The 41,534-nt window shown below is 45.9% G+C and carries 40 protein-coding genes, 1 tRNA gene and 2 pseudogenes; 15 read left to right on the plus strand and 28 right to left on the minus strand.

Annotation, left to right across the window (positions count from 1 at the left end; genetic code table 11):
* Window positions 1-179: 179 nt before the first annotated feature.
* The 12 genes from gatC (at window position 180) to mutM (ending at window position 10,905) form a co-directional block, all read left to right on the plus strand.
* Window positions 180-467: an Asp-tRNA(Asn)/Glu-tRNA(Gln) amidotransferase subunit GatC gene (gene gatC, locus B3M51_RS00680; protein WP_292479812.1), complete on the plus strand. Its 288-nt coding sequence runs from the start codon at window positions 180-182 to the stop codon at window positions 465-467.
* Window positions 468-487: 20 nt separating this feature from the next.
* Complete coding sequence (gatA, locus tag B3M51_RS00685; RefSeq protein ID WP_292756148.1) at window positions 488-1,942, plus strand: Asp-tRNA(Asn)/Glu-tRNA(Gln) amidotransferase subunit GatA; 1,455 nt, start codon at window positions 488-490, stop codon at window positions 1,940-1,942.
* 216 nt (window positions 1,943-2,158) lie between these two features.
* The gene (locus B3M51_RS00690; protein WP_292756150.1) at window positions 2,159-3,796 is read left to right on the plus strand and encodes an acetolactate synthase large subunit; all 1,638 of its coding nucleotides are present in this window, start codon (window positions 2,159-2,161) and stop codon (window positions 3,794-3,796) included.
* Window position 3,797: 1 nt separating this feature from the next.
* Window positions 3,798-4,301, plus strand: a complete 504-nt coding sequence (locus tag B3M51_RS00695) for a peroxiredoxin family protein (RefSeq protein ID WP_014707983.1) — start codon at window positions 3,798-3,800, stop codon at window positions 4,299-4,301.
* Between the two features lie 124 nt (window positions 4,302-4,425).
* Window positions 4,426-4,662, plus strand: coding sequence for a 50S ribosomal protein L28 (gene rpmB / locus B3M51_RS00700; protein ID WP_014707984.1), 237 nt, complete (start codon window positions 4,426-4,428; stop codon window positions 4,660-4,662).
* Window positions 4,663-4,673: 11 nt separating this feature from the next.
* On the plus strand, window positions 4,674-4,829 hold the full coding sequence (gene rpmG / locus B3M51_RS00705) for a 50S ribosomal protein L33 (protein WP_014707985.1): 156 nt from the start codon (window positions 4,674-4,676) through the stop codon (window positions 4,827-4,829).
* A gap of 105 nt (window positions 4,830-4,934) precedes the next feature.
* Window positions 4,935-6,149 (plus strand): EAL and HDOD domain-containing protein, encoded by a 1,215-nt coding sequence (locus B3M51_RS00710; protein ID WP_292756153.1) that lies wholly within the window; start codon window positions 4,935-4,937, stop codon window positions 6,147-6,149.
* 6 nt (window positions 6,150-6,155) lie between these two features.
* The gene (locus B3M51_RS00715) at window positions 6,156-7,100 is read left to right on the plus strand and encodes an ABC transporter ATP-binding protein (RefSeq protein ID WP_292756155.1); all 945 of its coding nucleotides are present in this window, start codon (window positions 6,156-6,158) and stop codon (window positions 7,098-7,100) included.
* On the plus strand, window positions 7,100-7,852 hold the full coding sequence (locus tag B3M51_RS00720; RefSeq protein WP_014707988.1) for an ABC transporter permease: 753 nt from the start codon (window positions 7,100-7,102) through the stop codon (window positions 7,850-7,852). Before B3M51_RS00715 ends, B3M51_RS00720 begins: the two co-directional genes overlap by 1 nt.
* Before the next feature lie 2 nt (window positions 7,853-7,854).
* Window positions 7,855-9,216, plus strand: a complete 1,362-nt coding sequence (locus B3M51_RS00725) for a GldG family protein (protein WP_292756158.1) — start codon at window positions 7,855-7,857, stop codon at window positions 9,214-9,216.
* Window positions 9,213-10,085: a DUF4340 domain-containing protein gene (locus B3M51_RS00730; RefSeq protein WP_292756160.1), complete on the plus strand. Its 873-nt coding sequence runs from the start codon at window positions 9,213-9,215 to the stop codon at window positions 10,083-10,085. The genes B3M51_RS00725 and B3M51_RS00730 overlap by 4 nt, the downstream gene beginning before the upstream one ends.
* Window position 10,086: 1 nt before the next feature.
* On the plus strand, window positions 10,087-10,905 hold the full coding sequence (gene mutM, locus B3M51_RS00735; RefSeq protein WP_292756162.1) for a bifunctional DNA-formamidopyrimidine glycosylase/DNA-(apurinic or apyrimidinic site) lyase: 819 nt from the start codon (window positions 10,087-10,089) through the stop codon (window positions 10,903-10,905).
* A 6-nt stretch (window positions 10,906-10,911) separates the two neighbouring features.
* On the opposite strand, the gene B3M51_RS00740 is transcribed toward mutM, so the two are convergent.
* A complete protein-coding gene (locus B3M51_RS00740; protein ID WP_292756164.1) occupies window positions 10,912-11,196 on the minus strand; it encodes a c-type cytochrome in 285 nt (94 codons plus the stop codon).
* Between the two features lie 77 nt (window positions 11,197-11,273).
* Between B3M51_RS00740 and rluD the strand changes: the two genes are divergently transcribed.
* Window positions 11,274-12,239: a 23S rRNA pseudouridine(1911/1915/1917) synthase RluD gene (rluD, locus tag B3M51_RS00745; protein WP_292479835.1), complete on the plus strand. Its 966-nt coding sequence runs from the start codon at window positions 11,274-11,276 to the stop codon at window positions 12,237-12,239.
* Window positions 12,240-12,254: 15 nt separating this feature from the next.
* Entirely contained in the window at window positions 12,255-13,448 is a 1,194-nt protein-coding gene (chrA, locus tag B3M51_RS00750; RefSeq protein WP_292756166.1) for a chromate efflux transporter, read from the plus strand.
* On the opposite strand, the gene B3M51_RS00755 is transcribed toward chrA, so the two are convergent.
* From B3M51_RS00755 to B3M51_RS00840, 18 genes are all read right to left on the minus strand, one after another.
* Complete coding sequence (locus B3M51_RS00755) at window positions 13,425-14,651, minus strand: NAD(P)/FAD-dependent oxidoreductase (protein WP_292756168.1); 1,227 nt, start codon at window positions 14,649-14,651, stop codon at window positions 13,425-13,427. The two genes, chrA and B3M51_RS00755, sit on opposite strands and share 24 nt — an antisense overlap.
* A 142-nt stretch (window positions 14,652-14,793) precedes the next feature.
* Window positions 14,794-16,890, minus strand: a complete 2,097-nt coding sequence (gene fusA, locus B3M51_RS00760; RefSeq protein ID WP_292756169.1) for an elongation factor G — start codon at window positions 16,888-16,890, stop codon at window positions 14,794-14,796.
* A 189-nt stretch (window positions 16,891-17,079) separates the two neighbouring features.
* A complete protein-coding gene (locus tag B3M51_RS00765; protein WP_014708009.1) occupies window positions 17,080-17,385 on the minus strand; it encodes a DUF2818 family protein in 306 nt (101 codons plus the stop codon).
* Between the two features lie 8 nt (window positions 17,386-17,393).
* Window positions 17,394-18,827 (minus strand): NADH-quinone oxidoreductase subunit NuoN, encoded by a 1,434-nt coding sequence (nuoN, locus tag B3M51_RS00770; RefSeq protein WP_292756171.1) that lies wholly within the window; start codon window positions 18,825-18,827, stop codon window positions 17,394-17,396.
* A 12-nt stretch (window positions 18,828-18,839) separates the two neighbouring features.
* A complete protein-coding gene (locus B3M51_RS00775; RefSeq protein WP_292756173.1) occupies window positions 18,840-20,360 on the minus strand; it encodes an NADH-quinone oxidoreductase subunit M in 1,521 nt (506 codons plus the stop codon).
* A gap of 15 nt (window positions 20,361-20,375) precedes the next feature.
* A complete protein-coding gene (gene nuoL / locus B3M51_RS00780) occupies window positions 20,376-22,313 on the minus strand; it encodes an NADH-quinone oxidoreductase subunit L (protein ID WP_292756175.1) in 1,938 nt (645 codons plus the stop codon).
* Between the two features lie 4 nt (window positions 22,314-22,317).
* Window positions 22,318-22,623, minus strand: a complete 306-nt coding sequence (gene nuoK, locus B3M51_RS00785; protein WP_292353720.1) for an NADH-quinone oxidoreductase subunit NuoK — start codon at window positions 22,621-22,623, stop codon at window positions 22,318-22,320.
* Entirely contained in the window at window positions 22,620-23,228 is a 609-nt protein-coding gene (locus B3M51_RS00790) for an NADH-quinone oxidoreductase subunit J (RefSeq protein WP_292479851.1), read from the minus strand. Before B3M51_RS00790 ends, nuoK begins: the two co-directional genes overlap by 4 nt.
* An 11-nt stretch (window positions 23,229-23,239) precedes the next feature.
* Window positions 23,240-23,731: an NADH-quinone oxidoreductase subunit NuoI gene (gene nuoI, locus B3M51_RS00795; protein WP_292479853.1), complete on the minus strand. Its 492-nt coding sequence runs from the start codon at window positions 23,729-23,731 to the stop codon at window positions 23,240-23,242.
* Window positions 23,728-24,780, minus strand: a complete 1,053-nt coding sequence (gene nuoH / locus B3M51_RS00800) for an NADH-quinone oxidoreductase subunit NuoH (protein WP_292756178.1) — start codon at window positions 24,778-24,780, stop codon at window positions 23,728-23,730. Before nuoH ends, nuoI begins: the two co-directional genes overlap by 4 nt.
* The gene (gene nuoG / locus B3M51_RS00805) at window positions 24,773-27,136 is read right to left on the minus strand and encodes an NADH-quinone oxidoreductase subunit NuoG (protein ID WP_292756180.1); all 2,364 of its coding nucleotides are present in this window, start codon (window positions 27,134-27,136) and stop codon (window positions 24,773-24,775) included. Before nuoG ends, nuoH begins: the two co-directional genes overlap by 8 nt.
* On the minus strand, window positions 27,129-28,427 hold the full coding sequence (gene nuoF, locus B3M51_RS00810; RefSeq protein ID WP_292353711.1) for an NADH-quinone oxidoreductase subunit NuoF: 1,299 nt from the start codon (window positions 28,425-28,427) through the stop codon (window positions 27,129-27,131). The genes nuoG and nuoF overlap by 8 nt, the downstream gene beginning before the upstream one ends.
* Window positions 28,427-28,939, minus strand: coding sequence for an NADH-quinone oxidoreductase subunit NuoE (nuoE, locus tag B3M51_RS00815; protein WP_292756182.1), 513 nt, complete (start codon window positions 28,937-28,939; stop codon window positions 28,427-28,429). Before nuoE ends, nuoF begins: the two co-directional genes overlap by 1 nt.
* Window positions 28,936-30,189 (minus strand): NADH-quinone oxidoreductase subunit D, encoded by a 1,254-nt coding sequence (locus B3M51_RS00820; protein WP_292756184.1) that lies wholly within the window; start codon window positions 30,187-30,189, stop codon window positions 28,936-28,938. Before B3M51_RS00820 ends, nuoE begins: the two co-directional genes overlap by 4 nt.
* Complete coding sequence (locus B3M51_RS00825) at window positions 30,189-30,857, minus strand: NADH-quinone oxidoreductase subunit C (RefSeq protein WP_292756186.1); 669 nt, start codon at window positions 30,855-30,857, stop codon at window positions 30,189-30,191. The genes B3M51_RS00820 and B3M51_RS00825 overlap by 1 nt, the downstream gene beginning before the upstream one ends.
* Window positions 30,858-30,866: 9 nt before the next feature.
* Window positions 30,867-31,355, minus strand: coding sequence for a NuoB/complex I 20 kDa subunit family protein (locus tag B3M51_RS00830; RefSeq protein WP_292353707.1), 489 nt, complete (start codon window positions 31,353-31,355; stop codon window positions 30,867-30,869).
* The gene (ndhC, locus tag B3M51_RS00835; RefSeq protein ID WP_292353706.1) at window positions 31,346-31,702 is read right to left on the minus strand and encodes an NADH-quinone oxidoreductase subunit A; all 357 of its coding nucleotides are present in this window, start codon (window positions 31,700-31,702) and stop codon (window positions 31,346-31,348) included. The genes B3M51_RS00830 and ndhC overlap by 10 nt, the downstream gene beginning before the upstream one ends.
* Window positions 31,703-31,842: 140 nt before the next feature.
* On the minus strand, window positions 31,843-32,028 hold the full coding sequence (locus tag B3M51_RS00840) for an EAL domain-containing protein (RefSeq protein WP_292756188.1): 186 nt from the start codon (window positions 32,026-32,028) through the stop codon (window positions 31,843-31,845).
* Between the two features lie 211 nt (window positions 32,029-32,239).
* Here B3M51_RS00840 and rarD point away from each other — a divergent pair, with 211 nt between their 5' ends.
* The gene (gene rarD, locus B3M51_RS00845; protein WP_292756190.1) at window positions 32,240-33,118 is read left to right on the plus strand and encodes an EamA family transporter RarD; all 879 of its coding nucleotides are present in this window, start codon (window positions 32,240-32,242) and stop codon (window positions 33,116-33,118) included.
* Here the strand turns inward: rarD and B3M51_RS00850 are convergent.
* The 9 genes and pseudogenes from B3M51_RS00850 to B3M51_RS00895 all read right to left on the minus strand — a co-directional run.
* Window positions 33,115-33,843 carry a DUF72 domain-containing protein gene (locus B3M51_RS00850; protein ID WP_292756192.1) on the minus strand — a complete coding sequence of 243 codons (729 nt, stop codon included), beginning with the start codon at window positions 33,841-33,843 and terminating at the stop codon, window positions 33,115-33,117. The genes rarD and B3M51_RS00850 overlap by 4 nt on opposite strands.
* Window positions 33,833-36,310, minus strand: a pseudogene (ligD, locus tag B3M51_RS00860) (DNA ligase D). Before ligD ends, B3M51_RS00850 begins: the two are co-directional and overlap by 11 nt.
* A gap of 30 nt (window positions 36,311-36,340) precedes the next feature.
* Window positions 36,341-37,171 carry a Ku protein gene (locus tag B3M51_RS00865; protein WP_292756198.1) on the minus strand — a complete coding sequence of 277 codons (831 nt, stop codon included), beginning with the start codon at window positions 37,169-37,171 and terminating at the stop codon, window positions 36,341-36,343.
* 165 nt (window positions 37,172-37,336) lie between these two features.
* Window positions 37,337-37,421, minus strand: a tRNA-Leu gene (locus tag B3M51_RS00870).
* A gap of 19 nt (window positions 37,422-37,440) precedes the next feature.
* Window positions 37,441-37,773 carry a preprotein translocase subunit SecG gene (gene secG, locus B3M51_RS00875; RefSeq protein WP_292353703.1) on the minus strand — a complete coding sequence of 111 codons (333 nt, stop codon included), beginning with the start codon at window positions 37,771-37,773 and terminating at the stop codon, window positions 37,441-37,443.
* 8 nt (window positions 37,774-37,781) lie between these two features.
* Window positions 37,782-38,561 (minus strand): triose-phosphate isomerase, encoded by a 780-nt coding sequence (tpiA, locus tag B3M51_RS00880; protein ID WP_292353702.1) that lies wholly within the window; start codon window positions 38,559-38,561, stop codon window positions 37,782-37,784.
* Between the two features lie 100 nt (window positions 38,562-38,661).
* The gene (gene glmM, locus B3M51_RS00885; protein WP_292353701.1) at window positions 38,662-40,011 is read right to left on the minus strand and encodes a phosphoglucosamine mutase; all 1,350 of its coding nucleotides are present in this window, start codon (window positions 40,009-40,011) and stop codon (window positions 38,662-38,664) included.
* Window positions 40,004-40,843 (minus strand): dihydropteroate synthase, encoded by an 840-nt coding sequence (folP, locus tag B3M51_RS00890; RefSeq protein ID WP_292353700.1) that lies wholly within the window; start codon window positions 40,841-40,843, stop codon window positions 40,004-40,006. Before folP ends, glmM begins: the two co-directional genes overlap by 8 nt.
* 13 nt (window positions 40,844-40,856) lie before the next feature.
* A pseudogene (locus B3M51_RS00895) lies at window positions 40,857-41,534 on the minus strand (ATP-dependent metalloprotease); the annotation flags it as partial.

Here is a 41,534-nt window from a genome sequence, read left to right on the forward strand (position 1 = left end):
GCTGTACCCAGATCGATAGACAGATCGTTAGAGAAGATCCCACGTAAACGTTCAAACATTGAAGAAACCACATCCGGAAGAGGTAAAATGGATACTTTAGCAATGCTCAGGTCTGTTGGGCAAGCAACTAATGATTTAAACTTCAACTTTGTGAAATCAATTAACTTACGGGACGACTCATGAGTTTAGATAAATCCGATGTAGAAAAAATCGCGCATCTTGCGCGGCTTGCCATTGATGAAAGCACCATTCCTGATTACGCCCGCGATTTGAATAACATTCTCACCCTGGTCGAACAGATGAGCGCTGTGAATACCGATGCTGTCACTCCCATGGCGCACCCTCTGGATGCACACCAAAGATTGCGTGAGGATGTGGTATCCGAAACGGATCAACGTGAATTATTCCAGTCTATTGCCCCTAAAACCGACGCTGGCGTCTACCTGGTTCCACAGGTCATCGAATAAAATCCAATACAGGCAAGTACATGCATAACAAAACTCTTTCTGAACTTTCGGCTTTGCTGCACAACGGTGACATCACCAGTGTGGAACTGACTCAACACTTTCTGAACCGTATCAAAACGCATAATGGCAACTTGAATGCTTTTATCAGTGTGACTGAAGAAAGCGCGCTGGCGCAGGCTGCGGCTGCTGATAAGCAGTTTGCAGACAAAACTGCCGGTAAACTGACCGGTATCCCAATGGCACATAAAGACATTTTCTGCACCAAGGGCGTTCGTACCAGCTGTGCATCGAAAATGCTCGATAAATTTATTGCGCCTTATGACGCAACTGTCGTTGAAAAAATTGCCGCAAGTGGCATGGTGATGCTGGGTAAAACCAATATGGACGAATTTGCCATGGGTTCATCCAATGAAACCAGCTTCTATGGTCCAGTCAAAAACCCTTGGGATACTGATCGGGTTCCGGGTGGTTCTTCCGGCGGTTCTGCAGCAGCAATCGCTGCTCGACTGGCACCGGCGGCAACTGGTACAGATACGGGGGGGTCAATTCGTCAGCCTTCATCTTTATGCAATTTAACCGGTTTGAAACCAACTTATGGTCGTGTTTCCCGTTACGGCATGATTGCTTTTGCCTCCAGTCTGGATCAGGCGGGCCCGATGGCGGCCAATGCCGAAGATGCGGCATTATTGTTAAATGTCATGTCGGGTTTTGATGAACGCGATTCCACCAGCGTGGAACGTGATGTTCCAGATTACACCGCAAATCTGAATGATTCTCTGCAAGGTCTGCGCATTGGTCTGCCAAAAGAATACTTTGGTGAAGGCCTGGCACCGGAAGTGGCAGAAATAATTGATGTCGCCATTAAGGAATTCGAAAAGCTCGGGGCAACCGTCAAAGAAATCAGCCTGCCAAACACCTCTCTGGCGATACCAACTTATTATGTTGTTGCCCCAGCAGAATGCTCATCCAATCTGTCCCGTATGGACGGCGTGCGCTTTGGCCATCGCTGTGACGATCCAAAAGATTTACTGGATCTCTACCAACGTTCACGCGGTGAAGGCTTCGGTGATGAAGTTAAACGTCGCATCATGATTGGGACCTATGCACTGTCTGCCGGTTATTACGATGCCTACTATCTTAAAGCTCAGAAATGCCGCCGTTTGATAAGCGATGACTTCCAGCAGGCATTTGAAGAAGTTGATGTGATTATGGGACCTACCGCGCCAACCACTGCCTTTAAACTGGGTGATAAAACCGATGATCCAGTGGCCATGTATTTAGCGGATATCTATACCATTAACACTAATCTTGCTGGTTTGCCCGGTATGTCGATTCCGGCAGGTTTTGCCAATGGCTTACCTGCTGGTTTACAGATCATTGGTAATTATTTCGATGAAGCACGTTTACTTAATGTTGCTCATCAGTACCAACAGGTCACCGATTGGCATAAACAAATTCCCACAGCATTTCAGTGAAACCTAGGGTCTATTGATCTTTCAGTCACAACCCGAAGGGCTGGGACTATTTTTCCGCCCTACGGTGTTGAAAATGACTTATGTAGAATAACTACATCGCATCATTTCCGCCTTGTAGGACGAAAAAATAGCCTCCAGCAGTGGTGGCTCTGAAAGATCAACAGACCCTAGGGGCGAAAGCCCCTTTTTTAAAGCCATTCATCGCGGAGCAAAAAAATGAAAGCAGCAGAGCTATTTGTCCGTACTCTGGAAAATGAAGGTGTGGAATATGTTTTTGGTATTCCCGGTGAGGAGAATCTGGATGTCATGGACGCCTTGCTCGATTCATCCATTCAGTTTATTACCACCCGGCATGAACAAGGCGCGGCCTTTATGGCAGATGTCTATGGTCGACTCACTGGTCGTGCAGGCGTCTGTATGGCGACACTGGGTCCGGGTGCGACCAATCTGATTACTGGTGTGGCTGATGCCAATATGGATCATGCGCCCCTGGTAGCCATTGCCGGTCAGGCTTCGACCAATCGCTTGCATAAAGAATCGCATCAGGTCCTTAATCTGGAAGCAATGTTTTTACCCATCACCAAATATTCCACGCGTATTGTCAGCCCTGAAGTGATTCCGGAAATTGTTCGCAAAGCCTTTAAAGTGGCGCAGACCGAGAAAACCGGTGCCTGTTTTATTGAGTTTCCTGAAAACATTGCCGAGATGGAAATTGACGATGCTCCACTACGGGTCAAACACGCCACGCCACCTGAACCCGCTGCTGAATATATTGAACGAGCAGCAGAATTAATTTCCAATGCCGAAAATCCGATTATTCTGGCGGGCAATGGTGTCATTCGGGCGAATGCCGCTAAAGCGCTGACTGAATTTGCTGAAAAGCTGGGAATTCCAGTAGCCAACACCTTTATGGCCAAAGGTGTTATTCCGTTTGGTCATCCAATGTCACTGGGCAGTGTAGGTTTACAATCCAATGATTACGTTAATACCGGATTTGCCAATGCTGACGTAATTATTTGCATCGGTTACGACATGGTCGAATACCATCCTTATCTTTGGCATCCCTCACGCGATCGTACCTTGATTCATATTGATACCACTCATGCCGAGGTTGATGGATATTACAGTGTGGTATTGGGAGTTGTGGGCAATATTACCCACAGCCTGAACCGAATTGCAGCCCTCACTTCACCACATGAAGGTAAGGCCATGCGCACATTACGCGACAGTCTGATTACAGAAATGAATCAGCATCGTCGTGATACCGAATTCCCGGTTAAACCACAGAAAATCATCTGGGATCTGCGTACCGCCATGCATCTGGAAGATATTGTGATTTGTGATGTGGGTGCTCATAAAATGTGGATGTCACGGATGTTCCGCTGTGAATACCCGAACACCTGTATTATTTCCAATGGCTTTGCCAGCATGGGCATAGCGGTTCCGGGTGCAATTGCAGCCAAACTGGCGCATCCTGAACGTAAAGTCGTTGCTGTAACCGGTGACGCTGGTTTTCTGATGAATTCTCAGGAAATTGAAACAGCCATGCGGTTGAATATCGCTATTGTCATTCTGATTTGGAACGATGCAAGCTACGGGCTGATTGAATGGAAACAGCAAAATCAGTTTGGCCGAACCAGTAATGTAAAATTCGGTAACCCGGATTTTGTACAATATGCGCAATCATTTGGCGCGACCGGTGTCAGAGTCAACAAGACTGAAGATCTGATAACCGTTTTAAAAGAAGCATTGGATAGTAATACCGTTACGGTCATCGATTGCCCGGTTGATTATCGTGAAAATCTGAAACTGACAGAATCTCTGGGTCAATTAACCCAGCAAACTGAGAGATAAAATGAAGTCTGGAAAACGTTTTGCACTTTTTATAGCCGCCCTGTTTGCATTACTGTTTGTCGTCTTTATGTACAAGAATGCTACTGCTCCGGCCTACACCGAACTTACGTTTGAGGATGTAGATGGGAAGATGCATGATTTCACCGACTATGCTGGTAAACCAATATTGATGATTTTCTGGGCGACTGATTGTCCAGCGTGCATTCAGGAATTGCCTGAACTCATTGCTTTGCATGAAGAATACGCAAAAAAAGGCTTGGTCATGCTGGGCGTTTCACTGCCTCACGACACACCCTCACATATCAAGGCAATGCGTGAAGACCGTGGCCTTCCCTACACGCTTATCTGGGACAGTGATGGCGAAATTTCCACCGCGTTTAATAATGTTCGGGTGACACCAACTCATTATCTGATTTCGCCCGAAGGCAAAATTGTGATGCGCAAAATTGGCGTACTCGATAAAAAGAGCGTTTCAGCACAGCTCGACAAAATGGGCCTCAGCTAATTTATAGCGCAAAACTGCTACACATCAGATAGCACATATGGTATAAAGTCCGGCTTAGTTTATTCAGAATGATGCGTTGGCAGGACGCGTCAGTCACTAAAAATGCATCAGGAGCAGGATTAACATGTCCAGAGTATGTCAGGTAACGGGCAAACGCCCTATGAGCGGAAACAATGTTTCACACGCTCACAACAAAACAAAACGCCGTTTCCTACCTAATCTTCACTCACACCGTTTTTGGGTTGAGTCTGAAAACCGTTGGGTAAAATTGCGTGTCAGCAATCATGGTCTGCGTATCATTGATAAAAGAGGTATTGATACTGTTTTATCTGATCTCCGTGGCCGCGGCGAAAAAATCTAAGGAGTCAGGACATGCGCGATAAAATCAAATTAGTTTCATCAGCAGGTACAGGTCACTACTACACTACTGATAAAAACAAACGTACTATGCCGGAAAAAATGGAAATCAAAAAGTTTGATCCTGTTATCCGTCAACACGTTATGTACAAAGAAGCAAAAATCAAGTAACCGTATTGTTAACTGCTTCCTAAAAAACCCGCATTCTTAAGCGGGTTTTTTTTTGCATCAGGTAAAATAGACAGGAATTATTCCTTCAATCTTCAGGAAACCGATATGAGCACTACCGCGCCGAGCGTAATTATTGGCCGCCAACCAATTTATGATCGCGATATGAATGTTTATGCTTATGAACTTTTATTTCGTGCCGGTGGCGAAAACGCTTCAGGTGTCACTGCTGAAAATGCCGATATGGCGACCAGTCGAGTCATCAATCATGCCTTTATGGAACTTGGTATCGAGCGTGTTATTGGTGAACATATCGGTTTCATCAATCTCACTCGCAGTTTTTTACTTAGTGACGATCCCATTCCGTTTACTCAGGAAAAAATAGTTCTCGAAGTCCTTGAGGATATTGAAATCGATCAGCCATTACTGGACGCTGTAAAAAAACTGGTTTACCAGGGCTATGTACTGGCGTTGGATGATTTTATCTATAACGAAAAACTGGCGCCGCTGGTCAAGATGGCCAAAATTATTAAAGTCGATATCCTGGATGTCGATGCAGAGGAATTGACCAAACACGTCAATGAGCTGAAACGATATCCTGTTCGTCTGCTGGCCGAAAAAATCGAAACTCGTGAACAATTCAATTTGTGCATGCAGCTGGGTTTTGAGCTGTTCCAGGGATATTACTTCTGCCGCCCGTCTATTATTAGAGATAAACCAGTTCCGGAAAATCATCTTAAATTATTTAAGATCATTGAAAAACTGCAGGATCCGGATGTTGAATTTTCAGAAATAGAACGGTTAATCATGCAGGAGGTTGGGCTCAGTTATAAACTGCTGCGCCTGTTAAATTCTGCTGCAATGGGCTTACGCAGAAAAGTCGATTCTATTCAGCAAGGCTTGATAATCCTTGGCCTTAAAGCCATCCGAACCTGGACTACATTAATTGCATTGAATGCCATTGAGTCAGTTCCACCAGAACTGATGACCAATGCATTGATTCGCGCCAAAATGTGCGAAAGACTTGCGCCTAATTATGGCTTTTCAGAACAGACGGGCTTTCTGACGGGCATGTTTTCCAATATTGACGTGATGATAGGCATTCCAATGGATAAGCTGATGAACTCGTTGCCGCTAAATGGTGAATTAAAACTGGCATTAACTCAACGGGGGGGTCCATTAGGCCAGCTGCTGGATATCGTTATAGCCTACGATCAAGGTCAGTGGGATAACATCAATACTCAGGAAATTTCATTAGAAACGTTAAGCGATATTTATGTTGAAGCAACGGAGTGGACGATTCAGACCAAAACCGTATTATAGTGCGCTATGACTATATTGCTGGAAGCACAAAATCTGTCGCGTTATTTTGGCCCCAATGTTGCGGTTCAGAATATTGATATCACGGTAAAACGCGGAGAAATACTGGGTTTTCTCGGTCCCAATGGTGCAGGTAAAAGCACCACGATGAAAATGCTTAGCGGAAATCTGGCGCCGGATAAAGGCGAGATCCATATCAATGGCTTTGATTTGTTGTCGCAGCCAAAACAGGCCAAAGCCCAACTGGGTTATCTGCCGGAAAACCCACCGTTATATCGTGAACTGACGGTCATCGAATATTTACAGCATTGCGCCAGACTCAACCAACTCAGAGGTAAGCAACTGAAATCTGCAGTTGCGACGGTAATTGAACGTTGTGGGCTGGGGGATGTTCAGCGGCGTTTGATCGGTCAATTATCCAAAGGCTACCAACAACGCACCGGCATCGCCCAGGCGATCGTGCACAATCCGGCGGTGGTTATTTTTGATGAACCGACTTCCGGTCTGGATCCGCTGCAAATTCGGCAGATCCGCGAACTCATCCGAGAACTTGCCAATGAACATAGCGTGATACTGTCGACGCATATTCTGCCAGAAGTGGAAATGCTCTGCGATCGGGTGCAGATCATCAGTAAAGGCCAGGTGATGTTTGCCGATAGCCTGAAAGCGTTGCATCAGCAAAGACTGAACAGCAGCCTGAAGATCACTTTAGCTGCCCCACCAGAGCTTAACGAGCTACAGACGCTAATGAATGTATCCACGGTGGAGGCCATTTCAGCAAATCAATTTCGAATAATTTATCACCCGGAACAGGATCCTACAGAAAATCTGATAGCGAGTGCCGTCTCTAAACACTGGCAACTGCAGGAACTGGTACGTGAACAGGACTCGCTGGAAGATATTTTTATGCATCTGATAAAAGATGACTCACCGCTAGCTGAGGTTAAAAACTGATGTGGTGTGTGGCAAGACTTGAAATTTCACGCCTGTTTTTGTCTCCTTTTGCCTGGATAATGCTGGCATTGGTACAGTTTTTACTGGCGTATATGTTTCTCAGTCATATTGAGTATTTTGCCCAGATTCAGGGCCAGATTTCAGCTATTCCTGGTGCTCCCGGTGTAACTGAAATGATTATTGCGCCATTATTAAGTAATGCGGCTCTGGTGTTGTTACTGATTGCCCCATTTATCACCATGCGGGCTTTTGCTGATGAACATCGTAACCACAGTCTGCCTCTTTTGATCTCTGCACCACTTTCAGCCAGTCAGATTGTGTTAGGTAAATACCTCGGTTATCTCGGTTTTTTTCTGCTGCAATTAGTATTGATTGCTTTAATGCCGTTATCACTGCTTGCCGGATCGGCAATCGATCTTTACCAGTTTGGTGTCAGCATGTTCGGGCTGTTTTTGCTGGTAGCCAGTTTTTTGGCCGCCGGAATATTTTTATCATCACTCACCACCCAACCGATTATTGCAGCGGTGATGACATTCTGTTTACTGTTTTTATTATGGATAATTGATTTTGCTGCAGCCAGTGCTGTTTCAGGACAAATAAACTGGCTGGCCTGGTTATCCCTGTTGGGACATTTTCAACCTATGCTTTCAGGACAGATTAATAGCGTTGATCTGAGCTTTTTTGCCCTGTTCTGTATGGTATTTATTCTGATGACTATTCGGCGTCTTGATGCAGCGAGGCTGAGTTTATGAAGATGTCAAAACAATTTAAATATCAACATCGCCTGCAACAGATCATCTTTTACATTTTATTGCTGGTAGTGATTATCGCAGTAGCTGTTCTTTCACACCGTTACAGCTTTGAGTCAGACTGGACAGCTAACCAGCGACATACCCTCTCCTCTGCTACTACCGAATTATTACAGACGCTTGAAACTCCGGTCACGATAGAAGTATTTATCAGTCCTGGACATCAGTATCAATCAGCAGCTGAAAGTTTATTAAAGCGTTATCAACAACATAGTCAGCAACTTACGGTGTCGTTTATTGATCCAGTCAGCCAGCCACAGCGGGTTCGTGAACTTGCCATTCAGCAGCAGGCTGAAATGGTAGTTTCAGGTCAACAGGGACAGCAACATGTATATGATTTATCTGAGCAATCGCTAAGCAATGCCATTATAAAAGTCAGTCGCAGTAACTTGCCTGAATTAATCTTTATTACCGGTCACGGGGAACGGGATATTGCTGGTGATGGTGCATTTGATATGTCGCAATGGGGACAGCAACTGATAAGCACCGGCTTTGAAGTAAAATCTCTGTCGATGGCAGAAGCGATGCAACTTGACAGTCAGGATAAAAAAATCGTTTTGGTCATCGCCAGTTCACAAACAACCTGGCCGCAAAGCGATATTGTTCAGTTACAATCATGGTTGCAGCAAGGCGGTAATCTGCTCTGGCTCAGCGAACCTGACACAGATACTGGTTTGTCGGCCATCAGTGAACAGCTTAATCTGAGCTTTGTACCGGGTACGATGGTAGATCCTAATGCCAGTAAATTAGGTCTGGAAGATCCACGTTTTGTGATTGTGACAGATTATGCCAATCACCCTGTTACGGCAGCCACTTCCAGCGTCACCTTGATGCCAGAAGCGCATGCTATCCAGTTATCTGAGGCTGAATCCACTTGGCAAGTTACTGAGCTGATGCAATCACAAAGTGATAGCTGGTCTGAATTAGGGGATATGACTAGCACCAGTCTCGACGATTTACGTTTTGATGCAGAAATAGATATTCCTGGGCCGTTAATGCTCAGCGTATTAATGGAAAAACCTGTTTCTTCAACACAAAAACAGCGTGTTGCCATATTTGGTGATGGCGATTTTGTCTCCGACCTGTACCTCGGCACCGCGGCCAATCTTGAACTGGCGATGGCTCTGGCAAACTGGCTGGTTGCTGAGGATGATTCAATCGATATTCCGGTGATAAAAACCCGAGATAACCAATTGGTATTATCCGAACACCAATCATTATTTATTGGTATTGGTTTTTTACTAGGATTACCACTTAGTCTGCTTGTGATTGGCATCAGTATCTGGTGGATTAGAAGACGCCGATGAAAAGTACATATCTGACCAATCTGTTGTTATTGGTGGTTGCGGTTCTTTTAGTTTGGCTAATGACCGAATCGAAAGTAGCGGATTCAGCTTATATCACTGATAAAGTTCAGGCGGCGCAGGTCAATCAAATTACAATTGTTCGTCTTGAACAGCAAAGCATTCACTTGCAACGTGATCAGCAATGGCGGTTAAGCCAGCCAGTAAATGTACGAGCCAATCAAATCCGAATCAATCTGTTACTAAGTCTGTTACAACAACCTGTTCATCAACAGATCCCGGTGACACAAACAACTGACCTGGCAGAATTTGGACTGCAGGAGCCTGAGTTATCATTAGTTTTCAATGAATACCATTTTGCTTTTGGTGATACTGAACCGCTCAGCGGGTATCGTTATATTTTGCACAATGAGCAGATTTATTTAGTTAACGATGATATTTCACCATTACTCGGTGCCAGTGCCAGCAGCTTTGTCGATAACCGTTTATTGGATCCGGCCAGCAATATTGCGGCACTGCATTTGCCTGAGCTGCAAAACCAAAAGGTTCAGCAACAATACGCGGCACTCTCCATCGTTCAGCAAAATGACAGTTGGCACTCCAAACCGCAAAATTATCCTCAGGATAAACTCCTGGCACTTCTGCAAAACTGGCAACAGGCCTATGCCATGCAGGTAGTTATCCTGTCTGATGCTGCAACGATTACACCGGATGCACAGCCAGCAGTAACAATTGAATTAACCGACAATACACAGCGTAACTTTGTCGTGTCATATAGCGAGGAAGGTCTTACGCTGACTGATCATCAACAACAATTACAATATCTGTTTCCAGCCACCATTATTCCTGCCCTCTTTTCAATAAACGAGTGATATGCCTGAATTACCTGAAGTCGAAACCACCCGCAGTGGCATTGCGCCATATATAGAAAATCAGCAGGTTAAGCAGGTTGTCATTCGTGACTCGCGACTGCGCTGGCCCATCACTGACAACTTGGAAGAAAAACTCTGTGGGAAAATCATTCAGTCGGTCAGCCGCCGCGCCAAATATTTACTGCTCCATACCGATGAAGGCACCCTGTTTATCCATCTGGGTATGTCCGGACGGTTACGTATTCTGACCACGTTTCAGCCAGCTGAAAAACACGACCATGTAGATATTGTGTTTGCCAATAATATTATTCTGCGCTTTACCGATCCTCGTCGCTTTGGGGCTGTATTGTGGACCACTGAACCGCCACTGCAACATCCATTATTACACCATCTGGGGCCTGAGCCACTGGAGGCGGATTTTGACGCCGAATACCTGTTCCAGCGTAGCCGTAAACGTCAGGTGAGTATTAAAACATTTATTATGAATGCGGAAATCGTTGTCGGTGTAGGGAATATCTATGCCAGTGAATCACTGTTTCTCTCCGCCATTCACCCTCAGCTGATAGCAGCAAAACTAACAAAAAAACAGGCAGAAAAACTGGTCGCCGCGATCAAACTGACATTGGAAAAAGCTATTGCAGCGGGCGGAACAACTTTGCGGGACTTTCGGGATAGCGAAGGCAAACCCGGATATTTTGCTCAGGAATTATGGGTTTATGCACGGCAGAATCAAGACTGTAAACAATGTGGTCATCCGATAGAGTTGATTCGCCAATCACAGCGGGCGACCTATTTCTGCCCCTATTGCCAAAAGATTTGAAGACAATTATTGTTTAGAGAAATACTCTGCCAGTAGGCGAATTTCGGCTTCGCTATAGGCCGCAGCATGATGTCGCATGACTGTAGACTCTCTTGCCCCACTGGCAAAATCCTGCATCTGCTGAATAAAATAATCTTGCTGCAAACCTGCAAGTTTGGGCATTTCGCCTTTGCTGTGGCCATTGGTACCATGACAAGCCGCGCAGGATGAAGCCAGTAAAGCCATATTTGGCTCAGCCTGAATCCAGGTCGAAGTCAGTAGTAATGCAAGACATATCAGCAGTCGTTTCATAATTCCCCTTTCGCCCGTTTAACGGCGATGTATCAAGCTACGTTATAATACGCAACCCATTTTATGCAAAGCCATTCATGACCGAGATTATTAAACTAGATGCCACCATCCCCGAGTCATTAAGTGGCTTGCGTGTAGATCAGGCCTTGGCCCAGCTGTTCTCAGAATACTCCCGCGGCCAGCTCACAAAATGGATTAAAGCCGGCGATGTATTGGTCAATCAGAAAGTCTGTCGTCCTAAAGATGCGGTACGCACCGGTGACCAGATTGAAATTGCCGCACAACAAATTATTCATGATGATAACTGGCAGGCAGAATCTATCGCTCTGGATATCATTTATGAAGATGACGATGTATTAATCATCAATAAAGCGGCAGGCATGGTGGTGCATCCCGGTGCTGGCAACCAGAATGGCACAATGGTCAATGCGCTATTGGCACATGCGCCACAACTTACCCATATTCCACGCGCCGGGATTGTGCATCGCATTGATAAAGACACTACCGGACTATTAATGGTCGCCAAAAGCCTGCAGGCACATCATTCATTGATCAGCCAACTGCAGCAGCGCACCGTAATTCGTGAATATCAGGCTATTGCCTGCGGGGTGTTTACCGCCGGGGGCACGGTTGATGCGCCAGTTGGTCGGCATCATATTGATCGCAAACGCATGGCAGTGACACAAAACGGTAAACCTGCCGTGACACACTATCGGATTGAAGAGCGCTTTCGAGCGCATACCCATTTGCGTTGCAAACTGGAAACCGGGCGCACTCACCAGATCCGCGTGCATATGGCGCATATTCGCCATCCTTTATTGGGTGATCCTTTATATGGCGGCCGGTTTAAAACACCAAAAGGGATGACGGATAGCTGTCTGGCTGCCTTGCAGAATACGCGTCGTCAGGCTTTGCATGCCGGTTTATTGGGGTTTGATCATCCGACTACCGGGGAAGCGGTGAGCTGGCAGATTCCCTTACCGGATGATATGCAACGATTATTGGAACTGTTAAGGATGGATGCAGCCAGCCATACTGATTAACCAGAGGAAATAACTGTGAAAGCACCAAACAATCTGCATAACATCGTTGACGTTTTTTTAGCCTTTCTCAAACTGGGTCTAACGGCGTTTGGCGGACCGATTGCTCACATTGGTTATTTCCGCACTGAATTTATCAGTAAACGCCAATGGCTTTCTGAACAGCAGTTTTCTCAGTTACTTGCTGTAACCCAGTTCTTGCCTGGCCCGGCCAGCAGCCAGATGGGATTTTCAATTGGCTTGTTTCGCGGCGGCTGGCTTGGCGCCATTGCTGCTTTTATTGCCTTCACCCTGCCTTCTGCATTACTGCTGTTTGCTTTTGCCGCCATTGCTCATCAGCTGGACAATGCTATCGGTATGGCCATTATTGATGGTCTAAAACTGGTGGCGGTTGCAGTGGTAGCTCATGCTGTTATCAGTATGACTCAGAAACTGACGCCGGACTGGCAACGTATCTTGATAGCACTGTTCAGTTTTGCCTTACTGTTGATTTTCAATCTCGCCATTATGCAAATTGCCGTGATTATCCTGGGTGGTCTGGCAGGCTGGTTTTTATGTCGCCAGCAACAACTTTCAGCGGATTTCAGATTCCCGGTCAATTACGGCAAACAAACCGCATGGATATTGTTCAGTTTGTTTATGTTGCTGCTTATTCTCAGCCTGTTTGCAGGTAGTCAGCTTAATACCACTAATATGCTGGCCGGCTTTTATCAGGCCGGTGCATTGGTATTTGGTGGTGGCCATGTTGTGTTGCCGCTACTCGAACAGCAGACGGTTGCTACAGGTTGGCTCACCACCGATCAGTTTTTAACCGGTTATGGTGCCGCTCAGGCCGTTCCAGGCCCGATGTTTACACTGGCAACCTACCTTGGTGCCGAAATCCCCACCCAGTTACCCGCTGGCTGGAATGCCTTGCTGGCTACCCTTGCCATCTTTGTTCCGGGTTTTTTATTATTGCTGGCGATATTACCGCTGTGGCAACAACTTGCTCATCTGCCCAATGCAGGTGCCGTTGTTGCCGGCATTAACGCAGCTGTCGTCGGTTTATTAGCCGCTGCTTTATACGATCCGATTTTCACTGAAGGCGTAAATCACTGGCTGGATTTACTGATTGCGCTCGGCGGTTTTTTAATTATTTACGTGCTGAATCGTTCGGCATTATGGACTGTATTGTTCTGTGTCAGTGCATCAATCGTTGTTGCTTTGGTCTAATCTGGAGAAAGAAAACAGCTCAGCTAGCGGATGCTCGCGTTGTTCTATATTTGCTCTTAACAATCCAGCACCAATCATGCTGTAGGTAATACCGTTTCCGCCATAGGCCATGGCAAACTGCACACGTTCACCATATTGGGGATGTGCACCAAAAAATGGTAATCCATCTTCTGTTTCAGCAAAGGTACCCGCCCAGGAAAATGTCGGGTTCATTGGTAGTTTGGGAAACAACTTTTCGACTTTCTTGGACAGAGTATGGGCTTTTTTATCTACCCGTTTATCCCGTTTTGCCGGGATATCAATAGCATCATCTTCGCCACCGACCAGTAAACGTCCATCACCGGTAGTTCGCATATACAGATAAGGCCTGGCGGATTCCCACATCATGGTTCTATTTAATTCGGCCAGTAACTCAGGGGCTATCGGATCAGTGATAAAGGCATAACTACTGCGATTTGAAGCTACATTTTGTTTCAGTAATTTCTGACTGGCATACCCCGTGGCTATAACCACATGTTGACAGCTAATCTTAAATCCAGATGTCGTTGTTAAATCAACCTGTTTATCGGAAGGCATCAAATCTTTTATTTCGGTTCGGTCATAGACGTGATGCCCACTATTCTGCAGTCTATCCAGAAGTTTATGCGCCAGCCGATAAGGGTCAATTCGAGCAGCCAGTTTGCTAAGAATAGCCCCAGGTGATTTAAACCCATAACGTTTTTTTATTGCATCCGATTCCAACCATTCAACATCAAATCCATGTTTTTGTCGTAGCAAAAATTCGTCTTTAAGCGATTTTTTATCACTATTGCGACTGGCGTAATACAGACTTTCCTGCATTTCAAAATCGACATCACTTACTGTTTCAGCAATTTTTTGAAGATCGGTGATGGCTTCTGCACAAGCCCGATAGGCTTTTAATGCATCAACCTCGCCATATAAAGCGGCAAGCTCGGTCAGATGAGTATCTATTTCATATTGCAATAATGCCGTACTGGCAGCAGTACTACCCCAGCCAATATCCCGCTGTTCTATAACCGCCACTGCATAACCATTTGAGCTTAGCTCATCAGCAACCAATGCTCCGGTTATTCCACCGCCAATAATGGCCACATCACAGACAATATCCTGATCCAGCGCCGGAAAGGTTCGCATCAATCCATTTCTAACCGCCCAGTAGGGATAACCGCTTTTCAGATCCATTTTTTCAGCCTTGACCATTGTAAGTAAATCTCAGCATATCCTACTTATTTCAACACAGGGCTAACCTGAGTTAAGGTCAAAATTTGGCCAAAAAAAAGGGGCGATAAACGCCCCTTTCTCAATCGAACTTTTAGCAAACTGCTTATTTTTTCGCAGCAGCTTCACGCTCTTTAACTTCTTTAATAACTTCTTCTGCCACATTTCGTGGGCATGGCAGGTAGTGCAGGAACTCCATAGAGAACTGACCACGACCAGAAGTCATAGTACGCAGAGTGCCGATGTAACCGAACATTTCGCTCAGTGGTACTTCAGCTTTGATACGTACGCCAGTTGCACCCGCATCCTGTGATTTAATCATGCCACGACGACGGTTCAAGTCACCGATAACATCACCGACGTTATCATCTGGGCAGAACACATCTACTTTCATGATCGGTTCCAACAATTGTGGTCCCGCTTTTGGAATGGTTTGACGGAAAGCACCCATTGCAGCAATTTCAAAGGCCATTGCTGATGAATCCACGGCATGGAATGCACCATCAAACAGGTTTATTTTCACATCAAGTAATGGGAAGCCGGCTAAAACACCACGGTCCATCATTTTCTTGAAGCCTGCTTCTACGGCTGGCCAGTATTCACGCGGAACGCTACCACCGGTTACGGTAGATTCAAAGTTGAAACCGCTGCCTGGTTCACCTGGTTCAATGATGTAGTCGATACGACCGAATTGACCAGAACCACCCGATTGTTTCTTATGGGTGTAACTGTCTTCGATTTTTTGTGTGATTGTTTCACGATAAGCAACCTGCGGCTCACCAACTATTACATCAACGTTATGAGTACGCTTCAGGATATCGACTTTGATATCCAAATGCAGTTCGCCCATACCTTTCATGATCGTTTCACCGCTATCGTCATCGGTTTCAACACGGAAAGAAGGATCTTCTTTAATCATTTTACCCAGTGCAACACCGAGTTTTTCAGCGGCAGCTTTATCTTTTGGCGCAATCGCGATTGAGATAACAGGATCTGGGAATACCATTGGTTCCAATGTCGCTGGGTTTTTCGGGTCACATAAGGTGTGGCCGGTCTGAACATCTTTCATACCGACGATGGCGATGATATCACCAGCATGTGCGTAATCCAGTTCGTTACGATCATTGGCATGCATTTCCACCATACGGCCAACACGCTCTGTTTTGCCGGTGAAGGTATTTAGGATGGTATCGCCTTTTTTCAATTCGCCTGAGTAGACACGAACGAAGGTCAATGCGCCAAAACGGTCATCCATGATTTTGAATGCCAATGCGCGCAGTGGGCCTTTGATATCAACGATAGCGTGTTTACCGGTTTCGTTACCTTCCAAATCAACTTCTGGTTGTGGATCAACTTCAGTTGGATCAGGCAGGTAATCAACAACGGCATCCAGGATTAACTGCATACCTTTGTTTTTGAATGCAGAACCACAGTATGTAGGGAAGAAATCCAATTGCAATGTACCTTTACGGATACATCTTTTCAGATCTTCGATGGAAGGCTCTTCACCTTCCAGATATTTTTCCATCAGATCATCATCCTGCTCTACAGCAGTTTCGATCAGTTTTTCACGCCATTCTTCAATTTGGTCAGCCATATCAGCTGGTGGCTCTTCGATGCTGTAATCTTCAGCATTTTTCTCATCTTTCCAGATCCATGCTTTACGGGTCAGCAAATCGACAACACCGGTAAATTCATCTTCAATACCGATTGGCAGAACCATTACCAATGGAGTTGCTGCCAGTACATCTTCTACCTGTTTTACAACACGGTAGAAATCAGCACCGATACGATCCAGCTTATTAACAAAGATAAGACGGGAAACTTCTGAGTCATTCGCATAACGCCAGTTGGTTTCTGATTGTGGCTCAACACCACCACTACCACAGAAAACACCAATACCGCCGTCCAATACTTTCAGTGAACGATATACTTCAATCGTGAAGTCAACGTGACCCGGGGTATCGATAACGTTCAGACGATGGCCTTTCCATTCACAGGTTGTGGCTGCTGACTGGATAGTAATACCGCGTTCGGCTTCCTGATCCATAAAGTCCATGGTGGATTCACCATCATGAACCTCACCGGATTTATGAATTTTACCGGTCAGTTTAAGAATACGTTCGGTGGAGGTGGTTTTGCCCGCATCAACGTGGGCGAAAATACCAATATTTCTGTACTTGGATAAATCGGAAGAAGCCATAATCCTGTCTCTTTTGTGTGAAAAACCGATGTTGTTTACATCATCAGGGAGTTAAACCCGCAAATTCTAAACTACTATGCTTCGGGATGCATCCCGAATTGATATCAAAGCCTGTAAGTGCCCTGATAGCAGTCTTTTGAAATTTCGGATTGAATTGCTACGCCCATTAGGGGCGCATTTTTGCGATTTTTAACGTAGCTTTTTCTGTAATGGCAACCATTGATGGCGATACACCACGCCCGGTGTGGCAAACACCAGAAACAAACTCAGGGTAGTGACAAAAAACTCCCACTGCTGAGGATAAATATTGCCTGCATACTGCTGCTCAAAAGCGATGGAGACCAGTAGAGCTACAAAATAATATACCACTACCTCAAACAGTCTCAACCAGGCATTTTTACCATTTTTTAACGGGATAAACAGAAATAATCGTGAATTTACCCAAGGTAAATTTGCCAGCACAAACATAATCAAAAGCAGTAACCAAATCGACATTTTTAAACCTAACTAAATATTCTGGAGCAAAGCGCAAATAAACTTCCCGGAAACAAACCGAGTAACAGTACTGCTAATACGTTGCCACTCAGCAGGTACTGCATTGAGGTTGTGGCTGCGATATGGGGCTTGTCGGTGGCCGTGTCGAAAAACATCACCTTGACCACCCGCAAATAATAATACGCACCAATAACCGACATCACGACAGCAACAATAGCAACGGCCAGTAAATTAACATCGACGACTGATTTAATCACGCCTAATTTCGCATAGAAACCGGCCAGTGGTGGAATACCCGCCATGGAAAACATCAGTAACAGCATCATCAACGCATGCCATGGATGGCGTTGACCCAAACCTTTAAAGTCTTCTATCTCTTCAGCTTCAAAGCCCTCACGACTCAACAGCAGAATCATACCGAAACTGCCTAATGTCATCAGTGCGTAGACCAGGGTGTAAAACAATGCTGCAGCATATCCAGCCTGGGTTCCGGCTAAAACACCCAATAACAAAAAGCCAACATGAGAGATGGTGGAATAGGCCAGCATCCTCTTTAAGTTGCTCTGTGCAATTGCCAGTAAATTACCCAGGATGATCGATAATACCGCCAGCATGATCAGCATATCGCGCCACACACTGAGCATATCGCCCATACCCTCCGTCAATATGCGTATCAACAACGCAAAGGCCGCTATTTTGGGTGCACTGGCCACAAATAAAGTAATGGCTGTGGGCGCCCCCTGATAGACATCCGGTAACCACATATGAAACGGTACAGCACCAAATTTAAACCCGATACCAATCACCAGAAACACAATGCCCAGACTCAGCACCGTTTGATTCAATTCTTCGGTGTCTAATGCGACAGCAATGGCCTGTATACCTAATTCACCAGTGACCCCGTAGATAATCGACATGCCGTATAACAACATGCCTGAAGCCAAGGCGCCCAGAATAAAATACTTCATCCCGGCTTCGGTAGCGGCAAAAGAATCACGTTGCATTGCTACCATGGCGTACAGACAAAGCGACATCAGCTCCAACCCTAAATACAGCGTCAAAAAGTGATGAGCCGAGACCATTACCAGCATGCCCAGGGTGGCAAACAAAGCCAGTACATAAAACTCACCTTGCAACAGTTTTCGGGCCTGCAAATAACTGTAGGAATAACTCAACACCAGCATATTTACCAGACAGATCGCCAGTTTAAGGATATCGCTGAGCGGGTCTTTGATATAAGTTTCAGAAAAGGTCAGTCCACCCTCCCCCATCATCCAGAAAACTGTCAAAAAGGTTATTAACAGGCTCAGTTGGCTTAATGCATGCACCAGATTGATTTGACGATTACCGGTAAACGCCACCACCAATAGCACGATGCAGCACATAGCCAGCATCAGCATCTCTGGCAAAGCAAACAGCATATTTGGAACCTCAAACGCCATCTGGTGTGTCCTTTAAAGCTTTGACTGAGTGATTTGCAGCAGCAGATTATCTACCGAAGCATGCATCACATTAAGTAACGGATCGGGCCAAATACCAATCACTAATACTATTACTGCCAGACTTGCCAACAGCAGCATTTCCCGTGAATTAATATCCTGTAATTTGGCAACTTCATCATTGGCAATCTCTCCAAAAAACACCCGTTTGACCATCCACAAGGTATAAGCCGCGCCAAGAATTAAGGTGGTAGCCGCTAAAAAGGCATACCAGAAGTTGGCCTGGAACGCCGCCAGGATCACCATAAACTCGCCGACAAATCCGGAGGTGCCGGGTAACCCAGCATTGGCCATCGCAAAGAATACGGCCAGTGCAGTAAATTTCGGCATGCTGTTGCCAACACCGCCATAAGCACTGATTTCACGGGTATGCATCCGGTCGTATAACACACCGACGCTGAGGAACATCGCTGCGGCAATAAAGCCATGCGAAATCATCTGCACCATTGCGCCTTCAATAGCTAACACTTCGCCATTACCGACACCAAGTGTAATCGCATCATTGGCGACGATGCGAAACACAATAAACAGTCCCAGGGTCACAAAGCCCATATGGGCAATACTTGAATAAGCAATCAGTTTTTTTAAATCGGATTGCGCCAACGCAACAAAGCCAATGTAAACAATGGCGATCAATGATAAGCCAATCACCAGCCAGTCCAGCGTCATACTGGCATCCGGGGTAATTGGCAGAGCAAAACGTAGTAGACCATAACCACCGATTTTCAGCGTGATCGCCGCAAGAATTACCGAGCCACCGGTAGGCGCTTCAACGTGAGCATCGGGTAACCAGGTATGTACCGGCCACATTGGAATTTTTACTGCAAAGGCAATTAAAAATGCCAGGAAAATCCATATCTGTTGGGTCAGGGTCAAGCTGACATCATGAAAGTCCAGAATGGAGAAACTGCCCGCCTGAAATTGTAGATATAACAGTGCAATCAGCAAAAACACTGACCCGAAAAAGGTATAAAGGAAAAACTTAATGGTGGCATAAACCCGATTCGGTCCACCCCAGATGCCGATCACTAGAAACAGCGGAATCAGCATTGCTTCAAAAAACAGATAGAACAGAATGGCATCGAGTGCTGCGAACACGCCCAGCATCAAGCCTTCCATAATCAAAAAAGCAGCCATATATTGAGCTGCTCGATCCTGAATCACCTGCCAGCCGGCAATTACTACCAACACCGTGGAAATTGTGGTCAGGATCATCAACGGCATCGAAAAACCGTCAATGCCCAGGTAATACTCGATATTAAATGTGGCAATCCATGACAGACGTTCAACAAACTGCATTTGATGACTGGTGACATCAAAGCCGATATACAGCAAAACCGACAGCAGCATGGTCGTTACACTGAGAACTAAAGCCAGTTGGCGGGCCAAAACATGATTCTGTTTACAGAGCAACAGTAAACCGCCGCCGATAATCGGCAGCAAAATCAATACACTGAGGAGCGGGAAGTCCATCATCTAATCAGCTTGCTCCTAAACCACAAACCAGGTGAGCAACAGCCACACCCCAATAATCATTACAAAGGCGTAATGGTACAAATAACCGCTCTGCATTTTGCGCCCTACTCTCGAGATTAAGCCTACTGTTCGTGCTGTACCGTTAACCACTAAACCATCAATTAACATTCGGTCACCAACGCGAGAGAACAGCCAACCCAGACCTCGTGAACCACCGGCAAAAACTCTGTCGTTAAATGCATCAAAACCGTATTTGTTATCAAGAATTTGCCATAGCCACATCAGTCGATGCTGAATTTTGGCCGGCAGATCCGGACGTTTGAGATAGAGATACCAGGCGGTTACCAAACCAGCCATTGCCAGCCAGAACGGTGCAGTCATCAATCCATGGCTGATAAATCCGATTAACCCATGATAGTGGGCAGCCGCCAGCACATCATGCTGAGGCATGACAGTTATCGCATCACTGAAAAAATTGTCATACACCAGACTACCGATCAAATAGCCTGCCAAGACCGATGGAATCGCTAACAGAATTAACGGCCAGGTAACCACACCAGGGGATTCATGCGGCGGGTGACCATGTGCATCAAAACGTTCCTTGCCATGGAACACCAGAAACAAAAGCCGAAAGCTGTACAGACTGGTGACAAATACCCCTATCATCACTGCCCATAAGGCAAAGCTACTGCCTGGGATAGTCGATTCATGCACCGCCATGATAATGGCATCCTTGGAGAAAAAGCCGGCAAGTCCAGGAAAACCAATTAATGCCAGCGTACCAATCAGACTGGTCCAATAGGTGATTGGCAGATATTTTTTCAGGCCGCCCATCTGCCGAATATCCTGCTGATGATGCAGAGCTAAAATCACTGAACCCGCAGCCAGAAATAGCAAAGCCTTAAAGAAAGCATGGGTGAATAAATGGAAAATCGCGGCAGAATAAGCCGACACACCCAGAGCTACAGTCATATAGCCAAGCTGTGACAAGGTCGAATAGGCAATTACCCGTTTAATATCGTTCTGAATTAAGCCTAAAAAGCCCATAAATAAAGCGGTAATCGCACCAATCACCAAGATAAATGACAATGCGGTTTCAGAATATTCATATAAAGGTGACATTCTTGCCACCATAAAGATACCTGCGGTGACCATTGTGGCCGCATGAATCAACGCGGATATCGGCGTTGGGCCCTCCATTGAATCCGGTAACCAGACATGCAGTGGCACCTGCGCGGATTTACCCATTGCACCGATAAATAACAGAATGCCAATCACCGTCATTAACGACCAGACATGATTGCCAAACAAGGTAATCGTCTGACTGGCCATAACCGGTGCCTGATTAAATACTTCCAGATAATCCAGACTGCCGGAATACATTAATACGGCAGCAATGCCCAGCAGAAAGCCAAAGTCCCCTACACGATTGACCAGGAATGCCTTGAGATTGGCATAAATAGCCGTGGGCTTTTTGTACCAGAAGCCAATCAACAGATAAGACACCACGCCAACCGCTTCCCAGCCAAAAAACAACTGCATAAAGTTATTGGCCATAACCAGCATCAGCATCGAGAAGGTAAACAGCGATATGTAACTGAAAAAGCGGCTGTAGCCGTCATCGTCATGCATATAACCAATGGTATAAATATGCACCATCAGCGATACAAAGGTCACAACCGCCATCATCACGGCGGTTAATGAATCCACCATAAAGCCAACTTCAATACTCAGGCTGCCAACCTGCAACCATTGATATACCTCCTGGTTATAGGTCGCGCCATCCATAACCACCAGCTTCAACACCCAAAGCGATAAAAAGAACGCAATACTGACACCGGCAATTGCCGCTCGATGTGACCAGTTACGGCCAATCCTACGACCAAAAAAGCCAGCAATGATACTGCCCAGTAAGGGAGCTAAAACGATGGTCAGTAACAGCGTTTGGGTCATGCCATTAACCCTTTAACCGGTTGAGATCATCAACATTGATGGTGCTGAGGTTACGGAATAACACCACCAGAATGGCCAAGCCAATCGCTGCTTCAGCCGCGGCGACGGTCAGAATAAAAAATACAAATACCTGACCAGCAGCATCCCCGGCGTAATAGGAAAAGGCAATGAAGTTGAGATTTACAGCCAGCAACATCAATTCAATACACATCAGCAGGATAATGATGTTTTTACGATTAAGAAAAATACCGGCAACAGACAGGCTGAATAAAATAGCGGCAACAATCAGAAAGTCAGATAAAGCAATCATGGTTTTCCTTTCCCATCCTGGCGTTTTTCCGAGGCCATTTTGACCAGGCGTACGCGGTCTTTACTACGAACTTTAACCTGCTCAGCTGGATCCTGAGTTTTACGTTTATTGGGTCTTAAGGTCAGCGTAATGGCTGCCACGATAGCCACTGTTAGAATCACCGAAGCGATTTCGAACGGATAAACATAAACCGTATACAACAGTCGACCCAGTGTTTTGGTATTACTTTCATCAGAACCTTCAGGAACTGGCACCTGATCCAAACCAAAATTCGCTGCCCCCAAGACTGCAATTAATTCCAGCACGATCAACACGGCAACTAACAAGCCCAACGGCAGATAACGGGTAAAGCCTTCCTTAAGTGCGCTGGTATCTATATCCAGCATCATTACCACAAACAGGAACAGCACCAGCACCGCACCGACATATACCAATACCAGACTGATCGCCAGAAACTCGGCTTCCAGCATCAACCAGATGGCTGCACTGGTAAAAAAGGCCAGCACCAGAAATAATGCTGCACGCACCGGATTTCTCACGGTAATCACCATGGTGGCCGCAAACAGTAATATGCCAGCAAAAAAATAAAACAGTAGTTTTTCCATAAATATCCGGCCTATCGATAAGGCGCATCGGCCTCCCGGTCAGCAGCGATTTCTCCCTCGTATTTATCGCCAATCGCCAGTAACTGCTGTTTGTCCATAATATTTTCACCACGATTTTCAAAGTGATAGGCAAATACCCGGGTTTCCACTATTGAATCAACGGGACAGGATTCTTCACAAAAACCGCAGTAAATACATTTGAATAAATCAATGTCATAGCGCGTAGTTCGGCGGGTGCCGTCTTCACGGGGTTCGGTATCGATGGTAATTGCCAATGCCGGGCAAACCGCTTCACACAACTTGCAGCCGATGCAGCGCTCTTCACCATTGGGATAACGGCGCAATGCATGCAAACCGCGGAAACGTGGTGATTGCGGCGTTTGCTCTTCGGGATATTGCACCGTGACCTTGCGGGAAAACAAATGTCGCCCGGTCAGACGTAATCCCTGCACTAGCTCCCACAGCAGAAAACTCTTAAAAAAGTGACGAATTGACTCATTCATGGACTTGTCACCTCGACGATGTTGTTAAACCAGGGCCCGATATCGAACACCTGCATGGTCGAAATAATCACCAGCCAAACTAATGTGACTGGAATAAACACTTTCCAGCCGAGGCGCATCACCTGATCATAACGATAACGAGGAAAGGTGGCGCGAATCCATAAATAGATAAACAGAAACATACTGGTTTTCAGTAATAGCCAGACCAGTCCCGGTACCCAGGCAAACATCGACTCTAAAACTGGAATACCTTCAAAAGGTGATAACCATCCCCCCATAAACAAGGTGGCGGCCAGGATCGAAATCAAAATCATATCGGCGTATTCAGCGAGGAAAAATATCGCAAATGCCATACCGGAATATTCGACATGGAAGCCGGCAACAATTTCGGATTCACCTTCGGCAATATCAAACGGTGCACGATTGGTCTCTGCCACACCGGAGACAAAATACACCACAAACAATGGTAACAACGGTAACCAGTACCAGTAAAAGATACCGCCTTGCTGCGCCATCACAATCTCACTCAGGTTCAAGCTGCCGGCAGCGATCAATACGCCTACCAGAGCAAAACCCATAGCGATTTCATACGACACCACTTGTGCGGCACTGCGCATCGCGCCTAAAAAAGCATAACGTGAATTGGAGGCCCAACCGGCAATCACAATGCCGTAAACGCCCATTGAGGTGATAGCCAGTACATATAACAAACCGGCATTAATATCTGCCAACACCATGCCAGCATCAAACGGGATAACGGCCCAGGCCGCCAAAGCGGGACCAATTGCCAATACCGGCGCCAAAACAAACAAATAAAGATTGGATCGGGTTGGCAAGATGATTTCTTTGAGTAATAACTTCAGACCATCAGCAATCGGTTGCAGTAAGCCGCGCGGCCCAACACGATTGGGACCAATACGCATCTGGATATAGCCAATTACTTTACGCTCGGCCAATGTCAGATAGGCTACCGCCAGCATCAAAATTGCCACAATCAGCAAAATTTTGCCTATATTGGGTAGCAAATGCTGGGTAAGCAGATCAAGCATCAGCTGTCTCCAGCATGGCTGATAATTCTACTTCGCCAAAGGCTGAGGTTAATTCGCCACTTAATGGTGAGGCTGCAGCAAGATAAACCATCCCCTCAGCAACCTGTTCATCTATCAAAACTGTGGTCGATACAGAGATTTCGCCTTGCTGAATCTGCACCTGATCCCCCTGGTGTAAACCCAACTGCTCAGCCTGTATCGGATGAATCCGCAAGGTATCCAGAAACTGATTTTCCGGTGTTAATTGCAAGGCTTTACTATGTCTGACCAGGCTGTCTGTTCGATATATCGGTACCTCTGAAATCAGCTGCAAACCGTCAGACTGAGAAATTTCAGCTGGAATATACAAACTGTTCTTAACCGGAGTATGCCGATTCAATTGATCCTGCAACTCCTGGCGTACCCCTTCTGACGAAACATAATCAAACCCGTTGAATTTCGAAATATTGCCCAGTACCCGGAGAATTTTCCAGCCCGGCCGACTTTCTCCGGGTGGTGCAACTGCGCCTGTAAAAGACTGCCATTGATGATCCAGGCCGACAAAAGTACCGGACGTTTCCGCAAATGCCGCCAAAGGCAGCAACACATCGGCATACTCATGCAGACTGTTACAATTAAAACTGTTTATTGCGACCACAAAACCGGCTCGTTGCAAGGCAAGTTGAGCAGCAGAAGGATTGGAACAATCAAATTCCGGTTCAATATCCATTAACACATATGCACGTAACTGCTCTTCCCAGACGGCTTTAGCATCCAGACCTGGTTTTACGTCTTTAGCCATTTCGTTATGCGGTAAGGCGCCGGCCAAATGCAGAGCCTGACTATTAGCTTCCGGGAGAATTAACAGCCGTGCGCCGGTCAGTTTACCGATAAGCGCCGCCATTGAACGAATGACTGCTGCCTGAGGGTGCTGATTGGCTAATGCACCAACAACAATTAATGGGTGATTGCCATTAGCCAGCTGCATCGCAATATTCTGCTCGGTTGCTGAGGCCGCTTTTTCAGGAATCAGATGTTGCCAGGCTGCAGCAGCCTCCTTATCCAAATGTAATAACGCTTTGGTAATGCCGCTGAGCAAGGCGAATAATTGTGCCGTATTCACCACCACCTGACGGTCTGTCGGCATCAGCAAATCGGTTTTGAAAAAATTAATATCACTGACCAGCCCGCCGGCATAAGCCGACTGACGAATCCGATGGGCTAACAGGGGGGCTTCACTGCGAACATTACACCCCAATAATACAATCGCATCACAGTCTTCAACTTCTGCCAGGCAGATTGGACTGAATTGCTCATGCCCTGCGTCACTGAAATCCTGCTGCCGCAAGCGATGATCAATATTCTGACTACCAAAATTGCGCAGCCATTTCTGGAACAGATAGGCTTCTTCCAATGTGGCTGTGGGGGATATCAAACCGGCAATCTGATCGGCACCATTTTTGGTTTTAACGTGTTTGAGTCCTTCTACTGCAAACTCAAGTGCCGTCTGCCAATCGGTAGTCTGCCATTCACCATTTTGTTTAATCATGGGATGCAGCAAACGATCAGGATGTTTCAAACCTAGATAACTGAAACGGTCCCGGTCTGAAATCCAGCTTTGATTGACTGACTCATTATCTCTGGCAACCACGCGCATAACATCATTCTGTCGGGTATGAATCTCGACACTGGACCCCACGGCATCATGCATCGCAATTGATGGGTGGGATGTCATCTCCCAGGCCCGGGCTTTATAACGGAAAGGTTTCGAGGTCAGTGCACCTACCGGACAGATATCAATGATATTGCCTGATAACTCAGACGCCAGACTGTGTTCAACATAGGTGCCGATTTCCATATGTTCACCACGTCCTGTCGCACCCAACTCCTTGATTCCGGCAATTTCCTGACCAAAGCGCACACAGCGGGTGCAGTGAATGCAGCGGGTCATATCAGTTTGCACCAGCGGACCGATATCTTTGTCTTTGACAACCCGTTTTTTCTCACTGAAACGGCTTATGCCGCTGCCATAGCCCAGCGATAAATCCTGTAATTCACACTCACCGCCCTGATCACAAATCGGGCAATCCAAAGGGTGATTGATGAGCAGAAATTCCATAACACCGCGTTGTGCTGCCAGCGCTGTTTCTGACTGAGTAAATACTTTCATTCCCTCTGCAACTGGCGTGGCACAAGCTGGTAAGGCTTTACGAGCCTTATCGACTTCAACCAGACACATACGGCAGTTGGCCACTATCGACAGGTTTTTGTGATAACAAAAACGCGGAATATCAATACCCGCCTCATCAGCAGCCTGAATAATCATTTTGGCTGAATCCACTTTAAGTGGAATGCCATCAATTTCGATATTAACCATAGTTCAACTTCAATTCTGGTTCATCAACCAGGCAGCGTTGGTGATCGATGTGGTACTGAAATTCATCGCGGAAATGTTTAATGAAGCTGATAACCGGCGCGGCTGCGGCATCGCCCAGAGCACAGATCGTATTACCGTTAATGTTATTCGCAACATCCACCAGACGATCCAGATCTTCCTGACGGCCTTCGCCGTTTTCAATGCGTTTAATAACGCGATACAACCAGCCGGTGCCTTCACGGCAAGGGGTGCACTGACCGCAGGACTCCTCGTAATAAAAATAGGCGATGCGCTCCAGCGCTTTGACCATGCAGGTGGTTTCGTCCATCACAATCACTGAACCTGCCCCCAGCATCGAACCTGCTTTGCCGATACCGTCATAACTCATTGCGGTTTGCATCATGACATCTGCCGGTACTACTGGTGTCGAACTGCCTCCGGGGATAACGGCTTTAAGTTTATTGCCATTGCGAACTCCACCAGCGAGTTCCAGTAATTCGGCAAAAGGCATCCCCAACGGCACTTCGTAATTTCCCGGTTTATTCACATGGCCGGTCATGCAGAAGATTTTCTGACCGCCATTATTTGGTGTTCCCAGCTCATGAAACCAGTCCGCACCATGTTGCAGTATGACTGGCACCGAGGCTAAGGTTTCAGTATTGTTTATCGTGGTCGGTCGGCCGTATAAGCCATAGCCTGCCGGGAAGGGTGGTTTGTAACGCGGCTGGCCTTTTTTGCCTTCCAGGGATTCGAGTAAGGCCGTTTCTTCACCGCAGATATATGCACCGGCCCCAGGATGGGTGTGTAGTTCAAAATTAAATCCACTACCAAGAATATCCTTGCCTAAATAACCCGCTTCACGTGCTTCAATTAATGCTTGCTCAAACCGTTCAATTGGCTCAAAAAATTCACCACGAATATAGTTGTAGCCACGTTGGGCACCAATGGTATAACCAGCGATAATCATGCCTTCAATCAACTGGTGCGGGTTGTAACGCATAATGTCACGATCTTTACAGGTGCCAGGTTCACCTTCATCCGAGTTGCAGACAATATATTTATCACCCGGCATACGCCTTGGCATAAAGCTCCATTTCAGGCCGGTCGGAAAGCCGGCACCGCCGCGTCCACGTAATGCCGAATTTTTGATGGTCTCAATAATGCTTTCCTGACGGGTCTTTTCACGGAGAATTTTCTCCAGTACTTCGTAACCGCCAACGCTGCGATAAGCTTCCATTGACCAGGGTTGGTCAAGGTGCATGGTGCGAAAACAAACCTGGTTTTGTTGCATCATTTCACCCCGTCTAAAAGCGTATCGATTTTTTCCACGGTCAGATGCTCATGGTATTCACGATCCAGCAATAACATGGGGGCACCGACACAAGCTCCCAGGCACTCTACTTCTTTTAATGTGAATTTGCCGTCAGCAGTGGTTTGCCCAAAACCAACCCCCAGCTTTTTCTGAATATGATTAGCGATGTCTTCCGAACCACAGAGCTGACAGGAAATATTGGTACAAAGGCTGATTTTATGCTGGCCCACCGGTTTAAGTTCAAACATCGTATAAAACGTAGCAACTTCAAACACACTGATAACCGGAATATCCAGATACTCAGCCAACGCACGCATCACCCCCTCACTGACCCATCCTTCATGCGCATCCTGCAGAATATGCAAAGCCGGTATTACCGCTGATTGAGCCTGGCCCGGTGGATATTTACTGATCCAGCTATCCAACTGTTGGCGGATGACTTCACTGAACAGCTGATCCCGGTGGCCTGTGAGTTGCAACTCTGCTGTCATCGGTCAATCTCCCCGAAAACAATATCCATAGTGCCTATAATCGCCACCACATCAGCCAGCAAATGTCCCTTGGCCATTTCGTTCATTGCGGCAAGATGAGGAAAGCCTGGCGCACGTATTTTGACGCGATACGGTTTATTGGCACCATCTGAAACCATATAAATACCAAACTCACCCTTAGGGTGTTCTACGGCGCTATATACTTCACCTTCTGGCACACAATAACCTTCAGTAAACAGCTTGAAATGATGAATTAACGCTTCCATATCATCTTTCATATCCGCCCGACTGGGCGGAGCAATTTTGACATTATCAACAATCACTGGGCCGGGATTGTCCCGCAGCCAGTCAATACATTGCTGCATGATTTTGTTGGACTGACGCATCTCTTCAATGCGTACCAGATATCGATCGTAACAATCGCCCTCTTTACCTACTGGAATATCAAAATCCAGTTGGTCATAGACTTCATAGGGCTGTTTGCGTCGCAGATCCCATTCCACACCGCTGCCACGTAACATTGGGCCGGTAAACCCCAGTTGTAATGCACGTTCTGGTGACACCACTCCGATACCCACAGTACGTTGCTTCCAGATACGGTTATCAGTCAACAGCGTTTCATACTCATCAACACATTTGGGAAAGCGTTGACAAAAGTCCTCAATAAAATCCAGCAGGCTGCCTTCGCGGCTTTGATTTAACTTTTTAACTTCGGCGTCAGAATGCCATTTGGATTTTTGATATTGCGGCATGCTGTTGGGTAAATCACGATACACCCCACCTGGCCGGTAATACGTTGCATGTAACCTTGCACCGGATACAGCTTCATAACAGTCCATTAAATCTTCACGCTCACGGAAGCAGTAAAGAAAAACAGTCATGGCACCTATATCCAGACCATGTGCACCAAGCCACATCAGGTGATTCAAAACCCGGGTCATTTCATCAAACAATACCCGGATGTATTGTGCCCGGACCGGAGGTTCAATGCCCAACAGCTTTTCAATCGCCATCACATAGGCATGTTCGTTACACATCATCGACACATAATCCAGCCGATCCATATAACCAATACTCTGGTTATACGGTTTGGACTCGGCCAACTTTTCGGTACCTCGATGTAACAGACCAATATGCGGATCAGCGTGCACAATAACCTCGCCATCCATTTCCAGAATCAGCCGTAATACACCATGTGCAGCTGGATGCTGTGGGCCAAAATTCAACGTGTAATTTTTTATTTCAGCCATTATTTCTTGGCCTCACCATGCGGTTGCAGGTAACGGTTATCATCACGAATTACCCGCGGTACAAGCGTTCTTGGTTCAATACTGACAGGCTGATAAATCACTCGCTTCTGTTCGGGGTCATAAAGCATTTCCACATTGCCAATCAATGGGAAATCCTTGCGAAATGGATGGCCGACAAAACCATAATCCGTCAGAATACGTCGTAAATCTGCGTGACCTTTGAACAGAATGCCAAATAAATCAAAGGCTTCACGTTCGTACCAGTCCGCCGAATGCCAGATGCCGGTGACTGAATCAATAATGGGCGTTTCAGCAATCAGATCTACCTTCAGACGAAGTCGATTATTGTGTTGCACTGATAGCAGATGATAAACCACGGCATAGCGAAAGCCTTCGTCCATTTCGTCGATTTGCGAAAATGATTCACGCGCCCGACTAAAACCATGTTCGGTGGCCTGTTTGGTTTCCCAGCCACTGTTGCCATAGACAGAATAATCTACACCGCATAAATCAATTAACTGAGTAAACCCAAATTCATCACGTAATGCTTTGCATACTGGGATAATCTGTTCCGCTTCAATGCGGATGGTTAATTCGCCACGATTAAACTCACACTCCACCAGCTGATTGGCAAAATGCTGTTCCAGTTTATGTTTAAGCGATTCCATGCAACAACCTTATGCTTGTGAGCTTTTAGCGATGGTATTGGTGCGCTGAATTTTTTTCTGTAACTGAATAATGCCGTAAAGCAGGGCTTCAGCCGTTGGCGGACAACCCGGCACATAAATATCCACCGGTACTATTCGATCACAGCCCCGCACGACTGAATAGGAATAGTGATAGTAGCCTCCACCATTGGCACAGGATCCCATCGAAATCACCCAGCGAGGTTCTGACATCTGGTCATAAACTTTGCGTAATGCCGGTGCCATTTTGTTGACCAGAGTTCCAGCCACGATCATCACATCCGACTGACGGGGGCTGGGCCGAAACACTACCCCGAAACGATCCAGATCATAACGTGAAGCTCCGGCATGCATCATTTCAACTGCACAACAAGCCAGACCAAAGGTCATCGGCCATAAAGAACCGGTACGGGCCCAGTTGATTAATTTATCTGCTGAAGTGGTGACTATACCTTCGTGGAGAACGCCCTCTATTCCCATTCCAGGGCTCCTTTTTTCCATTCATAGATAAAGCCCACTACCAGAATTCCCAGAAACAGGAACATAGCCAGCAAACCAAACACCCCGATTTCATCGAGCACGATGGCCCAGGGGAATAAAAAGGCGATTTCCAGATCGAAAATGATAAACAGGATGGCAACCAGGTAATAACGCACATCAAATCTGCCATGCGTGTCTTCAAAAGGTTCAAAGCCACACTCATAGCTGGAGCGTTTTTCGGCATCGGGGCGCTGTGGCCCGATAATAAAGCCTGCAATTAAAGGCATTACACCGAAGCCAATGCCAATAATGATAAACAACAAAATGGGGAGGTATCCCTCTAACATGCCGCCCTTCCACTCTTACGAGATGTAGTGTCTTTGTGACACCTGATAGTTATTATTGTTTTTAAGAAATCAAAATTATTTGATCAACACCCGATAGTACACATTAACGGGCTGTATTTGAAGCGCGCATTTAGATGCATTTATTCATGAACATAATTCTCCAGCTTTAAGACTAATTCTTCAGGAGTAATCGGCTTGCTGAAATAATATCCCTGCACATAATCGCAATTCATTAATTTCAGGGATTTCTCCTGCTCTTCAGTCTCCACGCTTTCAAAAACGAGCCTTCTGCTGTTTGCGTATTGTGATGTCTGAAATAATGTCATTAACTCCTGATAAATTACCCAGCTCGAGTCCCAGCTATATTCCAGAACTATCTGCTGACCGTTCAGTTTAAGATTGGTGGTAGATTTTCATTCACAACGGCGGCGGGAATAAGAGATCAACAAGCTCCAGCTTACCCATTTCGTTACTATGTTAAACCTCAAGCCTTTTTGCCAAGGTCATCTTTAATATTAGCTTTAAGCGATTTACTTTATGTATGGACTGATTTTCGCCATTGCCGCATACGTTATATGGGGCAGCTTCCCACTTTATTTCAGTTATCTCAATAGCGTATCAGCCGTTGAAGTTTTGTCGCACCGGATCCTCTGGTCTTTACTTGCCACTACGGTGGTAGGTCTTTTATTGGGCCGCGGCCGAAAGTTGATTAAGACTTTTGCTGATAAAAAATTATTATTGTGGCTGGCGTTATCCTCGTTACTGATTGCGCTAAATTGGTTGATATTTATCTGGGCGGTTTCACAACATCGTGTGCTGGAAGCCAGTCTGGGGTATTTCATTACCCCGGTAATGAGTCTGCTACTGGCAAGATGGTTGCTCAAGGAACAGTTGCATCCGTTACAGGCATGGGCTGGCATTCTGGCCACGATTGCTGTTTTGTGGGAATGGCTCAGCCTGGGGAGTATTCCATGGGTCGGCTTATCGTTGGCCCTGGCATTTGCGCTTTATGGACTTATACGAAAAAAACATCCTGTCGATGGCGTAAATGGATTGACCATTGAAACCTTATGGTTGGCCCCTGTGGCGCTGGTGTGGATCCTCTGGCAAGCAACAAATGTTGATTACAATCTCGCATTTGGTGAGAGTTCACAATTGACGCTGTTACTCATTGGCTCAGGTTTTCTGACCGCATTGCCTTTGGTTCTCTTTGCTATGGCGGCCAGTCGGGTCGATTTATCTGTGGTGGGATTTATCATGTACATCAACCCAACCATTCAGTTTGTGATTGGAGTTTTTGTTCTTAAAGAGTCCTATCCTCCCGAACGGCTGATTACCTTTGCAATAATCTGGATAGCATTAATATTTTTTATTGCAGGCATGTGGAAAAAACATCATCAGCGTCGGCAGATTTAGTTGTTTAACGTGGTTAATAACTGGCGTGCATCTTCAGGTGCACAGCCTTTTTGATCATTATCAAAGAAGCAATACACATCCCTGCCCTCCTGTTGCCATTGTCTGAATTTATCGGCATAACTATTTAAACGATTTCCATGATACGAACCTTCATAGGCTTTTTCAGGACCATGCAGCCTGACGTAAATAAAATCTGCAGTGATCACTTCCGGGGATTGAAAGCCTTTAAAATCGTAAAAACATAACGCTGCATTGTATTGTTTCAATAGCTGATAAACTTCATCGTTAAGCCAATCTTTATCACGAAATTCGAATGTATAGCGATATTCGCCTGGTAAGGTCTGGAGAAATTCTTTCAGACGCTCAGGATTAGCATGCCAGTTTGGCGGCAGCTGAAACAGAATGGGACCGGATTTTTTCTGGATGGGTTTTATTGCTGTAAAAAAATTATCAATGCTTTCTTCTGGATCCTTGAGTTTTTTGTTGTGGGTTATATATCGGCTGGCCTTTATCGCGAAGCTGAAATCGGATGGGGTAACCTCCATCCATTTTTTCAGGCTTTTCTCACTTGGCAGATGATAGAAACTATTATTGATTTCTGTGGCATCAAACACACTGGAATAATACTTCAGATAGTCATCACTCTTTATCCCTGCCGGATAAAAATTGTCTTTCCATTGTGAATAACTCCATCCGGATGTTCCGATATGGACTTTAGCCATCATCCACCTCCGTTACCATTTGCTGTGTAAGACTTTGTCGAATCGATGGATAAACAAACAGCTTATTTGCCGCCTGACGTTGCAGAACATCTTCTATTGAAAACTGGCTGGCAGAAGAAAGCGAATCCAACTCGTCCCAGTGCAGGGGTAACGCAACCGGAGCCCCTGGTCGTGCACGCACTCAATAATCCATTACTGCAGTTGAAGCAAAATCATTGCGTAAATAATCAATAAAGATTTTTCCCTTACGCTGTTTTTTGGCCATATTAATCGTATAGGCCTGGGGTACCGCCTTAACCATCTGCTGTGCGAAATTCCGGGCAAACGTCTTAACCATATCCCAGTCCTGTCGACGTTGGATGGGAACAGTAACATGCAGACCTTTACCTCCAGTACATTTGACGAAGGATTCAAGTCCCAAATCATCCAGGCGATGTCGCACATCCTGGGCAGCAAGTTTTACTGCTTCGAATGGAATACCTTCATCCGGATCCAGATCAAACACAATCTTATCCGGCTTTTCGATGTTGTCGATTTTAGCGCCCCACGGATGCATCTCAATGCTGCCCATCTGCACCAGTTCAATCAAACCCATAAGTTGTTTCAAATAAATATACTTGTGCGATTTGTTGTTATGGCTGATAGCTATGGTATGGATATGTTTGGGCATGCCTTTTCCTTTGGAACGCTGGAAAAAGCATTGATGATCAATACCACCGGGGCACCGAACAACGCTTAGAGGCCGGTTTTTCAACGTCGGCATAATGTGCTCACTGAGCGCCTCATAATATGAGGCTAATTCACCTTTAGTGATTTGAGCTTGAGGAAATATCTGTCTGTCAGCATTGCTGATGACGATGCCGGCAACTTCATAAGTCTCTGCTTTTCGAGATCGTTTAGCAGTGGCGACTGGTTGCTCTTTAACAATTTGCCGGGGTTTCTTATCTGCACGTAATCCCTGGAATGACGCATGGCGAACTTTGCCGCTCCTGGTCCAAGTGGCAAATTCTACTTCACATAATAATTCTGGTTTTACCCAATTTGTGGTTTTGAAGCTGCCTTTTATTTTCTGATCAAACGCCGGTTTATTTATTTGTAATGGTTGCAATTTTTGATACAAATCAAACGCTATTTGATGACTGAAGCCGGTTCCCACTTTCCCGGCATAAAGCAGTTCATTTTGCTGATAAAAACCCAGGTGAAGGGAGCCAATCGCCTTATCGCTGGCGCTGGTAGGTTCAAAGCCGCAGATAATAAACTCCTGTCGTTGCTGACATTTACTTTTCAGCCAGTGTTTATTTCGCGTTTGACTGTATTTGGCATCAGACTTTTTAGAAATAATGCCTTCCAGATTCAAATCACAGGCTTTGCTGATAATTTCTTTCGCATCGCCCTCTACAATCTCACTCAGATACAAAGGCTCTGTTGGTAATTCCTTAAACAGCTGTTCCAGAGCCTGACGACGCTGGGTTAATTTTTTATTGCTGTAATCCTCGCCATTCCAATAGAGCAAATCAAAAAAATACCCCTGCATGGGCACATCTTGGCGTGTCAGCGCTTCCTGTAATGCTTTGAAATCACTGACACCTTTATCATTAATAACCACCACTTCACCGTCCAGAACAAATGTGCCGGTCTCCAGTTTTTGAAAAGCCTGCGCGATAAGTGGAAACTTATCTGTCCAGTCATGACCATTGCGGGTTCTGATTTGCACCTCGCCGTTTCTGAAAAACACCAGAATACGGTAGCCGTCGTATTTCACTTCGTGAACCCAGTTTTCTCCTGTTGGCGGATGGTCGACCAATGTGGCTAATTGAGGTGAGTGGTATTTTTTTTGTAAGGTTGTTAACTCGTCCGCAACGTTTACCGGATCAGAAACAGCAGTGGAAATATTGGCCGCAATTTCTGCAAAAACGCGACCTGTTTTAACGCTGTAATCTGTGGTTGTTAAAAATTTCGTATCTGGTTTAGCTATCGCGGTGTCATCATTACGCTTGATAAGTAACCAGTTTTCCCGGCCTTTCTGTTTGTCATTCATCCGTGCCAGCGTCCATTCACCGGTTAATTTCTTACCTGATAAACGAAAGCTGATTTTTCCCTGTGCCAAGGCTTTTTCAGGATCCTTATCCAGTGGTTCCCACACACCTGTATCCCAGAGCATGACAGGACCAGCCCCATATTGCTTGGCGGGTATTATGCCCTCAAAATCGTGATATGAAAGTGGATGGTCTTCAGTTCGAACGGCAAGTCTTTTATCTTTTGGGCAATAACTGGGACCTTTGGGAACCGCCCAACTGAGCAGAACGCCCTGCCATTCAAGCCGAAAATCATAATGCTGACGAGTAGCATCATGTTTTTGAACGGTAAAGAGCAGTCCGGTTTTACGTTTTTTACTAAGCTTTCCGGGTGGTTCTTGAGTGAGTTCAAAATTTCGTTTGTCGTTATATTTTTTTAACGCATTGTCGGCCATAAAAAGACGCTTCCTTTGCCTCAAATAACATTACGAGGCTTTAGATTTTGAAGTCGATTTCTTTCTGGTTTTTTTGCTTTTCTGACTTTGTTCAAGGCTTTTTTTCAAGGCATCTACAATATTCACGACATTATCAGCTTGTGGTTTTTTGCCTGAAGTGGTGACTTTTTTATCCTTTAATTTGGCTTCAATAATATCCAGTAAGCCTTGCTGATAATTATCTTTAAACGCTTTGGGATCAAAAGGGCTGGTTTTCTGTTCAATTAATTGCTTGGCGAGTTCAAGCTGCTCTTTATTAATCTTGGCTTTTTTAGGGATATCTTCAAAATAGCGCTCAGATTCACGCACTTCATAGTCGTATCTCAGCGTATCCATAATCATGCCATTACAACAGGGACGCAAACAGACAATGCGTTCTTTCTTGTTCAGGACTACCTGGCCGATTGCTGCTTTTTTTGAAGATTTAAGGGCTTCCCGAACGGTAAGAAAAGCCTCTTCAGCTATCTCCCCTTCTGGTACCACATAATAGGATTTTTCAAAATATATCGGATCAACATCATCAATATCAGTGAACTGCACCAGTTCAATAGTATGCTTACTTTCCAGCTTAAGTTTTTCCAAATCCTCATCTTCGATTGGAACATAACTGCCCTTCTCATATTCATACCCTCTGACAATATCTTCGGCAACCACTTCATCGCCACTTTCATCAACTTTCTGATAATGGATACGTTCACCCGTTTCTTTATCATATTGATGCAGTGAAATTTTTTCGCTTCTGGTAATCGCCGCGTGCAGCCTGACCTGAAACGAAACCAGTGAGAGACGGATATGTCCTTTCCAATATGCGCGTATTGCCATAAAGATAGACCTTTTTGAACATGAAAATCGGAATTAAAGGCTTAACTGACAGAACGTCAAGATAAATAAAGCCTATTTAAATCTTAGAGATATGAACAAAAATAGCAAGATCAGAAAGTAAAAAACCCGCTCAGCGATGTTATTCACTGGCGGGTATTTATATATTGGTGCCGTCGGCCGGAGTCGAACCGGCACACCCTAAGGCACTACCCCCTCAAGATAGCGTGTCTACCAATTTCACCACGACGGCAATTAACTGTGAGGGATTTTTATGGAAAGTCTGGGAGATCCGCAGGACTTTCTTCTGCAGGCTGTTCAATCACCACTGAGTCAGTAACACTCTGAACACGATCAGCGTTACCAGCAAGATAAGCCAATGTCAGACTGGTAATAAAAAATACTGTGGCCAGAATGGCGCTGCTACGACTCAGGAAAGATGCAGAGCCCTGACTCCCAAACAGGCTTGAAGAAGCCCCACCGCCGCCACTGCCACCGCCGCCAAATGCAGCACCGGCATCAGCACCTTTACCGTGCTGGATTAAGATCAAACCAACTAACAATAGTGAGATCACAATGTGAACCACCAGAATCAACGCATCCATTTAACTTCCTAATTTTGAACTGCAGCCTGACAGATTTTTACAAATTCATCGGCATCTCTTGAGCCGCCGCCGATTAATCCACCATCAATATCGGGCTTGGCAAATAATGGAGCAGCATTATTACCTTTTACGCTGCCGCCGTAAAGTATTCTGAGTGATGCGGCAATATTCGCATCATGTTTTGCCACCCGCTGACGCATGAACGAATGTACATCCTGCGCCCATTCCGGGCTGGCTGTCTTACCTGTTCCGATTGCCCAGACAGGTTCATATGCCAATACCACTTTTGACAGCGCTTTGACCCCTTGTTGCGCAATCACTATATCCATCAAGCGTGCCACCATTTCTTCGGTGCGGCCCATGGAGTGTTCTTCCGGGCTTTCACCAATACAGATAATGGGGGTAATGCCATGCTTGACGGACATTTCATATTTTTCTGCGATGATATGATCAAGAAAAACCTGATCCAGATTTAGCTCTGCATACAGGCAACGTCGTTCGGAATGACCAATCAACACATACTGACAACTAAAGTCATGCAACATTGCCGCTGAAATTTCACCGGTATAAGCACCAGAATCAAATTGCGACACATTTTGCGTCCCCCAATACATTCCTGTACCGGATAAAGCAGACTGAACCTGTTGTATATATAGTGCAGGAGGGAATAAAGCGACATCAACTGAAGCAAAGGAGTCTCTTTGCGCCAGTATCGCATCAAGCAACAATTTGTTGCTTGCGCTAGAGCCGTTCATTTTCCAGTTACCAGCGACCAGCGGTTTGCGCACAGACACCTACTCTCAATAAGAATTAATTATAAAGGGTACCGACAGACCGAAGATAAAGCAATGTCCTCTCCGCTCACTCTGTTGGCATAGAATTACTTATCTAACGTTGTAATATTATCTCAATTTGTTCGGCCAGAGACTTGGCTAACTGGTTCGTGCGGGTTGCATCGTGCCCCTCAACCATTACTCTTATAACCGGTTCTGTTCCGGAAGCTCTCAGCAGCACTCGCCCTTCCTGACCAAGTGTTTTCTCCACTTCTTCTACAGCCGTTTGAATTTCCGGATAATCCCGTAAATTAACCAGCTTATCAATACGTACATTAACAAGACGTTGTGGATATTTTATGACAGCAGAGCACAGTTCATGCAGGCTGCTACCCGTTTGCTGGATTTCAGCCAGTACCTGCAATGCTGCAACAATACCATCCCCCGTGCTGGTTTTATCCAGACAGATAATATGTCCTGAGGCCTCGCCACCAATCAGTCCTTCAACCTGTTGCAGCTTCTCCATCACATAACGATCACCGACATTTGCCCGATGCAGAATGATGTCGTGTTTTTCCAAGGCATGTTGCAATCCCAGATTCGACATCTGTGTACCGACCACATGGCCTCTATCCAGACCAACACGTTGTCTTCCACGGGCAATGATAAACAGAATATCATCACCATCCACCAGCTCGCCCTGATGATCCACCATGATAAGGCGGTCACCATCGCCATCCAGAGCAATACCCAAATCAGCTTTATGCTCGAGAACGCTGGCTTGCAGTAATCGCGGTTCAGTCGAACCACAATTCTGATTGATATTCAGACCATCCGGCTCGGCGCCCATCAAAATGACTTCGGCACCCAGTTCACGGAATACGTTTGGTGCGATGTGATAAGTGGCACCATGAGCGCAATCCACCACAATTTTCAGATTGGATAAATCAACCCCAGTCGAAATGGTGCTTTTACAAAACTCAATATAACGTCCTGCAGCATCAGCAATACGGTGGGCCTTGCCTAAATAGGCAGAATCAACCGTTCTAATCGGCTGGTCAAGCATTGCCTCAATCGCCAGTTCAACTGAATCCGGTAACTTGGTTCCCTTATCAGAGAAGAATTTAATGCCATTATCATGATAGGGATTATGCGAGGCACTGATTACAATGCCTGCCTGGGCATGAAATGTGCGGGTTAGATAAGCTACTGCGGGGGTTGGCATTGGCCCCATTAAATATACATCTACACCAGCGGCTGAAAGGCCTGCCTGTAATGCGGATTCAAACATATAACCGGATATTCGGGTGTCTTTACCGATCAAAACCTTGCTGTTACGTTCCTTCGCCAACACACGTCCAATCGCCCAGCCGAGTTTTAATACAAAGTCAGGTGTAATGGCGCCATCGCCTACTCTTCCTCTGATGCCATCAGTACCAAAATAACGTCGTTTCTGTTCAGTCAAAATCGTTAACCTGCATTACATGTTCACACAATCGGACTGCCTGTACGGTTTCCCGGACATCATGACTGCGTATGATCTTTGCGCCTTGCCATATCGCTATCGATGCCAGAGCCAGGCTTCCCGCCAATCGTTCTTCAACCGATATATTGAGCATCGCACCGATAATGGATTTTCGTGAAACGCCGACCAGCACAGGCAGATCCGATTCCGTTATCACCGATAGATGCTTCATTAATCGCAGATTATGACGGGCATTTTTACCAAAGCCAAATCCCGGGTCCAGAATAATCTTTGAACGCGAGATTCCCGCTGCTTCACAGGCAGCAACCCGCTCAGACAGAAATTCATTTACTTCACTGACCACATCGGAATAGTGGGGCTGTTGTTGCATGGTTTGAGGTGAGCCCTGCATATGCATCAGGCACACCGGCACGCCCAGTTCTGCAGCTGCCTGTAATGCCCCATCACCACGCAATGCATTTACATCGTTTATCAGGCTCGCTCCAGCAGTGACTGCAGCACGCATCACCTCAGCCTTCATGGTATCAATTGAAATAACCACATCAAGCTCAGCATGAATGGCTTCTATTGCAGGCACCACTCGGCGAATTTCTTCTTCAACACCAACAGGTTCAGAGCCGGGACGAGTCGATTCGCCACCAATATCAATAATAGTAGCGCCATCAGCAACCAGTTTTCGAGCTTGTTCGAGGGCTTTATCAGCCGAAAAAAAACGCCCGCCATCCGAAAAGGAGTCGGGCGTTACATTGACGATGCCCATAACGTGCGGAGCGGACAAATCCAGAGATTTGCCCGCAAAATCCATCATCATGATTTAACTTTTCTCAGTTTAATTGATCAGCAGGTTTGCCTGTAGGTTCCGGGCCATCTTCATCTGCTTTAGCGGATGGTGGTGGAGTCGATGATTTATCATCCCAACCCTTAGGTGCACCTGGTTCACGTCCTTCCATGATCGCATCTATCTGATCGCTATCAATCGTTTCGTATTTGATCAGAAGTTTTGCCATGGTGTGCAATTTATCAGCATTTTCAGTCAGAATATTTTTGGCACGATCATAATTCCTGGTAATCAATGCACGAACATCTTCATCAATCTGTTTAGCTGTCAAATCAGATACTGACTTGTGCTGGGTAACACTGCGACCCAGAAAAACTTCGCCTTCTTCTTCACCATAAGATAAAGGCCCCATATTGTCCGATAGTCCCCATTTGGTGACCATATTGTGTGCCAGTTCTGTTGCCCGCTGAATATCATTTGAGGCACCAGTAGTCACTGCTTCAGCACCAAAAATCATTTCTTCAGCCAGTCGACCGCCATACAGGCTTGAAATCTGACTTTCCAATTGTTGTTTGGTGTAACTGTATCTGTCTTCGATCGGTAAAAACATCGTTACACCCAGCGCACGACCACGAGGGATGATACTCACTTTATACACTGGATCGTGGCCCGGTACACTGCGCCCAACAATGGCGTGACCGGCTTCATGATAGGCCGTCAGTTC

Origin of the sequence: Methylophaga sp. UBA2689, assembly GCA_002354555.1 — a bacterium.
Classification (GTDB): domain Bacteria; phylum Pseudomonadota; class Gammaproteobacteria; order Nitrosococcales; family Methylophagaceae; genus Methylophaga.

What these genes read in the sequence shown, in the direction of transcription:
- gatC (WP_292479812.1), top strand. Translation starts at nt 180, where the DNA reads ATGAGTTTAGATAAATCCGATGTAGAAAAAATCGCGCATCTTGCGCGG.
- gatA (WP_292756148.1), top strand. Translation starts at nt 488, where the DNA reads ATGCATAACAAAACTCTTTCTGAACTTTCGGCTTTGCTGCACAACGGT.
- B3M51_RS00690 (WP_292756150.1), top strand. Translation starts at nt 2,159, where the DNA reads ATGAAAGCAGCAGAGCTATTTGTCCGTACTCTGGAAAATGAAGGTGTG.
- B3M51_RS00695 (WP_014707983.1), top strand. Translation starts at nt 3,798, where the DNA reads ATGAAGTCTGGAAAACGTTTTGCACTTTTTATAGCCGCCCTGTTTGCA.
- rpmB (WP_014707984.1), top strand. Translation starts at nt 4,426, where the DNA reads ATGTCCAGAGTATGTCAGGTAACGGGCAAACGCCCTATGAGCGGAAAC.
- rpmG (WP_014707985.1), top strand. Translation starts at nt 4,674, where the DNA reads ATGCGCGATAAAATCAAATTAGTTTCATCAGCAGGTACAGGTCACTAC.
- B3M51_RS00710 (WP_292756153.1), top strand. Translation starts at nt 4,935, where the DNA reads ATGAGCACTACCGCGCCGAGCGTAATTATTGGCCGCCAACCAATTTAT.
- B3M51_RS00715 (WP_292756155.1), top strand. Translation starts at nt 6,156, where the DNA reads ATGACTATATTGCTGGAAGCACAAAATCTGTCGCGTTATTTTGGCCCC.
- B3M51_RS00720 (WP_014707988.1), top strand. Translation starts at nt 7,100, where the DNA reads ATGTGGTGTGTGGCAAGACTTGAAATTTCACGCCTGTTTTTGTCTCCT.
- B3M51_RS00725 (WP_292756158.1), top strand. Translation starts at nt 7,855, where the DNA reads ATGTCAAAACAATTTAAATATCAACATCGCCTGCAACAGATCATCTTT.
- B3M51_RS00730 (WP_292756160.1), top strand. Translation starts at nt 9,213, where the DNA reads ATGAAAAGTACATATCTGACCAATCTGTTGTTATTGGTGGTTGCGGTT.
- mutM (WP_292756162.1), top strand. Translation starts at nt 10,087, where the DNA reads ATGCCTGAATTACCTGAAGTCGAAACCACCCGCAGTGGCATTGCGCCA.
- B3M51_RS00740 (WP_292756164.1), bottom strand. Translation starts at nt 11,196, where the DNA reads ATGAAACGACTGCTGATATGTCTTGCATTACTACTGACTTCGACCTGG.
- rluD (WP_292479835.1), top strand. Translation starts at nt 11,274, where the DNA reads ATGACCGAGATTATTAAACTAGATGCCACCATCCCCGAGTCATTAAGT.
- B3M51_RS00755 (WP_292756168.1), bottom strand. Translation starts at nt 14,651, where the DNA reads ATGGATCTGAAAAGCGGTTATCCCTACTGGGCGGTTAGAAATGGATTG.
- fusA (WP_292756169.1), bottom strand. Translation starts at nt 16,890, where the DNA reads ATGGCTTCTTCCGATTTATCCAAGTACAGAAATATTGGTATTTTCGCC.
- B3M51_RS00765 (WP_014708009.1), bottom strand. Translation starts at nt 17,385, where the DNA reads ATGTCGATTTGGTTACTGCTTTTGATTATGTTTGTGCTGGCAAATTTA.
- nuoN (WP_292756171.1), bottom strand. Translation starts at nt 18,827, where the DNA reads ATGGCGTTTGAGGTTCCAAATATGCTGTTTGCTTTGCCAGAGATGCTG.
- B3M51_RS00775 (WP_292756173.1), bottom strand. Translation starts at nt 20,360, where the DNA reads ATGATGGACTTCCCGCTCCTCAGTGTATTGATTTTGCTGCCGATTATC.
- nuoL (WP_292756175.1), bottom strand. Translation starts at nt 22,313, where the DNA reads ATGACCCAAACGCTGTTACTGACCATCGTTTTAGCTCCCTTACTGGGC.
- nuoK (WP_292353720.1), bottom strand. Translation starts at nt 22,623, where the DNA reads ATGATTGCTTTATCTGACTTTCTGATTGTTGCCGCTATTTTATTCAGC.
- B3M51_RS00790 (WP_292479851.1), bottom strand. Translation starts at nt 23,228, where the DNA reads ATGGAAAAACTACTGTTTTATTTTTTTGCTGGCATATTACTGTTTGCG.
- nuoI (WP_292479853.1), bottom strand. Translation starts at nt 23,731, where the DNA reads ATGAATGAGTCAATTCGTCACTTTTTTAAGAGTTTTCTGCTGTGGGAG.
- nuoH (WP_292756178.1), bottom strand. Translation starts at nt 24,780, where the DNA reads ATGCTTGATCTGCTTACCCAGCATTTGCTACCCAATATAGGCAAAATT.
- nuoG (WP_292756180.1), bottom strand. Translation starts at nt 27,136, where the DNA reads ATGGTTAATATCGAAATTGATGGCATTCCACTTAAAGTGGATTCAGCC.
- nuoF (WP_292353711.1), bottom strand. Translation starts at nt 28,427, where the DNA reads ATGCAACAAAACCAGGTTTGTTTTCGCACCATGCACCTTGACCAACCC.
- nuoE (WP_292756182.1), bottom strand. Translation starts at nt 28,939, where the DNA reads ATGACAGCAGAGTTGCAACTCACAGGCCACCGGGATCAGCTGTTCAGT.
- B3M51_RS00820 (WP_292756184.1), bottom strand. Translation starts at nt 30,189, where the DNA reads ATGGCTGAAATAAAAAATTACACGTTGAATTTTGGCCCACAGCATCCA.
- B3M51_RS00825 (WP_292756186.1), bottom strand. Translation starts at nt 30,857, where the DNA reads ATGGAATCGCTTAAACATAAACTGGAACAGCATTTTGCCAATCAGCTG.
- B3M51_RS00830 (WP_292353707.1), bottom strand. Translation starts at nt 31,355, where the DNA reads ATGGGAATAGAGGGCGTTCTCCACGAAGGTATAGTCACCACTTCAGCA.
- ndhC (WP_292353706.1), bottom strand. Translation starts at nt 31,702, where the DNA reads ATGTTAGAGGGATACCTCCCCATTTTGTTGTTTATCATTATTGGCATT.
- B3M51_RS00840 (WP_292756188.1), bottom strand. Translation starts at nt 32,028, where the DNA reads ATGACATTATTTCAGACATCACAATACGCAAACAGCAGAAGGCTCGTT.
- rarD (WP_292756190.1), top strand. Translation starts at nt 32,240, where the DNA reads ATGTATGGACTGATTTTCGCCATTGCCGCATACGTTATATGGGGCAGC.
- B3M51_RS00850 (WP_292756192.1), bottom strand. Translation starts at nt 33,843, where the DNA reads ATGATGGCTAAAGTCCATATCGGAACATCCGGATGGAGTTATTCACAA.
- B3M51_RS00865 (WP_292756198.1), bottom strand. Translation starts at nt 37,171, where the DNA reads ATGGCAATACGCGCATATTGGAAAGGACATATCCGTCTCTCACTGGTT.
- secG (WP_292353703.1), bottom strand. Translation starts at nt 37,773, where the DNA reads ATGGATGCGTTGATTCTGGTGGTTCACATTGTGATCTCACTATTGTTA.
- folP (WP_292353700.1), bottom strand. Translation starts at nt 40,843, where the DNA reads ATGATGATGGATTTTGCGGGCAAATCTCTGGATTTGTCCGCTCCGCAC.